A 54601-nucleotide genomic window follows, 5' to 3' on the forward strand; every position below is an offset into this window, starting at 1 on the left:
AGTACGTGCGAGATCGGCGACGAACCGGGCGGCCGAAAGCGGCCCGGCCTTTCAGGTTGCGGGGCGAACGCCGGCCGCGGCGTCGAAAAGCTCGCCGATATCCCCGATATCGGCATCGCTTTTCTCCTGGCCTCCGGCAGTTCGCGCCGCAACGCAGCCCTCGTCCGAGTGTCCAAACGGTCTCTCAGCGGTCGGCCAGCGCGCCCTGCCCGGCGGCGCCCGACGACTTGCGCGCCGGCTCGTCCTTTGCCGCTTCCTCGGCCTCGGCCGGCCCGGCGAGCGAGCCCGCCGGCTCGGACGGCTCGCCGGTCGGCAGCGGCACCGCGACGCCACTGGCGGCGAACGCCACGAAGTCGGGCGCCGGCATCGGCCGGGCGAACAGGAAGCCCTGCAGCTCGTCGCAGCCGGCGAGCCGCAGCAGGAGGCGCTGCTCCTCGGTCTCGACGCCTTCGGCGAGCACCGACAGGCCGAGCGCACGGCCGAGCGCGACGATCGCCTGGAGAATCACGCCGCCGTTCGCCGAGCGCCCGAGCGGGGCGACGAACTCCTTGTCGATCTTCAGCTTGTCGATCGGCAGCCGGCGCAGATAGCTGAGGCTCGAATAGCCCGAGCCGAAGTCGTCGAGCGCGATCTTCACGCCGAGCCCGCGCAGCTCCTTCAGGCGGTGCTTGGCCTCCTCCGGATTGTCGATCAGCACGCCCTCGGTGATCTCCAGCACGACGCGGGCCGGATCGATGCCGCTCTCGTGCAAGGCGCCGGCGACCGTCCGCACCAGGCCGCGGTCGCGCACCTGGATCGGCGACAGGTTGATCGCGATGTAGAGCGTCGGCCAGTCGCGCGCGTCGGCGAGCGCCCGGCGCAGCACGAAACCGCCGAGCTGGATCATCAGCCCGGTCTGCTCGGCGACCGCGACGAACACGCTCGGCGGGATGTTGCCGCGGGTCGGATGCTTCCAGCGCACCAAAGCCTCGGCACCGACGATGCGCAGGCCGTCGCCGCCGACGATCGGCTGGTAGAACACCGACAGGCTGCCGTCGGCGAGCGCCTGGCGCAGCTCCTGCTCGATGAAGCGGCGCTCGTTGATCTCCTCCTCGAGCCCGTGATGAAAGGCGAGGATGCGGCCGCGCCCGCCCTTCTTGGCGGCGCGCACGGCGAGATCGGCGCGGCGGATCAGCTCGTGCGGGGTGGCGCCGTCGCGCGGCGCCAGCGCGAAGCCGATACTGGCGCTGACATGGATCACCTGATCGCCGATCCGGAACGGCTTGGAGAGCGCGTGCGCGCAGGCCCGCGCGGTGTCGAGCGCCGACTCGCCGGAGCGCACCGGCATCACCACGGCGAACTCGTCGCCGTCGATGCGGCCGATCGCGGCCTGCGACGACACCGCCGAGCGCAGCCGCTCGGCCGTCTCGGCGATCACCTTGTCGCCGACGTCGTGGCCGAGCACCTCGTTCACCTCCTTGAAGGAGTCGAGGTCGAGGCAGGCGAACACCACGCCGTCCGGCGCCCGGCGCTCGCCGATCGTCCGCCCGAGCAGCGCGATGATGCGGCGCCGGTTCGGCATGCCGGTGAGCGAATCCTCCTGCGCGATGCGGCGCAGCTCCACCTCGATCTGGCCGAGCCCGCCGGCGGCGCGGCGGATCTGGAGCAGCGACAGCGCGGCGAAGCCGAGAAAGGCGATGCCGCCGCCGATCGGCAGCAGCCACAGGAGATGGCGCGACAGGGCGCCGTCGGCCTCGTCCCAGCTGAACCAGCCGACGATCCGGCCGCGCCGGTCGGTCTGGGAATGCAGCGGGCCGCCGTCCTCGAACGGATCGATGCCGAACCGCAGGCCGGGAAGGCCGGAGGCGTCCGCCAGAGCGCCGACCATCGTCGCGTCGATCGGCGCGAGCGCGACCAGCACCGGCGGATCGGTCGGCATGCCACCGGCCTGGTCCGGCATCGGCACCAGCGCGGCGAGCATCGGCTGACGATCGATCACCACGATGTCGTTCGTCACCGGCATCGGCTCGGCCCGGTCGTCGCGCTCGCCGAAACTCCGGCTGCGCGCGGAGCGGAGCGGCGAGATCTCGCGCCGCAAGGCCGTCACCGCCGCGGTGATCGCGGCCGGCACCGCCTTCGCGTCGGACGGCCAGGACGCGGCGACGCGGCCGTCGCGGCCGATCAGGTAGGCCCGCTGGTGGCGATAGCGCGGCAGGCCGTTCGGCGCCAGGTGCTGCTCGAGGTCGTCGGCCGCGATGCCGCCGCGCGCGGCGATCACCTGCGCGCGATGAACGGTGGCGTCGGCCAGCACGGTCTGAAACTCGGCGAGCGCGCGGGTGAGGCTGGCGTGGTGCCGTTCGGCCGCCGCCTGGCTGTCCCGCATCGTCAGCACGTAGACGAGCGCGCCGATGGTGGCGAGGCCGCAGGCGAGCGCTCCGGCCAGAGCGAGCAGCGAGCCCGAAATGGGGCGCGTGGCACGGGCGAATGCCCGCGGCGCCTCCGACCTCAACCGATCGTCGGCGACCGGCTCGTGGAGCGCCGCAACCCCGGATAGTCCGCCCTCGGCAGGAGGCTCCATTTGGATACCTTCACGCTACGACACCGGCGGGACCCTACCAGATCGTGGGTTAAGACTTGGTCAGCAAAAGCACATTTGGAATTTTTCGGCAGTCCGAAAAAGCCTTTTCGGCGGCTCGCGCGGCGCCGACGAAGGGCCGATCGAGGCCGGGTCAGCGCAACCCGAACCAGGCGGTGGCGATGCCGAGGAAGGAGAAGAAGCCGACCACGTCGGTGATGGTGGTGACGAACACGCCGGACGAGACCGCCGGGTCGAGGCCGAATCGCTCGACCACCAACGGCACCAGAATGCCGCCGAGCGCCGCCGCCACCAGGTTGCAGATCATCGCGAGGCCGATCACCACGCCGAGGTCCGGCATGTCGAACCACGCCGCCGCCAGCACGCCGGTCAGCACCGCGAAGGCGAGGCCGTTGACGAAGCCGACCAAGAGCTCGCGCAGCACGATCCGCATCGCGTTGCCGTCGTGCAGCTGACGGGTGGCGAGCGCGCGCACGGCGACCGTCATGGTCTGGGTCGCGGCGTTGCCGCCCTGGCTGGCGACGATCGGCGCCAGCACCGCGAGCGCCACCATCTTCTGGAGCTGGCCCTCGAACAGGCCGAGCACCGAGGAGGCGAGAAAGGCGGTGGCGAGATTGACCACCAGCCAGTTGAAGCGGCCGCGGGCGATCGTCCACACCGAGTCGGACAGCTCCTCGTCACCGCCGACGCCGCCCAGCGCCTTGATGTCCTGGTCGGCCTCCTGCTCGATCACGTCGACGATGTCGTCGACGGTGATCACGCCGACCAGCCGGTCCGAGTCGTCGACCACCGGCACGGCGATCAGGTTGTAGCGCTCGAACAGCCGCGCCACCTCCTCCTGGTCGTCGGTCGCCCGCACCCGGCGGCGCTCCGCCTCGGTCAGCTCGTCGACGTGGGTCGGGCGGCGGGTGCGCAGCAGCCGGTCGAGCGGCACCGCGCCGAGCAGCTTGTAGTCGGCGTCGACCACGTAGAGCTCGAAGAAGCGCTCCGGCAGCTCCTCGGTCTCGCGCAGATAGTCGATCGTGTGGCCGACCGTCCAGGACGGCGGCACCGCGATGTACTCGACCTGCATCCGCCGGCCGGCGGAATCTTCCGGATATTGCAGGCTGCGGGTGAGCGCGACCCGGTCGAGCGAGGGCAGCTGCTGGAGGATTTCCGCCTGGTCCTCGGGGGTGAGGTCCTCGAGGATGTAGACGGCGTCGTCGAGCTCGAGCTCGCGCACCCCCTCGGCGACCGTCTCCGGCGGCAGCTCGCCGAGAATTTCCTGGCGCACCGCGTCGTCGACCTCGACCAGCGCGGTGAAGTCGAAGTCGGGCCCCATCAGGGCGATCAGGCGCGGGCGCAGCTCGGCGTCGAGCGCGTGCAGGAGCGCGCCGGTGTCGGCCTCGTGCAGGTCGCCGACCAGCTCGCGCAGCGTCGCGGCGTCGTCCGCCTCGATCGCCGTGCGGACGAGATCGACGAACTCGTCGCGGATCGCGCCGTCCTCGTCGCGCAGCCGAGGTGCGTCGCGCGCTGCCGTCGTCGTTTCCGGATCGTCCAGCATGGCGGTCCTCGCCGTGGTCCGTGCATTGGCGCCGCGCGCTCGGGTGGTCCGGCTTTTACGCGGGGGGAACCGGGGTGGCAATCGCACCCGATCGTCTTCGTAGGCAGGGCATCGCGACACCGTGACGGTATCATGAAGCCATTTCGATGTCGGGTGATGCACGGACGGCACGCCGCCACGATTTCACCGTTCGTACACTCTATTTTTCCGAATGGGGCATTACCAAACCCACAGGTTCGTGGGAGAGATCGTCTCGTCCGCGTGGTCGAGGGGGGAGCCTTGTTCGATCTGCGCAAGTGCGGCGCCGTCGCGCCGTCGTTTCGTCGTTCGCCGTCCGTTTTCGCCGTTCCGTCCGGCCGCGCCGCGCCGGCCGGGCGCGTTCGCCTGCCCGCAGGCGGGCCGCGCAGACGCGGGCTGCGGGCCGCCCTTCTCGCGGCCGTGGCCGCGCTGCCGCTCGCCGCGGCTCTCGCCGCCGCGCCGGCGCAGGCCGACACGGCGTGTCCCGGCAATCCGGACGCGCTCGGCACCAGCCGCGTGTTGGTGGTCGATCCCACCGAGCATCCGCTGGTCGGCATGATGCAGTATCGCGAGTCGCTGCCGCTCGCCGATCACGAGGTGGTGCTGACCTTCGACGACGGGCCGATCCCGCCGCACTCGACCCGCGTGCTCGACATCCTCGCCCACGACTGCGTCAAGGCGACCTACTTCCTGGTCGGCAAGATGGCGCACTCGTTCCCGAGCATCGTCCGCCGCATCCATGCCGAGGGGCACACCATCGGCACCCACAGCCTCGGCCACCCGCTGAGCTTCCACAAGATGCCGATCGCCAATGTCGAGCGGGAGGTCGACGGCGGCATCGCCGAGGCCGGCGCCGCGCTCGGCGATCCGTCGGAGGTGGCGCCGTTCTTCCGCATTCCGGGGCTGCTGCGGCGCGCCGAGGTGGAGCGTGCGCTCGCCGAGCGCCGGCTGATGACCTGGAGCGCCGACTTTCCGGCCGACGACTGGAAGCACATCTCGCCCGAGGAGGTCGCCAAGCGGGCGCTCGAGCGGATCGAGGCGCGCGGCCGCGGCGTGCTGCTGCTGCACGACATCCAGCCGGCGACCGTCAAGGCGCTGCCGACCATCCTCCACGAGCTGAAGGTGCGTGGCTACAAGATCGTCCACGTGGTGCCGGCGGGACCGGGCGCGCCGCGGACCGCGACGCTGCCGGAGGACTGGATCGCCCGCCGCTCGCTGCGGGTCGCCGGAGGCCGCCACTGGCCGACGCCGCGCTACACCAACGCGATGCTGCTCGCCGACCCGATTCTGCCGAGCTACGACCCGGCCGACATCGGCGTGATCGACGCCCGCGACCTGCGGATCGCCCTGCCGCCGGCGGCAGAGGCGCGGCTCGCCTATGGCGCGCCCCCCCTGCCCGATCCGGTGTGGCCGCACGAGGCGATCGCGAGCGACGCCCCGGCCGAGGCCGAGTCGGTGGCGCTGCCGATCCCGAGCCTGCGCAGCTTCGGCTATCGCCACGATTTCTCGCCGCTCGCGCCGAGCCTCGCGCCGAAATCGACGGCCCGGCCCGCCGGGCCTGCGGGACACGACCCGGCGAAGAAGCGGCCGCGCCATGCCGTCGCCCCCGTGAAACCGGCGACCACCGGCACGGCGAGCGAGGCTTCGGACGCCGACGCCCACGGCCGGACCACGGACACGCCGCACGCCGCCAGGCCGAAGACCGCGGCGAAGCCGCGGCCGGCGGCGCCCCCCACATCGGCCCACACATCGACCCCCACATCGGCCGACGCCTCGGATGCGCCGATGGCGATCGTCCCCGCCGCAACGACCGCGCCGACGCCGCAGCAACAAAAGGCCGCCGACGACACCGGCAGCGTGTCCGGCACCCGCTCCGGCGGACTGCTCGGCCACTGGCCGTTCTCCGGCGCGAGCCTGCCCCGCCTGCCGCTGCCCTGACGGCGGCGGCTTTCTCGAGGATTGCGAGGCGTCGGCCGGCAGCGGCCGGCGCCTTTTTTCTCGTTCGACGGGCCCGTCCTACCGGAGGGCAAAAATCACGAATCGCCGCCGCCGGCCTCCTGCAGCTTGAAGATCGGCTGCGTTCCGTGGCCGATCGGCGGCAGCGGCGCGAAGGTCCCGCGCTCGGGATCCGGCACCGGCTCGACCGTGAAGATCCGGCTCGCGGCGAACACGGCCAAGGCGACGTGAATGGCGGCGGTGAAGGCGAACAGCATCGCGATCTCGGTCTGCGCGATCAAAAATCCCGCAAGGATCGGTCCGACGATCGCGCCGATGCCGAACGCCATCAGGAGGCGGCTGCTGACCTTGACGAACGTGTTGGGGTCGGCGCGGTCGTTCACGTGGGCGGCGCAGACCGGGTAGAGCGACAGGGCGAAGGCGCCGAACACGACGCCGATCCCGGCGAGCCCGACCGCCGAGGTGCCGGGCTGCAGCACGAACAGGACGGCGGAGCCGCCCGACACCAGGCACAGCGCCAACACGATCCAGCGCCGGTCCAGGCGATCGGACAGCCGGCCGATCGGCCATTGGCTGATCGCCCCGCCGATCACCGTCGCGGCCATGAACAGGCTGACGTCGAAGCTCGATTCGCCCTGTGCCTGGGCATAGAGCGGGGCGAACGTCCAGAACGCGCCGTTGGCGAGGCCGGCGGCGAGGCACCCGACCACCCCGACCGGGGCGGTGCGTAAAAGCTCCGCCGCGCTGATGCGGGCCGGCTCGGGAAGGGTGGGAACCGCGCCGGTCGTCAGCGTGACGGGGACGAGCGCGATCGAGATGCCGATCGAGGCCAGCATGAAGTGGAAGAAATCGTTGTCCGACGGAAGCGAGAACAGCAGCGTCCCGCCGACCACGCCGAGCCAGGTCGCCGCGGTGTACAGTCCGAAGACGCGGCCGCGGGTGTCGACCGTCGCCTGATCGTTGAGCCAGCTCTCGACCACCATGAACAGCCCGGCGAAGCAGAAGCCGATGACGGCGCGCAGCACCAGCCAGGCGACGGGAACGACGTCGACGGTGTGGAGCAGCACCGCGGTAGCGGCGACGGCAGCGAAGGCGGAGAAGGAACGGATGTGGCCGAACCGGCCGACCATGCTCGGCAGCGCGAGGCAGCCGGCGACGAAGCCGAGATAATAGGACGCACCGAACGATCCGATGGTGAGGATCGAGAACCCGGCCGCCTCTCCGCGAATCGGGGTCAGGACGTTGAGCAGCCCGCTTCCGAGGTTGAGAAGAACGAGCGCGGCGAGCAGGCAGGCGAGAGAAACGGCCAAAGGTCCCGAGCCATGTGCGAGTGAAGGGGACGCCCGTCGTGGGCGCGAAGTGGGGCGCCAAGTGGACGCTCGACGTGAACGCGCGAGATGGACGCGCCGGGGCCGTTGCCAGATCCCGGCCACCGAGGACGACGCCCGCCCGAGCGCCGCGTGAGCATCGCAGTCGGCCCGACGACGTCTGAGCACCCGACGTCTACACCAGCCACGGACGACCCGGCAACGCGGCTCCCGAACACCACCGAAACGACCGGCTACAGTGGATCCGCCGGTCGATCCGGGCCGGCGACGCCGGGACGGACCTCTTGTCTCGAGCGTATCGAGTGTGTATTTTTTCGCCATCGAACAGGCGAAGTAAGATGTCGAAAACCAACCATCCCAACGAAACCCGCGCGGTGGTGCGGGCCTTGGAGCGAGATGGTTGGTCGATCGTTCGGAAAGGACCGGGTGATCATGTCCAGTTCAAGCACCCGACCAAGCCGGGACGGGTGACGGTCGACACCGGCCGCCGCGAAATAGCGACGGGCACGTTGCGCTCGATTTACAGACAGGCCGGGTGGGAGTGGTGAGATGCAGGTGATCGCGCTCGTTCACGAGGAGAACGGGAATTACGGGGTGTCCTTCCCCGACTTCCCGGGGTGCACCACGGGTGCGGACAATCTCGCGGACGCCATCCGGAAGGGCGCAGAAGCGCTCGCCTTCCACGTCGAAGGGCTGGTCGACGATGGTCCGTTGCCGCGAGTGCGCGATTACGAGGAACTCGTCGCCGACCCGGAACTGCGCGACTGGTTCGAGGGCGCCATCGTCGCGCTCGTCCCCTATAGTCCGCCGGCGCAGTCGGTTCGCGTCAACATTTCGATGGACGATTCGTTACTCGCCAAGATCGACGACGCGGTGAAGGCGAGCGGCGACACCCGATCGGGATGGCTCGCCACAGCCGCACGGGAACGCCTGGAACGGTCCGAGAGGTCCGGGCGAACGCTCGCCGGACGACAGCCCGTAGCGAAGTCCAACAAGGCCAAGGCGACGGCACTTCGTATGTCAGCCAGAACGAAATGAGGAGCCGGCCACGCCAGCAAACCGACGATACGCTTCGGTACCGCACCGCCTCGTCGCGTGACCTACTCGCATCACCGACAAGGCCACCAAATAGCGGCTGAGAGACATCGAATCTGCGGGATCAGATCGATTGGTGCGGTCGAGAGATGCGCCACTATCATTGATTTGTCAATGACTTGTCCGGAAGGTGCGGGCGCCGAGGATCCTTTGAGCCATCTTGGTGTTTTTCGATGCCGCCCGCACCCCTTTAACGCTTCAGCAGATGTCGAGGACACGCCTGGGGCAGACCTCCGCTTGGGCTGATCCCGCAACAGGGTCACATGGCAGCAGCTGGCGCGGCAGCCAGTGGGGAGCGCGCAGTCGTTCGAGGCGTCGCTGTTCCTGCAGGCGGTCGTCGATGTTCCGGCGTCCGAGGCCCCCGTCGGGGACGGGCGCTCGTCCGGAGAAGAACGCACGGCCGGCATGAAGCGGGATCGAAAAAAGAGTCATGGCGCTATTGCTGTCCGGGCGCGCATACGATCAGAGACAGCCGGGCAGCTCTCGACCGAGAGGCTGGCGTTTCCAGTAGCTGTCATCCGAACTTCACAGAGCCAAAAGCGCCAGACGAGTACCCGGCTATGTGCCCTCTCCGGGTCTGCCGTGCTATCAAGTTTAGCTTGGTCCGGGCCCGGATTTACGCTGCCGCCCTCGATGTTGCGCGCCTAAATTCGTGCCGTTCGCACTACCATTCGTTGTCATGCTCGTGGGCACGATAGTACTGTGAATGAGAAAGAAGGCTGTTCTGGCTCTCAAAAAACCCACCTTCGCCGTCCCCGAAGACAAACAAACTAGGAAGCCGAAATCCAAGAATATGTTTGACCGTCCCCTCGTAAGAATTCGTTGAAATGAATATTTCACCTAGCTTTGACTTATTTCCAGTAAATAATGGAGGAAGACTAAACTCAACCATCCAAAACCATTCCGGAAGCTGATCCGTCAACGCTATCTCTTCTGGGACCAGAGCAGTCCCATCATGGCCACGCAAATCAATAAGGTGGTCTTTATATTTAGAACGCTTCATCAATATGGCTCGCATAACATAAGTATGCTGAATCCCAGTAATATAATCGAACCACTTCCCATTGCCGTATCCCGCAAGCTCATCAAAAGACAACGCGACTACCGACGCTAGGCTCTCGGCATAATGAGGACTAAAATCTGCGGCAAAATCGCTAATCGCAATAATCCAATGGGCCGCGACCTCCGGGTCGACCTCAAGCGCCCTACTGCTTAGGGCATAATAAGGGCCAAAATTGTCATCATGGATTAGAAAATGATCAACCCACGCGCTCCCGCTGTAATATTGAGCCGTTTTTGGACCGCTATAGGCAGGAACCGCCTGAGGATGCCATTCGTCTGAATTGCGCGTATATCCAAATACAGTTACTACGTGTTCTATACCCCCATTTATAGTAAACACCAGCAGGACCATACAGCCCGACTCAACATACGAAGAGAGTATGGCAAGATAATCTTCCCTTAAAACCTTCGAACAATCTGCGACCATTGGCGCAACACCGTTCACGTCTTTGGCAAACTTTACGATCTCATCGATAGTTAAGCCTTGTATTGGCGGCAAAAGAGTGAGTGTCTGGTTGATTTTATTACTTGTAATAGGAGGAGAGGTATAGTTTATCGTATTCAGAGCCATTCTAAGACAAGCATGAGCACAAACGTGCGTCAGACTATTTTGCTGGCAATAGTACACCCCATTGAATGTATAATCCCTATCATGTATAGTTCTGTCGAATTTGGCATCATAGACCATAAAGTTGTTTGTTACTTTAAGTCGCCTCCCAGTATTGTCTACTTGAAACGGCGGTACAATTATCGCCTCATATATGTACGAGCACTCCCACTCTTGTGAGTTCTCCGCTTTGTAATTTATGATCGTTAGAGTTCCTATGATGCATTCATTTGCAATAGCATGGATGCTTTGGGCGGCACTTGGTTGCACAAAAAAGGTGATGGTTACGGCTTCCGCCGTTCCCACTGATCCATAGCTGTCGTTGAGAACTTCAATCTCTTCTCTAACGTCCGCACGATCCAGCGCGCACTGAATCGCGAGATCGGTTGCGCCATGTTTTCGCGCAAAAGTACAAATTCTGTGGAAAGCGAGGTCGTTCGCCTTATCTCCCGCTCTCCAATATTTATGAATCAGATCAAAGAAAAATGAAAAAGGCTGACGACAATCACGGAGCTGTCGCTCGACAGGTTGCTTGATCCACATAAATATTACCATTTATAGTTGTATTCAAAATCAAAAAAATGCAGCCGGCAAAACTGTGTCGGCTGCTGTATTGAGCTCAGGCTAACGCAGGACTCGCCGTCCGCCAATTACAGCCTGCGGATCATAGTCGTCTGTCGACAGTTTGACGGACTTGAGGTATTCTTCTTGATCGGCAGTCGGGGGCCGAACGGTGACGCGTTCACCTCTTGAGCTTGGCGCTGTACGGGCTGAACCGGCATTCGCGACGGTTCGTTCACGGTCAGCCATGGTGGACCTCGTGTTCCATTGAAGAGTAGGGGTCAGTGGTAAATTCCTGCCGTGCCTGCCAGCTCGCCTCAGAACCGACACCTCCGCACGATGCGCTCATATAGACACCGACCTACGCTCTGGCAAATGCGATCTGCCAGCGACGTAGATGATCTACGACTCGCGGGAAAAATGGTGTTCTTCGCTGTTCCAATTGTCCACTCTTTTTGTGTGTACGAGAACGGCATGCACTACATGTGGCTGTTTAACGGGTGCCGTCGCGGGAGAGGTGGGAATTGAGGGTGGCGTGCGCTCGTCGTTGATCGCGTTGACGAGCTGTTACGGATCGCGCTTGCGGGCCGCCGCGATCACGTCCGGCGTGATGGCAGAGGTGTCGGCCGGCTGGCCGACCAGACGCCGCAGCACCTCGCCGGACCGCCCGATCCCGGAGTTCACGCCGTAATCGAAGGTCGAGTAATCGACACCGGCAGGCAGCTCGTCGGCGTGCTGGGCGTCCCAATCGCGCCGGCGGTAGATATCCCTCGCGACCGTCAGCGGCATCGCCCGCACGTCGGCCGCAGTGGCTTTCGCCTTCCAATACTTGCGGGCGTCATGAATCGTGATCCCGAAATTGGTCGGGCCGCCCGGTCCGAGGGGTGGTTGGTGTAGCCGCCCTCGTGCACGAGCACGTGGCGCAGCGCCTCGTCGTAGTCCTGCTTGGCCAGGATCTGCTCACCGTGGGAATGCCCGGACCCCGCCGGGCGCGGGTCACAAAAGGACATGAAACTAGATGCTACCGCGCACGAGTTGCTACCACCGTAATACAGCTCCGCGGCCTAGATAATGGCCGACCATAACCGAATTTTTGAAAGCCTGCCCGGGAACACGACCTATCACTATAGTGTCACTCAACCGTAGATCAAGACACTGACTCGTCCTGAATTGAGAACCGATTCTGAGCACAACATGACTGGTCAATCTCGGTTATTATTATATTCTTGTCCTTTCTTTCTGTTTATCCCCGGCGGTAGCGTACTCAAATTCATCTCGACGAACTTTCTAACCCATGGTGGTGTGCCCCGCATCTGCAGATGCTGGCCGCCTCACCAATTCAATAGCTGAGATGTGCGTCGCCAACCCACAACTTGCACTTAAAGTGATTGGGCGTAGAATATTTCAAATGATTTCGAGGGAGCGGCCTTTTTACGCCGCGGCGGGGTCGTGGAAGACCAGTTCGAATTATCGGTATTGGACGCCGGTGACCAGACTCGCGCGGTCGCAATCGCCCGATGCGGCATGGATATGGCAGTCGAATCATTATCCGGGCTGCGGCTACAAGCCTTGCTAGATTTCCACGCCAAGCTGTCCGCCACAGCTGCGGGTCGCGCACCCATGAAGCCAACCGCACCGGAGCTGACAGAGTTCGGTCAAACACTCTTTGGCCTGCTCGTGCGTGGCGGCATAAAGTCTATCTATGATCGCCTTCCAAACTCTCACATTCGGTTACAGATTTACAGCAATCGCCCGGACCTGCAGGCGATTCCCTGGGAGTACATTCAGGATCCGGCGGCCGGCGCACCCGGACCAAACGCGATCCGTTCGGTCGTTCGCGTCATCCCGACGATCGGCGTACCGGCACCCACTCCTAAGCCGCTCGGCGAGACCTTGCGGATGCTGTTCGTTTATGCTGAACCACCACGCGCCAAAAGTGTCGACTGGCCCACCATCAAGAACTCTATAGAGGCCGAATTCAAGCGCAAGCTGCCAAAGAATTTCGTTCTCGATCTGGTCGAGGGCGCGACCACAGAGTCTTTCCTAAATGCATTCCGCGACCAGACCTACGATATCCTCCACATGGTCTGCCACGGCGAGGTGGCGGCGGATGGGACCGGAACCTTGCTTTTCCAGGACATCAAAGGAAAGAGTTCGGACTCGATCACAGCTGGAAAGCTGGCAGCCGTCCTAAAGGACCAACAGTTGCGTTTGGTGGTTCTGAGCGCTTGCAACACCGCCGCGGGGGACTTCTCCAAAGCTTATGCGGTCGTGGCCAAGACGCTAGTCGAAAGCGGCGTGCCGGCGGTGGTGGCCAACCAGTTCGAGATCACAAACAAAAATGCGGCGTTGTTCGCCGGCGCATTCTACGCCGAGTTGCTAACCAGCGGCGACATCGATCGCGCGACCACTAAAGGTCGGGTCGCGCTCGACTTCGGCGGGACGTTGCCAAACAACGTGGCCCGTATCGACTGGGGTATCCCAACTCTCTATCGGCATCTGGGCGCGGCGAGGGCCTTCAAGCCATGACGTCCAGATTCGTACTCACTCACAGCAACGACGGCGTCGCCCAGGCGAGGCGCGAGATCGCCCGAACCAAGTCGGCTCGGGTCCACCAGTCGGCACCGAAGACACTCGTGGCGTTTAGCTTATCTGACCTGTCCCCGCGACCCACGACCCAGCGATCAGCGCCGCATGTCGTTGTCGGGATTTGGAGCCTTGAAGCTTGGCTCGCCGGCCTCGGCGGGTTGATCGACGCCTTGAATAAGGCGCAGCGCACATTCCTGTTCTACGAGGTCGACGCAGCGATGCCCGCGGGCTTGATCAGTCGGCCGGAGCGCGTCGCTGCTTGGTTCAAGGAATCGAGCGGTCGGAAGCCGAGCAAGCGCATCCTCGAGACCCTCAAGGACAACCTCGTCGCCGATGACTTCTTCGGCTTAGCCGAGAAGATTCGCCGTGACCTGACGCTCGACTACATCATCGGCGTGACACCCTCGATGGTCGCCGGCACGAACGGGGACGAACTGTTTTGGAATCATTTTTCGACTTTCAAGGACCGTGCGCTGCTCACGTCAGGCTATCAGTTGCATGAGTTTGCCCATGACACCGGCTGCCCGCTCGAATCCTTTATAGGCAGAATCATCGTCTCGCAATTGTTAGTCGCGATGATGTGGCCAAAGCTCGGATTTCATAACGACACTGGCTGCCTTTTTGACTACAATGAAAGCCGTGCCAGCCTGAAGGACAGAGTCAAGGGTCTGCACATCGAGCCGGGTTGCTTGAAAATGATCAAACGTGCGTATCGTCCTGCCGCGCTCGCATTCGTCGACCTACTCCGTTCCTATGGAGTCACCAAATGACGGCCGTCGCTATCTTACTGCCCGGAATTATGGGTTCAGTGCTCCAGCTTGGAGAAGAGATCGTCTGGCCGGGGCCGGTTTCAAGCCTCTGGCTTCCATATAGAAAAATGAAAGAGCTGTTGCGCGATGACTTGGTTGCGACCGACTGCATCCGTACCTTTGCCGTTACCCGCCAATATCAGACTTTAATTGATGATATGGTAACATGCGGTTTCTCCGAAGACGACGGCACGTTAATTATTGGAGCGTATGATTGGCGCAAAGACAATGCGAAGTCGGCCGAGACGCTGGCGGAGCATCTCGACACCGCGGTCAAGGGCCATGGCGCTGATGTTGAGATCTCGCTGGTGGCGCACAGCATGGGTGGCCTCGTAGCGCGTTACTACCTAGAGTCTGGACAGTTCAACAACCGACTAGGCTTTGGCCGGGTGCGTCGCCTACTTACACTCGGTACCCCGCATAACGGCGCGGCCTCGGCTTTGCGCGTCGTGCTGGGTTATGAAAAGCGGTTATTCCTGAACAAGGACCAGGTGCTACAGGCGTCAAGCGACCCGCGCTATCCGGCCGCCTATCAGCTGCTCCCCCCTGCTGGCGAGCCCTTCGCGTGGAATGGGGCCGCTGATCAGCAATTCGAGCCTCTTAATATCTACGACGTCGATATCGCCAAATCATTGGGACTCGTCGACGCCAACATAGAGGCGGCCAAGCGCTTTCGAACCGGCCTTGACCTCGCGCGCCGCCCCCGTAGCGTGCGATACTTCTGCTTCGCCGGCACCCGCCAGACCACGGCGACCCACATTCTGCTCCGGCCAGCAGGTGGCGACAGGCTCCGGCCGGATGCGATCGAGGAAGAGGACGGCGGTGACGGCACGGTGCCAACGTGGAGCGGATTCAACTCCGCCCTGCAAAGACAGTTCGTTGGCGGCGAGCACGGGACAATCTATCAGAACAACAGCCTGCGAACCGTACTGGCGACACTTCTGGGCAAACCCGGCGTGCTGGCCGGAGTGCCAACGCATGTGGAAGTGGCGGTGCGTGATCGAGTCGTCGAGCCAGGCGACGCTGTACATGCGATGGTAGGCTTCAGCCATGTCGTGCAGGATTTCTCTGGCGTGCTCACGATTGAACGGGCGCAGACGGATGACGTCACAGGCATGGCGTTCGCATTTGATACCCCGCAGGAACTTTTTCCAATCGCCTATAAAGGAGTGGGGATCGAGACCATGTCACTCCTATTCGATGCGCCCGAATTGCCCGGTGCGTACCGAATCGCGTTCCGCGATGAAGCGGGCGCCATCCCATCCGGCTACGATGAGTTGATAGTGCAGCAGCCATGAAAGCTGCGTGAGCGTCCGGTGACGGCCGTCTTGCGCTGGGGAAGCTGAGCGGCGAGGTCAATAGGACTACTTCTATGGATAGTCCTATGACGAACACGCGGGTACAGGTGATCACGTCGGTGCAACGGCGCCGACGGTGGACGCGGGAAGAGAAGGAGCGGCTGGTCGCGGCGGCGATGGAACCGGGAGCGGTGGCCTCGGCGGTGGCGCGGGAGGCCGGGATCCATGTCAGCCAGCTGTTCCGGTGGCGGCAGGAGCTGTGCGGTCCGGCGGCGAAGTCGGTCAGGTTCGCCGAGGCGACGATTACGGCCGAGCCGAGCTCGGCACCGGCCGCTGCCCCGCCGGCGATGACGCCGGGCGGCTCGATCGAGGTCGAGTTCACGGCCGCACCTCGGCTCCGGATCACGGGGCCGGTCGATCCGACGACTCTGTCGGCGGTGATCGACGCTCTGGCAAAGTTCGGCCGGCGATGACGGTCCCGGGTGGGGCGCGGGTGTGGCTGGCGACCGGCCACACCGACATGCGCAAGGGCTTCAACGGGCTCGCGCTGCAGTGAAGTGGACCCCGGATTTGGGACCTGGGCGTAAGTTGGAAGATGGCGGCTCCGTTTATTAGACGGAGCAGGCTATGACGAAGAGAACGAGACGGAAGATCGACGCGGGGCTGGAGGCGAAGATTGCCCTGGAGGCGATCCGCGAGCAGGCGACGGTGGCCGACCGGCCCAGCGCTACGAGGTTCATCCGAACCAAATTTGCGCCTGGAAGACGCAGCTTCTCGACCTTGCGACGCGGGCCTCGACCGAGCGGGGGTGTGTGCGCCGAGAAGGCCGCGCAGAAGACGGTGGACGCGGCCAGCTGACCGTGGAGCGCTATTTCATAGCCAGGAGGTCCGGCAGATGAGCGCGGCGGACCGGCGAGGAATGCTCGATCGCAGCGACGAGACGCTGTCGATCCGGCAGCAATGAGCTGCCTTGCTCGGGGTGGCGCGGTCGAGCGCCTGCCCGCTTGGGAGGCCGGCCGAAGCTCACCTTTCTTTGAGATCCTCGACGGCTCGCCTAACCTCCCTGACCTCGTCGTGGACGCGCTCCACCCGATCGCCGAGCCGGCCGATGCGATCGCCGATGTCGCCATGCTGCCGGCCCATCGCCTGGAACAACCGTTCGACGGCCCGACCGAGTTCGGCGAGCGTCTCGTCGAGGCGATCCATCCGCTCGACGGCGAGCCGGTCGGCGATGCCGCAGCCGATCGAGGCCCGCGCCTCGTCGGTCAGCACGGGCGCCTGACGCACGGCATCGTGCCGCGCCCGCCGCCAGCCGAGCCAGGCCGCGAGCGCCGCGCCGAGCCATCCCGTCCCCATCAGCGCCGTCCACCAGGACAGCGCGTCCGCCGCGCTCACTGCCCCGACATCCATCGCCCCAGCGCCCCCGATCGGTGGGAATCGGCCGCACCGCGCCAGACCGACACGGCCTCGAACAGGGCGCACACGGGATAGGAGGCGAGCGCCGGCAGCGCGCCGGGCTCGGACCCGAGCCACAGCAGCCAGGCGAGACCGAGCCACCAGCCGAGCCCCCAGGCGGCGCCGCCGGCTCGCAGCAGCGGCGAGCGTCGCCATCGGCCATTGATGACGAGGCCCGCCATCCTCATCACGCCGATGGCGATCGAGACCAGCGCCCAGACCGGCTCGGGTGCCAGCTCGGTGAGCACCCGATATCCGGCCGGGCCGAGCGCATCACCCGGCAGCGCGACGGCGGCGCCCCACGTCACCATCAGCGTCGCCAGCATCCATTCGGTGATCCGAGTGTGGGTGGACCGCGTACCGGGCATGGAGTGTCCTCGGACTACGAGGCAGACGCATCGGGCCGGCCTCGAACAGCCGCTTCGAGCCGCTCGCAAGCCACCTCGAAATAGGCCGGCTCGATCTCGATCCCGACATAGGGAAGCCCCCGCTCGAGGCACGCCACCCCGACCGTCCCGGACCCCATGAAGGGGTCGAGCACCGGCCCCTCCATGATCGCCAGCAGCCCGGCCATGAGCTCGACCGGCTTGCCTGCAATGTGGTGCTTCACCCGCGGGACCGACGCTCGGAACACGCCCGGGGCGACCGGCCCGGCGAGTGGCCGCGCGCCCTGGCTCGCCCACACCGCATACTCGGCCTGCACCCGATAGCGCCCGAGCTGGGGGCGGCAAGCCTCGGTCTTGTCCCACGGGCAGATGCCTCGCCAGACCCAGCCGCCGGCCTGCACGGCATCGGTGGTGACCGGGAGCTGGCGCCAGTTGGTGAAGGTGACCAGCAGACCACCCGCCCGCACGAGGCGTCGCGCCCGCCCCATCCACAGGGTCGACCAGGCGAAGAACGACCGCTGGTCCCGGGCGTCTCCGGCGAACTCGGGATAGGCTCCGAACCGCTCCTTCGACAAGTACTTGGCCGAGGGTGGCATCGCCCGGTCGCGAACATTTCCGCCGCTGCAATATGGCGGATCGGTCAGCACCGCACCGATGGTTCCCGGCGCCAGGTCGGTCAGGATCTCGAGCGCATCGCCGAGATAGAGTGTGGCGGGGCCGATTTCTCGCCGCGCGATATGCATGAGGCCTCTCCCGAGGTCTGGCGCTCGCGGCGCTCGCAGGAGGGCTCGGTTGGCCTCAGCACGTTGAAGGTGCCGCAGCGGCGGCATTTGATTTCGACGATGCCGGCGATTGCGCCGGCATCGGCACGGAACAGCAGCGCCCGACACGAGGCGCAGCGAACGAACTCCACTGACATTGGTTCCCGGATGTGCCATCCCTCTGCCGCTCGCCAGAGCGACGACGGGGTGGCGGCCATCTCTGAGAGTCGCTCCGCGGGACAGGTCGCCAAACTCGACCCGCGGCCGGGGAAACCCGGACCCCGTCACCTCGTCCTCCCTATCTGTTCGGCATCACTGTTGTGGTTGTGAGAACCGACGGCACACCGTCGGCCCCCTCACCTGTCGGCCCGGGTCAGCATGCCCTGGCGGAAGAGCACGACGAGTTGCAGCACGCCGGTCGCCGCGCGAAACACGAGCCACAGCCCGGCGACGATCGCGAGCAGCCACCAGTGGGCGAGGCACCACTGCACGACGCCGATCACGCTGCCGGCGATCGCGGTGACGGTGCCGGCGGCGTCCTGGATGCTGTGCAGCGTATCTTGCACCTGGTCGAGCGCGCCCGACTGCTGGATGCCGCCGATCACCCCGCCGAGGCCGAGGGCGCGGCCGAGCCACCCCATCGAATCGAGCGTGGCGACCTGCGGCGAACCTTGTGCGCGCAGGTCGCGCGCCGTGGCCTCGGCCCGGCCGCGGGCGATCGGCCGCGCCCCGGCGGTGGCAAGCGCGGCGAGGAGCGCATCGTCGACTCGGTCGCCGTCCGGCAGCCCGTGCTCGGCCCGGAACGTCCGGATTGCCGAGCGCGTGTTCGGGCCGGTGATCCCGTCCGGCTGGCCCACCATCGCGTAGCCCTTGGCGGCGAGCTGGCTCTGCACGTCGTAGAGTTGCGGATCCCCGCCGGCGGCGAGGCCGGGCCGGACCTCCGCAGGGCGAGGCGCCGCGGCCGCTGCGGCCGGGCCGACCACCGCCGACCACAACGTGCTCCACACCCCGGGTTTGGCTTGCAGCGCCACCGGCGTCGGCACGGTGGCAACGGTCGGGACGGGCGACCGGTCGAGGAGGTCGACCGACTCGATCAGCGGCCGCAGCTTGGCGAGCCAAGCCTTTCGGTCGGCGAGGCCGTTGGTGCCGCCGTTGATCCGCCTCGTGATCGCCAGGATGTCGTTGCGATCGGCGGCCGCATTGAGATTGCCGGCCGACCACTCGCCCAGTGCCGGCTCGAGCGCGTGCTCCGCGCTCAGCACCAGCTCCGGGTGCTCTTCGAAATCCACACCGCATTTTTCGCCCATGCGGCGGTAGTTCTCGCGGCCCGTCGTCTGGAGAAGGCCGCCGCCGCGGTAGCGCCAGCCGTCGCCCGGCTGCGTGTTGCCGAGTTCCCTGGCCTTGCGCGGATTGCCGAGGCCGTAGACCCGCTCGAAAATTGCGGGGCCATCCTTGGCGAGTCGCTTCGCCTCGGCCGGAGTGATCGCGGCCGAGTGCTTTCCCTTGCCGAACACTTCGAGCAGTCGCTTTGCGCTGTAAGCGCCACTCTCGCGCTCGACCGTCAGCCCACCGGTCTCGTGCAGCACCTGGGCCAGGAAATGCGCGACGCGCAGCGGCGTCGTAATGCCGTGCTGCCGGAAGAGGGCGTCCCCAGCTTCGAAAGCAGCGAGGTAGCTCGCCCGCGCCTTCGGCGCAGCCTTGCGGATGATATCGATCGGTCGTGACATGCTCGTGCTCCATCGGTCCGGCGCGCGGCCGGACGTGATCGGATCGATGATGATTTCGGGCTGGTGGTCAGGCGGCCGCGAACGCGGCATCGATCTCGGCAGTGGTGGTGATGATGCCGGCGGCGATCGCCGGCAGCACCTCGTGGCGAAGGAGATCGAAGCTCCCCTGCACACGATCGGACGCTGCCGCGGCGATCGCCACGAAATCGGCCGCCGGCACGTCGACGAACTCGGTCGGCCCGACCTGCCAGGAGACCGACGTCTCCGCGTCCGGCTGTTGGAGCCGAAGCACCTTGCCGGCCATCAGCGTGAGGCTCGTCGCGTCTGTGGCAAAGGTGATCACGACACCGTCGACCGTCGCGGAGTAGCCACCCGTCGCGATCGCCCATTGTCGGGCATTGGCATGGGCGACGAGGTCGGCAGCCGTCAAGGCATACGGCTCGGGCGTCCCGCCGCCGTCGAGCCAGGCGAGATATACGGCATAGTCCGTGTTCGCGGGATCCGCCGGAATGCACGCGCTGTCGGAAAGACGAATGATGCTCGTGCCATTGGTCAACCGGTACATTTCAGATTTCCGCCGTAGCAAGGATTGTTCTCGGTTCGAGAATACAGAGCGCACCTTGTAAAGGTGCTTCCTCGGTATAAAGGTCGAAGCGCCCTCCCTGCGGGCTCGTTGGTGCCCCGACGACCGACGTAATCTTCATTCCGATAATCCCTGGAATCAAAAGCGCATTGTTCCAATTCCACCCGAGAAGCGTGGGAGCAACTCGCATCATGGGGGCGAAGCTGCCGGCGATCGTTACAAAATTACCGCTGCCGACCGCGTATGTGCCCGTCCAACCCTGATCGAGGAACTGCCGGTAACGCATGCAACGATAGAGTTGGTCGGCGTAGGAAATACGCTCGAACGGCGTCGGAATTGATCCCACTTCCAGCTGGACCTTGGTAACGGTTCCAACACTGAATTCGACCACGAGCGTCGATGCAGCAACGACGTCTGTCTTCACAATCGGTGAAGCGAGAAACGGCCCCTCCGCCACGCCGTTCTGATACATTCTCGCCGCGGCCGTACCTTCCCAACTCAGAACATAGGTTCCAGCCTCTACGTTCACATCTTCGACGACCTGTCGAAGCGTTCCCGCAGAAATCGTTACGAGCTTGTCGATACCGACGCCGGACGAGGTGTATGTCGCACCGTCTGCACCGCCTTTCCAGCGATCATGTCCGTAACCATACGCGGCTAGCGTGACGGTGCCGGTCGCCTCGGTTTGATTGACAATGAAGTTCCCATTGATGATCTTGTTGCGAAACCCAAGAGGGTAACCGCTCGCCGGAAACAAGAGATTCGCGCGCGCCTGATTTACCTGCGCGACCGCGAGTTCCTGCGCGGAGAAACGCACGACAGAAAGATTCGCCGCGGCTGCCGCTACGTCGGCGACATCGGACAAGTTGTTGGTCGACAGAAGATCGCCGAGACCCGCCGGGCCTTGCGGCCCCGGTGGCCCCTGCTCACCCTGCTCGCCTCTGCCGACGAGCAACGTCCACCACTCCGTCGAGGCCGTGGGGTCGTGCCCCCTGTTGTCGTCCTGGCGCGATCCGTAGAGCGACCCGTCCAGGGTGACGGCATCACCAATGGCGTACACGGCGCCGGCATCGTAAGCACCACGCAGAGCGATGCCCACAGCCGGCGGATCCTGCTCGATCCACGCCCCGGACTCGCGCCGCCACCAGCGCCATGGTGTGCTGGCCGTGCTGAGCCAGATTTCGCCTTCCTCGCCGAGCGAGACGTCCGGCGCGTCACCCGACCACACGATCTTCGAACGCTGGAGCGCGGCGAGGAAGCGATCGTTGGTCTGCAGTGCGACCGCTGCGCTGTAGCGCTGCGTCGAGCGCGGCAGCAACGCATAGGCCGCATCGGTCAATTCCTCCCCGGCCCACGGCAGCAGCAGATCCAGGTGCGTGTCGTCGACCACATTGCCGACGATACCGGTCAACCCGGCCGCGTGGATGTCGTCGCCGCGACGCGCGACTAGCGACCAGGCCGTGCCGAAGCCGACCACCGTCGTGCTTCCGGCCGCCACAGTGACCGTCCCGGTCGTGTATGGATCCCCGATTGCCATTCGCCTGCTCCCTCACCCGAGGTCGAGAATCGCGTACCTGATCACCACGCCGTAGGGCGCGCCGTTCACCGCGAACTCGACACGGTCGGTCATCGGGCGGATCGCGAACTTGATCGAGGCGAACGTCTCGTGCACCCGCGAAATCCCGCTTCCGACGGCTTGTCCCTCGACCGCCCTCTGCACCTTCGACCCGGTGTACAGGTCGGTCGGCTCCCAGTTCGGCATTTCCGACACGCACGTGATCCACTGGCCGTTCAGATACGCGTAACGCTCGCTTGCCGGCGAACTGATCTGCAGGCTCCAGCGCTCCGACATCGCATTGGCGACCACGAAGGGCGGCGGATCGATCGTCTTGCCGTACGACACGGCTTGCACGACCTCGTTCGTGTTGAACCGATCGTTGCCAATGCCGGTCGTCAGCGAGAAGGATCCCTTGGCGACGAGCAGCGGCGACCTGAACGACGGATGGAAGATGTGCTGGAACAGACCTGCGCCGGCGACGTCGACGCCCGGCTTCGACACGAAGAGACCGGCCGGATTCATCAACACGCGCTGGACCATCAATACGCCTCGCGAAAGATCACCCACCGCGCCCGGAGCGTGCACGGTGCGGAGCTGGATCCGATCGATGCGGTCGAGTGGTTTCTCACGACCAGCGTTCCACCCTCGACCCGGAACGACGCGTCGCCCGGCATGCCCTTCTGGTACTGGAAGTTCCACCACCCGATCTCGCCGCCGGCATAATCGCGCGTGTAGTAGACATAGCCCCACACGAAGAGGTCCGAAAAACCCGCGATCTCGGCAGGCAGAGCGATATGGTGGATGGTCGAGGTGGGCAGCGCCCCGGACCCCGACAGGGCCGTGTTCCCCTGCGCAACGACCTGCTGCGCTCCGGTGTTTCCTCCGAGCAAGAGCCGGCCGTAAGGGGCGGTCTCCACATCGACACCCGGCTTCGACACCCACAGATCATAGATGCCGCCGCGTTGTCCGAGGATGATGCGCGCGACCACGTCAGACCTCGATGGCGTAGATCGTATAGAGCCACCGCGTCGCCGGCCAGGCGACCCCGTAGAAGGTGTCGAGCGTCCGGATGGTGAGGCTCGACGACGTGACGAGCCCTACGAAAGGCGTCACCCAGTGGCGCAGAGACGGAGCGGCGAACGACGTCTCCACCACGTCCTGCGGCCAGAGGTAGTTTCCGTCGTCGATCCGGCAGATGGTGGCGAGCGGAACATATGGCAGGATTGGGAAGGTGACCGTGCCGTAGCCCATCACGCCTTGCTGATGGATGATGCCGAAGTCGGTGAGCCGAGAATCGAACGCGATGCCGAACGAGCCGAGCGGCTCGGCCTGCACCGAGTATCCCGGACGCGAGACACGCAAGCCGAATTGTCCGTCCGGCAGCCGGCCGAGCAGCACGCGATCAGCCATCGGAAATGATCAGCCTCGCATTGTCCAACTCGATGCGGAAGAGGTTGTTGGCCGACCGCACGACGCCGGCCGTCACGTCGCCGATGTTCGCCGTGATCGAGGAGAGTGTCGCGACCGACAGCTGGCCGGCGAGGATCCCCCCGTCCGCGATCATGTCGCCGCGGAACGCCAGCTTGGCGACACCGTTCACGTTCGCGATCGTGAAGACGGGCACGACGTCGCCTCCTGCCAAGCCGGACCACGCGACCGCGAACGTGTCGGCCTGGACGATGAACGCCGACGTCGACCCGTCGTTGTATGCCCGCCAGCCGCTGACATAGCCGTCGGAATTGAGCTGCAGGCTCGCGGTCGCCAACAGCTTGCCGTCGACCATGGCGATCGCGCTCGAATTGCTTTCGACACTCGCTGTGAGGCCGTCGAAGGTCGCCGAGACCGTCACCCGATAATCCGCGAAGGCTTGCTGCTCGGTCGCGACGGTGGTGGCGAGCTCGGTCACCGCGGCCAGCGCCTTGCCGCCCGTCGCCGTGATCTCCCGGCGGATCGTCTGCTTGTCGAGCCACTCGGCCTGCGAACGCGACAGCGCCGCCGCCGCGACGATCTCGCTCCACTCGTCGAGCTGACCGGTCACATCGCGAAACAGCGCGTTCACCTGGCTGATCAGCTGCTGCAGCAGGCTCACGGACGCCTGGATCGATGGCGTGAAGGTCGTCAGCGACGTGAAGACGGTCGGCCCTGCGACGCCATACCCGTTGACGGCATAAGCGGCCACCGTGACGGTCACGCCCTCCTCGTGCCGGATCGGATAGCTGCCGGAGGTGGACAGCCCCTCGGACACCTGTTCCCAGGTCTGTCCGTCGTAGGAGAGCATCACGATGTAGGAGGCGGCGCCGCGCGCCGTCCCGCAGGCCCAATCGACGTCGAGGCTGGTCGACCGCTCCACGCACTGCGCGCGCACCCACGGCACCGTCGGCACGGCCGGAACCTCGGTCCCGAACGACGGGATGCTCGGCCCCGGCAAGATGGGCTCGCCCAGAGCCTCCCAGACGGACGGATGATCGTAGACCGCCTCGATCGCGATGTCGTCGCGCCCTTGCGGCGTGACCGACACGACCAGGTACGGGTCCTCGAGCTCGATCAGCGGGCCGATCTGCACGCTCGTCATATCCTCGGCCGGGTCCGCGAGCACGGAGTCGAGCGGCATGCCGTGATAGTCCTCGGCCGCCGCGACGTCGGCGGCATCCAGCACGACGACGTTCGGCTGCTCGGCGTTCGGCCACGTCACCGCGCAGGGACCCCACTCGCGCCCCTTGCGGTCACGCAGCCGCGCATATCGACCGTCGGCGATCTCCATGGCGGTATCGAGCGTCAATGTGCGGCCGGTCGCCGACAGGATGCCCGCCGCGCGCGCATCGGCCATGAACCATGCATCGACCCGCACCGGATCACCCCGCGTGACGAGCCGCCCCTGCCGGTCCGCCGAGAAGCGGCGACGCTCACGTCGGTAATAGGCGCAGGCCGCGATCCAGCGCGCGAGGTGCGTGGCGTGCTCGTGGGTGGTGACACCCTGCAGCTGCTGACGCTGCGGCCAGAGCGTCTCGGCACCGTATGTGACGCGGACCTCACGGCGGCGCCGCGGATCCCCATCGACGTAATATTCGGCGATGACGTCGGCCGATCCGTCGTCGCGCGCGACTGGAAAGGTCGCGGCGGTCGTGCCCTGCTTGATCTGCCGCCGGGTGAAGACGTGCTTGCGCACGTCCTTCTGCTCGTCGCGGGTGAACGACCAAACCGCGCCGAAATTCGCGGGCTCCGCCCGGATCGTCGACAGCGCCACCGAGGCCGCCTCGTAGACCGAGACCGGCCCGCGGATCACGCCGTCGTAGGTGTCGAATTCGGTGAGCGTCGAGGCATAGTGCGCGATGCGATCGAGATCGATCTGGCTGTCGCTCATCGCCGCGCCGTAATCGGCATTTCGCAGAACGTCGGCGAAAGCATAAACCGCCTTGCGGGTCGGCTGCTCCACCCATTCGGCTCCGTCCCACACCAGCAGGATGCGCGTCGCCTGCACCCAGAGATCGGCGAACGAGGTGACGCCGAGCGACTTGTCCGATCGCACGCGCAACGCGATCTCGGTGACGTGCGGGCGCACCACGGCGTCGTCGAAATGCGAGCGCAGCCCCGACCAGGTCGCCGTGTTCACGACGACGTCGGACTCGCTCTGCGTGTTGCGTGCCCGCACCAGATATCGCCCCTCCGGCACGGGGATCTTCCGTGTGAACCGCAGGGCGGTCAGAGATTTTGTCGAAAACCCGTTGGAGTGGAGCTGCACCCAGTCACCGATCTGCTGATCGTCGTCGTCACATGCCGCGTATTGGAACTCGACGGACCAGTTGGCGGCGTGGGCCTTGCCGTCGTCCCAGCCGTTGTTGACGACGCCCATCGGCGCCTCGTAGTCGATTTGGATCGTGCTGGTCCGGCTGCCGGACTCGCAGCAGACGAACGGCCCGGACCACCCAGGATTGTCGCCGGGGTACGGCAGCTCGATGCCGGCGACATTGCCGTTGGTGTAGACCGACCCCGGGACAAGGGGCGAGCTGCCACCCGGCTGGATGATCTCGATCTCCGTCGGGCCGATCGACGATCCACCGGTCCCCGAGGTGCGCGTCAGTGCCGACGAGCCGGAGCCCTGGATCGAGACGAACGGCTCCTGGATGCCTCCATCCTCGGTCCACAGCGTCGCGGTCCCGAGCATCATCTTGTGGACGCGATATTTGCCGAGCCCCAGCGTCACCCTCTTGTAGAGGATCTGGTCGTCGCCGTCATAGACGGTGTAATCGGCTTGCGTCAGGTCGGGCTGCGTCCAGAATGTCCCGTAGCCGACCGGAATTCGATCGCCCGGCCTCGGCAGATTGCCACCGCCCGAGACACCGTAGAGCTGCCGGCTCGACTCGTTGTCGTCGTCGTTCGCGCCCGCGCGCATGGCGAGCGAGAGCAGCGCCGCGCCGCCGACGACGAGACCGGCCTGCGTGGCACCGACCAGCGCCGACGAGGCCGTGGTGAACAGCCCGCCGCTTGCCCCGGACACGAGCCCACCGGCGACCAGTGGCGCAGCCCAGGCCGCCGCAGCGACCAGCGCGATCATCCCGACCGCCATGCCGATCTGCTTGCCGCTCGACTGGTTGGACGAGCCGCCGCCGCCGCGCGGCAGATAGGTGATCAGCACCACGTGACCGGGCTCGACCAGCGTCCGCGCCCAATCGGCCCGACGGCGCACCGTGTGATCCTCGGGCCGCATCACATCGCCACGCCGATGCACCGACACGACGAACGGCCGTCGGAGATCGGCATGCTGACGCACCACCGAGGCCAGCCGGCGCCGACGCCGATCCAGCGTCACGGCCGGCGCGATCTCGCGCCCGACCACGTTGACGCGCATCACACGCGCACCCGCCCGGCTCATGCTCACGACACCCCTGGAACGAACCAGCTCGGCACCCAGCCACGGGCGCCGAGATCACGCAGCGAGTCGAGAACCACGCCGTGCGGTGCGTCGGTGTGCAGCACACCGCCACCATCCAGCTCGAGCCACACGCCGGCATGTTCGTAATCCCCCTCGACCGCCGCCCGGCGGCGCATCAGCGCGACGGCGCCGTGCACCGGCCGGCCGACCTCGTGCCAGCGGCCGCGCTCGGCATGCTGGGCGAACAGGCCGCGGCGATAGCGCCTGCCCTCCCCGCCCCCACAGCCGGCATCGAGCACGGGCGGCAGGGCACGGCCGAACAGGTCGCGCTGCACGTCGGCGACGAGGCGCCAGCAATGCCGGCCGTCACGCGTCCATGGCGCGTTGATCAGCCGATCGACATAGGCCGCAGCGGCGGAAGCAGGCAGTTCCATCACAGATTGCTCAGAGCCGGATAGAAGGTTCCGTCGTAGGTGGCGCGCGGAAAGGCCTCCATCGCGACCTCGCGGAACGAGACCTCGCCCTCGGCCGTCGTCGCGGTCAGATCGACCGACCGCAACTGCAACCCGTCGATCACGTCGCCCGGTCCCGTCAGGTCGGCCGAGGTATAGGCGCGATAGACGACCGAGATCGGTGCGGTCGACTGGATCGCGGCCCGCAGATAGGGCAGCAGCAGACCCGACACGTTGTCGATCCGGACGCGCATCGGCGTCGGCCCGTCCTCCGACACGCCGGGCAGCGTGACGGCGACGGCGAGCGCCCGGAACGTCACCGGGTCGCCGCCGGCGACGAGAGGAAGCAGGACGTCGTCCTCGACATTGGAGGCGATCCGCACCGGCTCGGCAAAGCCGACATGGTCGAGCTCGAGCGTCTCGATCACGACCTCGCCCGCCGGGTTCGCGGCGTAAGCCTCCTGCATCGCATCCGTCAGGGACATGGTGTCACGATGCGTAGGGCAACACGCACAGGGTGAACGACACGACGTAATGGCTCCCACTCTCGTCGATCGAATATGTCCCGCCGTCGAACCAGCATCGGCGCTGCACGTAGCCGGTGCCGGGAATCGGGACCGGCATCAGAAAATGCCGTGTCGACTGGTCCAGTGTCTCGACCGCGAACGCACGGAAATCCGCGCACTGCGCGTCCGTCATGACGATCGAATAGCCGATCTTCTCGACGACGGTCCGTGCCTGCACCCGCATGATCGGCGGACCGTCCTCGACCTCCGTCACGACCGGCTGGCGATGGCCCTCCGGTCGCTTCCGCGGTGACTGCCTGGTCTTGTACGGCAACGCCGTCGGCCATGTCGGCAATGCCACGATTCTATCCTCGCAGGGTGGTCCGGCGCTTCGCGGCCTTCGCCATCGCGCCGCGGCCGCGAGAGAGATCGGACGCCATGCGCGTCTGCACGGCGTCGTAGATCATGTCGACGATCACCGTGCCGTCCGTACCGACCGACGTCTTCGCCGTGACCCCCGGTGCCTCGTTCACGACGACATTGACCGCCGGCGCGCGGGAGGCTCGCGCCACGGGCGCGATGCCCGGCGGCATCACCACACCACCATCGGCAAAGCCGGCCAGTCGCCCGGAATTCAGCGCTTCGAGAAGCGGTAGATTGCCGGCCGTAGCCGCCGCATTCACGACGTACTCGCCCTTCGAGAGCATCGCCGGAACCGAGTCGGACGTGCCGGTGCCGGAGCCACGCACCTGGCCGCCGCTCGCCATCCCCACGCCGAACCCTCCGCTCCCGAACAGTGACGCGAGCGCCGAAACTGCGCCGCTGCCGGCCCCGTTCGGCGCGATGATGCTCATGATCATCGCCTTGGCCTGCATCCGCAGGATGTCCTGGATCACCGAGTTGGCGAAGCGGGTGAAAGCCTCGCCAGCTGTCTGTGATTCTGTGACCCATCCGGCGAAGGCGTCGGCCGCGCCGTCGGCCGCACTGTCGATCCGATCGAACGCCTCACTCAGCACCCGTTCGCGCCGGGCCGCCTGCTCCATCGCGGTCGCCACCTCCTCGATCTTCTGGCGCTGCGTCTCGGTCACCTCGGTACTTTTCAGCCCAGCCTCGGTGTTGGTGCGCTTCGCCGCCTCCTCGAGGAGCGCAACGGTCCGCGCCCGGTCGCGCGCCTCCGTGTTGAGGCCGATCGTCGCCGTCTCGGCGTCGATCACCGCGATGGACCTTTGTGCCTGGGAGACAGCACGCGTGAACGGATCAAACTCGCGCTTGGTCTCGCTCGACGCGGACGACGCTTGCGGCTTCGCCGGTGGCTTTTTGACGGTGATTGCTATCGACGGCGGCTTCGCGGCGAGTGCGGCGCGAACCTGCTCCTCTTCCTTTCGCAACGTCGCGACCCGACCCTCGAGCTGCTGTACTTTTGCGCGCGAGATGCCGAGGCTTGCGTCTATCGGCGAGGCGGCGGCCACACGCGCCTCGGCGAGCTGCTTTTCGAGATCGATCAGCTCTTGTGTGATCTCGCTCAGCCGCGTGGCGTCGGCCTTCGCATCCCTCCCGAACAGCTTGTCCGTCAGCCCCATCGCCGGATTGGCGAGCTGCTTCAGCGTCGACAGATCGAGACCGCCGAGGACGCGAACCGCCGCTGCGGGATCCCCGGCCTTCAGCGCGTCCCTGATGCCGATCGCGGCCTTGTACAAATCGGTGATCTGCTTCAGGACGCCTCGGAACTCCTCGATGATGCCGGCACCAATCGTCTGGATCGCGCCGGCAAAGGCCGGGTCCTGAAGCACGGCGATCAGGCGCTCCAGCTCCTGCCGGAACTCTTCCGTCTGGCTGGTCGGCACCTCGAACAAATCGCCTAGGGCGTTGTTCAGGCTTTCGAGCGCGCCCCCGAGCGTCTGCCGCGCTGCACGGGCTGAGTTGCCGAACTCGACGCGGAGTTCAGCGAGGATCATGCGCATCGCCTCGGCTACCCTGCCGGACTCGACCAGCGTTTTGATTTGCTGCTGTTGCTGCGCGGTGAAGCTCACACCGACCTCGCGCAGCGCGCTGACGCCAGCGACCGGGTCGTTCAACGCCTTGCCGACCTGAAGGATGTTGGACTTCAGGTCGGTGCCGAGCACCGTCGACATGTCGAGCGCAGCCTCCAGCGCCTCCGGAAAGACGTCGCGTCCGATATTCGTGAAGGTGAGGAGCTGCGCCTCCGCCATGATGATGGTTTCGTCACCGAACTTCGTCACTTGCTGCATCGTCGCAGCGAGCTTTTTCAGCTCGTCCGCGGTATAGCCTGCGGCGCCTCCGGTCGAGCGGATCGTCTGCTCGAGCTGCTTCTCGACGCGCTCCTGCTCGACCGTGGCGGTGATGAACTTTGCGCCGGTGAACATCGCAAAGAAGCCGGCGAGCGCGCCGGTCGCGGCACCGGCCAGCCCGGTCGCCGCGCCGACCAGCGCCCCTTCGAGGTTGCGCGTCGCTACCGCTGCGGTCTTCGCCGTGCTCGCCTCGATCGCTTTTCCGGCCTTCTGGTACCGCTGTTCAACCGCCCGGAGCTGTCGGTCCGTCGTCTGCCGCGTCTTCGCCATTTCGCGCTCGTAGGAGCGCATCTGGGCTTCGAGGCGAACCACCAGCGTTTCGAGATCGGTCTTCGCCATATCAGGCGTCCCCGTGTGCTCGCTTCATCGCGTCGAACTCCTCCTCGCTCGGCGGTTCCGGCTTGGCCGACGCGCTATGCGTCTTGTTCCAGCCGTCCACGCAGGCGGCGAGTTGCCACAGCGACATGGAGCCGACCTGGGTGGGCGTAAAGCCTATCGCTGCGCCGGTTCCATAGAGGGCGGCGGCGGAGAGTCGGTCTCCGGCGCGGCCGCCGCCCCCGCTTTTCCCACCGGGGGCTCCGCGCGGGGCGAAACTACGGCCGCAGTGATCACGGCGAGCGCCACGATCACGCCGTCGTAGAGCTTTCCGGCGCCGCAGTGCCGATCGATCAGCTCACGCGCGAGCTTGCCGTCGACGCCGCCGCCAATCAGCCCGAGCCGCAACGTCTCGCGGATGTCATCGATATGCCAGCGGTCGGTGGCGAGGCGCTGCCGGATCTCGGCGAGTCCGCATCCACGGCGCTCCTCGAGGGCGAGGCATTGGTCGATGGCGAGCCGAAAGCGACGCTCGTCACCGCCCCAGACCAGATCGATTGCACCGTCGTGCTCCATCTCGTCCCCCTCAGGCGGTCGTGAAGTCGCTGATCTCGCCGTCGCTCTCGAGCGTGATCGAGACCTGCGCCTTGTCCGACCGGCCTCCGGTCACCTCCCACTCGGTGAGCTTGAAGGACCCGGACCAATAGCCGAGAGTGCCCAGCCAGACCTGGACGCTCTTGCCGGCATCGGCCTTCCACCACTCGGTATAGGTGGCGAGGGTCGTGGCGTCGTTGTCGAGGACGCCGGCGCCGGTCAGCCCGACCGACAGCGCATCCTTGACCAGCTCCCGCCACGCAGGGTCGTCCGGGCTGTCGCAGTCCGGCACGACGATGTCGTTGGTGTTCGACCTGAAGGTAACGCCGCGATCGGAGTTGATCAGGCACGGATGCGCGAACACCTCCGGGTCCGCGCCGTCGCCGATCTTGATGTAGACCTGGGTGCCGCGAATGGTCGTCGGCTTTGCCATGCTCCCTCTCCTGGTGATGCCGATCAGTCGTGATCGACGAGATATCGAAACTCGACGACGGCGTGGCTGGTGAGCCCGTCCGGATCGCGTAAGAATCGGGTCTGCAGGTGCTCGGCGAGCACCACCGTGAATCCCTCGAGCGCGAAAGCGGTCGTGCAGCGCGCCCGGACCTCGCCGGCGATCCGTCGCGCCTCCGGGAAGCCCACGGCGCGCGACCACACATGGACCTGCATCGTGACCTCGGACGAGACCAGACACTCGGTGTCGTCGCCGACGGTCTCGCCCTCGCCCACCTGCAGGTGCGGGAATTCCGCTTCGAGCGGCACGTCGTCGAGGACGCGTCCGCCGGCGACCGCGGGTGTGGCTTTCAGGGCCGCGACGATGGCGCCCTGCAATGCGAGCGACGGGTCCTCGCTCATCGCGCCGCCGCCTCGCGCGCGGCCTTGCGCATCGCCCGCGTGATCCTGGCCTTGATCCGCCGGCGCAGCGCCCGGAACACCGGATAGAAGAACGGCCGCGCCATGCTGCCGGGATGGTGAGCACCCTTGAATTTTCCACCCGCCGTGTGTGCGGACGTGCCGAACTCCACGAAGGCCGCATAATAGGCCTCGGCATCGCCGGCATGCAGCGTGACGCTCAAGTTCGGATCGGCGTCGCCGCCGGCGGAAACACCACGGACGTTCGCGTTCTCGGCACGGTAGCGGCCGAAGGTGTAGCCGATCGACCGGAGCAGCGCGCCCGACCGCACCGGGACGAGACGCCGCTGCATGCTCGTGACCTCCCTCGCCGCCTCCTCGAGCACCGGCCGCATCGCCGCGCGCTGTGCCTTCGGGATCGCCGCCATTTTCGCGAGCAGCCGCTCTCGGCCCTGCATTTTCGCGGTCATGCGGCGACGCCCGCCTCGCACGTGAGATCGATGTAGTCGCGCCCCTCGCGCTCGACGGCGCCGCGGATCGCATAGACGGTGCCGCGCCGCGCATCGACGGCCCGCCAGTCGGTGGCGATCGCGCGGGTGCGAGCCTCGGCCCTCACCGTGATCACCACCGGCTGCGTGCCCTGCAGCCGCGCCGCGATCACGCTCTCTCCCCCACGCAGGGACACGATGCGCGCCGACACCGAGAACCGCTCGATCCAGTCGGCCCGGACATTGCCGTACCCGTCGTCGCCGACGGCACGCGCCTCGAAGCGCACACGCTCGCGCAGATCACCGGCCGGCATCGGCCTTCTCCTGCGTCTCCGCCGGCCGCCGATCCGTCTGCACGCCCTCGCCTTGCCGAGCAGCGCCCGCATATGCCGCTGCACCAGCGGCCACGGCGGCCGCGGCACAGGCGCGCGGAACATTGACCTTCCGACCGCTGCGATAGGCGATCGCCGTCCGTGGTGTCGGACACCAGGTCCAGGCCCGCGAGAACTGCACCCACATCACCACACCCGATATGGCAGGATCATGCCGTCGACCTTCGCCGGCAGCGCGGAAACCTGGCCCGACACGACGGTCTCGCGCCGATCGTAGAGCGTGGCGACCGCGAGCTTGGCCCACGCCTTGATCGCCGGCGGCAGGGTATCGGTCTCGGCCTCGCCGTCGGACGTGACCGCGTAGCCGGCCTCGAAGGTGATCCGCACCGCGCCGTAATCGGTACGCACGGACGGCCAGCTCTTGCCGTAGGGCGGCGCGAGCATCGCCTTGCCACGAGAATCGGAATCGACGATGCGGTAGCCGGTGCCTGCGGCGAGCGTCTGCTCGGTACCGTCCGGGGCGGTGTAGAAGATCGACGAGATCGATACGAGCGGCGGATACGGCAGCACGATCTCGCCGCGGGGAAAGCCGAGCAGATCGAGACGCCACGTCTGCGGCCGCAGCGCCCGGCCGAGCCATCCGCTGAACGCCGGATCGAGCTGGCCCGCGACCGCCGCGACCTGCGCGGCGATCAGTTCGTCGTCCTCGTCGTGCTCGACACGCAGATGCCGCTTCGCCTCGGCGAGCGACAGAAGAGGCACCGTGGGGGCCGAGACGAGGATGGCGGTCATGGCCGTCCTCAGCGCTTCTTGCCGCGCTTCCGGCGCGCCGGTTTGGCCGCCTCCGGCTCGGCATCCGCGAGGTCTGCGGCACCCTTCGCCGACACGGCGGCACCCCCCTCCTCGGCATCCACCGGATCGGCGAAACCGGCGGCGACTGCGACTGCCGCGAGGTCACCGCGGATGATCTCGCCCGCGGTGATCTGGCGGGTCAAAACCGCCCCGTCGGGGACGCCCGGAAACGTCTTCGTCACTCTGGCCCGCATCTCCATCTCCCGTTGCTTCGCGGCGGCCGGAACACGCCGGCCGCCGCACGATGGGCCTGCGCTCACGCCTGGTCGGCGGTCGGCGCGATCGTGGGATCTCCCTCGAGGAGCATCGCCGCGATCGGCGTGCCCGTGCCGTGCGTCCCCGAAAAGTCCGCGAGCAGCGCGAGGTAGCGCCGCCCGCCGACATAACCGACGCGATACGCCGCAGCCGCCGCATGCGCGGCCGTGAGCGCCTTGATGATCCCGCCCGACGCCACGCTCGCGCCGAGCACGTCGGCATCCGAGACCGCATCCCAGGTCTCGCCGTCGTCCGAGTGCGTCAGGACGAACTCGATCTTGTCTGTGTCCGAGAACGTGATGCCGCCGGCACCGATCGCCAGCAGGATCTCCGCCGAGCGAAAACCCCGCAGATCGACCGCGGTCGGAACATTGTCGGCCGAGAGCACGGCGGCGCCGATCAGCAGCGCGACCGACGAGCCGGAGTGGCTGTCCTTCATGTTCATGTGTCTCTCCCGTGGAGATCAGTTCGCCGCGCACTTGAGGAGCTTGATCGCCTCGAAGTTCTGGACACCGCCGCCGACCCGCTTCGTCGTGTAGAAGTGGACGTACGGCTTGTTCGTGTACGGATCGCGCAGCACACGCACGCCGATCCGATCGACGATCAGATAGCCGCGCTGGAAGTTGCCGAACGCGATCGGCACGGCGTTCGCGCCGATCGCCGGCATGTTGTCGTCCGTGTAGACCGGCTTGCCGAGGACGGTGCCCAGCTCGGCGGTCGCACTCGGCGGCGCCCAGATGTAATTCCCGTCGCCGTCCTTGAGCTTGCGGACGGCGCCCATGACGGCGTCCGACATCAGCCACGCGGCCCCGTTCCGGTAGCCGCTCTTGAGCGCGTAATAGACGTCGATCAGGGCATCGACGCCGTTGTGCGTGGCATCGGACAGCGCCGCCGCGACGCCGGTCGCGACATAGCCGAGCTTGCCCCAGGTATAGGCGGCGTTGGTGACGGTGTCGTAGGACAGCAGACCACGCGGCCGCATGACGCCGTCGCCCGCGATGAAGGCCGCGCCCTCCTGCTCGGCGAAGACCGTCGACACCTCGGCGGCGAGCCACTGCTCGATGTCCGTGGTGGCGTCGTCGAGCAGCGTCTGAGTGGCCGCCGGATTGGCGTACATCTCCATGACGCCGTAAGCGAGCTCGGCGAGCGTCGGCGTGCCGGTCTCCGGCCGCATCTGACGCTCGCCGACCCAGCCGTAGCCGGCGCCGCCCTGGTTGATCAGCCGCTTGTAGGTGCCGGTCGAAACCGGTACGACCCGGGCGATCTGACGCATCACCGAGATGGTCCCGAGCACGCGATCGATGCCGGCCTCCATCTGCTCCGGCACGACGTAGCCGCCGTCGGGATCGGAGTCGGTGCGCAGCTCCGCCTTGATCTCGAGATCGCGCAGCCCGGCGTCGGCACCACGCCGGAAAAACCGGTCGAACGCGGCCGCGTGCGCACGCCGCTCCGCCGTGATCACCGGCTTGTCGCCACCGGCACCGGCACGCACCGCGGCGAGCGCGGCGTTGACCTTGTCGAGCGCGGTCTGCAGCTTGGTGATCTCGGCGTTGATCCGGTCGACCTTCTCGGTCTGGACGACGTCGCCCATCCCCTTCTTGATCGCCTTGATCTCGGCCTCGTGCTCGGCCTTGAACGCCTCGACGGTCGTCTTCAGCTCGGCGAGGATCTTGACCGCGTCGGCCTGCGACGCGTCGGCCCGCGGCGCGCGGACGAGGCCGCGCGCGCGGATCGGGAGGTTCACACCCATGATCTGGGCTCCTACGATTTGAGGATGGTGATCAAGTCCCTGACCATTGCCAGGTCCAGGCCAGCGCTCGGCATGACCGTCCCGGCAGCGCTCGGCGTGCCGGCCATCGCTTCGCGCAGAAGGCGCCGCCGCTCGGACCGCGGGATGCCTTGCTGCGCGAGGATCGCATCGAGACGGCGCCGCGCCATCGGCGCGCCGGTCTCCCGGGCGCTCGCCGACGGCTCGTCGGCGGAGACACCCTCGTTGAGCTCGTCGGCGACTCCGGCCTCGATCGCGGCGGACGCACCCATGTAGGTCTCGGCGTCCATCAGCGTCTCGATCGCCTTGCGATCACGGCCGGTGCGCGCCGCATAGATGTCGACCATCGCGGTATCGAAGCCCTCGAACACGCCGGCCGCGTCGCGGAAATCGTGCCGGTTCCCGATCACCAGGCCCCAGGCATTGTGGATCATGACGAAGCTGCCGAGACCGACACGGATCGTGTCCGCCGCCATCGTGATGATCGAGGCCCCCGATGCCGCAATTCCCATCACGTCGACGATCACCCGAGCCGGATGCTCGCGCAGCAGGTTGTAGATCGCGACCGACTCGAACATGTCGCCGCCCGGCGAGTTGATCTTGACCGTGACGTCCTTCGCTCCGATCGACCGCAAGGCACCGGCCATTCGTCTCGCCGTCCAGCCACTGCCCCACGCGTCCTCGCCGATCGGCTCGTAGAGCGAGATCGTCGCGGGATCGTCGGACTCGGCGGTCAACGGTCGTTTCGACCAGCGGGCCAGCACATCGGACGGCGCGTCCCACTGAAAATTCTTCGGCCGGGCCGGTGTCGTTGCCTCAGGCAGCTTGCGCAGGCTCATTGTTCGATCCTCGTGTCTGCTGGACACCGGCCGGCGGCGGAAGGTCGGAGCGTGGCGGCAGATCCTGCAGCTCGCGGACCTCGTCGGCGCCCATCCACGGCGAGTGGCCGCCGGCGCCGAGCGCCTTGGCGAAGAAGTCGGCCTGCTGTGCCATCGAGCCGCGCAGCAGCGCCCCGGCATTGAACTTGATCTCGTAACGCTCGATCTCGGCATCGGTCAGCAGCGAGCGCTCGGCGGCTTGCTGCCACGCCTCGAACCAGGGACCGAGCGCGTAGCGAACGAAGAATTGCCCGAGCACGTCGATGCCGGACCCCCACGACGTATCGTCGACGCCGAGCAACGGACGCGGCACGCCGAACGGACGGGCGATCTCCTCGATCTGCATCTTCCGCATCTCGAGGTGCTGGGCCTCCTCCGCGGTCTGGGTCACCTTCACGGCGTCCATGCCCTCCTCGAGAATCGGCCATTTGTGGGCGTTCTCGACACCCGCCCATTTCGCCGCCATGGACTCTGCGAGGTTCTTCTGCGCGTCCGCCGACAGCCGGCCCGGATGCTTGATGAAGCCGCCGGCGATCATCCCGTTGACGAACATTCGGGCGGCGGCCCGCTCGCTCTGCACCGCGAGCGCGATCGCCTCCGCGGCCTGCTTGACCAGCGAGAGCCCGGAAATCCCGTCCGAACTCAGCCCGTAGCGAAGGTGGAACACCTCCTCCGGGGCATACACCACCTTGCCGCCATCGGGCCGGGTGTACTCGTACTCGACCATCCAATCCGCCCGCTGGCGCGGTCGAACGCGCTCGGTCGGCAACGGAACGAGGTGCATCACGCGACCGCGCGAGCGAACGATCAGGGCGAACGCATCCCCGCGATCGCCCGAACCCGACGCGCCGAGCGCGCGCTGCTGCATCAGCGCTCGGAACTCGTAAGCCGTCTGCCAGGGGTTCGGCCTGCGATGCAGCGCGCGGAACAGCGGATGCGCCGTCGCCTTCTCCTTGGTCGCACGATCGATCAGGTGCAGCGGCAGCATTCCGATCGCAAAGCTGATCAGCGACACACACCGGATCACGGTCGGGTTCTTCAGCGCGACCGCGGGCGTGACATGAATTCCCGCCTGCGTCGGCCCGCCGCCACCCGACCGGATGAACTCCAGCAAGAGCGGATCGCCGAGCCCGCCGAACAGATGGCCGTCTCCGATCGCGGAGGCCTGCACGGTCGGCCCACCCCGGCGACGAAACGCGTCGAGCAGCCCCATCAGACCATCACCATGCCGCGGGTCTCGTAGACGGACGGACCACCTGCCGCTGTCGGATTCCAGCTCAACAGGATCGTCGCCTCGAACAAGGCGATCAACGGATCGATCTTCGCTCGGCCCGAGATCTGCTTCGTCACCATCAGGTGGTTCCCGCGCGGCTCCACTTTCGCGTTTCCCAGCACCCAGTTCATCATCCGCTGCCCGCCGTGCTTGAAGGTGCCGTCGTCGAGCTTCAGCTCGAGGCCGTAGAGCGCGGGCGCGAGTGCCGGCCCCTGCAGAAGGCGCTTGATCTGATCTGCCGTGACGCCCCCCTCGGCCAAAGCCTCGAACACCGCGGCAGCGTTGTTCGGGTCGACGCCGACCGCATCTCGTGCCGGGAGCAATCCGGTATCGACGAGGCGCCGAAGAAGGGCGACCAGGCCGGCCGAGCGGCCGGCCGTATCGGCGATCGTCAGCGAGTCCTCCTCCGAGAACTCCTGCAGCGCGGGCGCGATGTCCTTGCGCCGCTCCAGCACCTTCGGGTCGGCGAAAGCGTGCGCCCAGGCGAGCCAGTTGCGCGTCTCCCGCTCCCGCCCGATCACGGCGATCCCCATCAGGTCGTCGAGCCCGCCCCCGTCGATGCCGATGGTGATGACCTCCGACCGGGCAATCAGCGAATCCAGTGTCAGGGTGTCGTCGCTCGCCTGCTCCCAGAACGCCGCCCCGCACCAACCGTCGCCCGAGAGCCCGACACCGATTTCGATGTTGAGGTGCTGCGAGGCCCAGATGCGCTCGGCCTCGGCATTGACGCGGCCGTTGTTCTCGTAGTCGGCCAGCAGCCGCTGCATGTCGATCGAGCGCCCGAGATTCGGCAGCAGCAACGGCCAGTGCTCGTGGTCTCGCCAATATGTCTCGTCCCGCTGCAGCTCGGCGGGGTACTCGTAAAGCACCGGCAGCAGGATCGGGGTGGCGCCGCTCTTGCCGTCGCGGATCGCCCGGGCCTTCTGCAGCTCGGTGCGCCAGATCCCGGTCGGTGGCTCGTCCGACTGGGTGGTGATCATCAGCACCTGGCCGCCCTGCATCGTAATTCCGCCACCACGAATCTGCTGCATGACGGCCGCGGCCTTGGCCTTCTTCCCGAGTTCGTGCACCTCGTCGATGATCGTCAGCACCGGAATCTCGCCGGTGACGATCGTGGTGTCGAAGGTCTTCACGTCCAGTGCAGTCCCGGTCTTCCGCCGCGTGATGCTCTTGAGGTGATCCTGGACCTTGAAGATCGCTTGAAGGCGCGGGTCGAGCCGGATCATGCCCTGCGCCTGGCCGAAGCATCGCTCCGAGATGTTCTGCGACGGCGCGACGAGGAGCATCTGTCGGTTCGGGGCCTCCTCCATCCACAAGGCCGTGAGTGCCAGCCCGGCGACGTAGGTGGTCTTGCTGCTCTTCTTCGGCACCATGCAGAGCAGCTCCCACACGATCCGCGTCTTCGTCGCCGGGTCCTCGCTCGCGAGAACCGCGCACAGAATGTCGCGGAACCAGTCGCCGCACGCCTCGGCGAGCGTGGGCGTGCCGGGCACGTCCGGCAGCCTGAGGCGGTCGAAGAACGCTCGTGCCTTCGCGGCCCGGGCCTCGTTGAGCGGCACGGTCGCCATCGGCGTCAGGCCGGCTCGGATCCTGTCCCACCAATCGGGGCAGGCGAACCGCGGCAGGTCAGTTGACCGCATGGTGCGCCGCGGCCGCCTCCTGATCGAGTTCGGCGGTCAGCTCGGCATCGGCATCCATCGCGCGCTGCTCGTCGAGCTGCTTCTTGCCGAGGCGCGGAGCCTGCGAGGTCTTGGTCGTCTCGAAAAACTGCTCCGCGGCCATCCGATCGTTGCGCTCGATGAGCGCGCCGAACTCCCTCATCGCCGAGACGTTCCCGGCCTCGACCTGTGACCACAGGTGCATGGTGAGCGTTGCGGTCATCCGGTCGCGCTGCACGTCGCGGAACTTCAGCTCGGAAAAATAATGCTTCCGCAGCGTGGGCAGCGTGATGTGCAGCGCGTTGGCGATCCGCTCGTTGCTCCACCCGAGCGCGAGCAACATGCTGACCTTGTTGCGGTTCTCCTGTGTCGGGATGTGCTGGGGCCGACCCCGCCGACCATGGTTGGCAGGAACCGGAGCGCCGAACAGGTCGAAAGCCTGGTCCACCTTAAAAAAATCCGCGAATGTGGGGGACGCCGGTCCGAGGCGCGGCGAGCCGGGGACTTTTCGGCCCCCCCTCTGTCAGTGCCAGACGCCCCGCCGATGGAGGCTCGCCTGCTCTTCGGACTGCTTCAGCCGGTCGTGGCAGTCCTTGCACAGCGTCTGCAGGTTCGCCGCATCCCAGAACAGACGCTCGTCCCCGCGGTGCGGCTCGACGTGATCACAAACCCGCGCGTCGTCGCTGGTGACGCGACCGCACCGCCGGCACGTGCACAGGTCGCGGAGGAAGACCTCGTCGCGCAACCGCTGCCAGCGGGTCGTCTTGTACCAGCGGCGCCATGGTGCTCCCATGCCCCATGTCAGCAAGAAGCCCCGGCGCATCGCTGCACCGGGGCTCCACGAACTCTTCCATGCGTCCGCCGTCAGCGAGAATCACCCTCTCGCTGATGCTGGCTCGATCTGATCGACCGACAAACCTTTCACGACGGTCGCGCCGCCGAGGATGTCGATCAGCATCGCGATTCTTCCGGCATCGTCAAGCGTGATCAGCGTGCCGTACAGACCGACGAACGGTCCCTCGGTCGCGCGGATCCTGTCTCCCGCCGAGAGACGCAGCGCCTTGCGGGCGGATGCAAGATTGTGGGCGAGTTCACCCTCGTGCCCGACCAGCTCCCGCAGAAAGCCCGGGTCGACCATCGCCGGCGTGTCGTAGCCGCTTTCGAGCACCCGCCGTTGGCCGGGCAGCGCACGGATCGCCCGCCACGCCCACGGCGTGCTCGCCGGCCACCCGGCGAACACGTAGCCGGGAAACAGCGAGCGCCGCACGCGGCGGCGCCCATCGGCCCGCCGCCCGCCGCCCTGGACGGTCTGGGTCGCCAGATATCGCGGCCAGAAGCACGACAGGCCGAGGCGCACGATCTCGCTCGCGCACAGAGCCTCACGGCCGCCGACCGTCTGCACGCATCCCCACGTCGTCCCGTCCTGGTCCGAGAGCCGCAGCATCTCACTGCCCCTCCGCGTCGTGCCGAGCGTGCAGCGCATCCCCGTCGTCGGCGGGCGGGCCGGTGCCGGACGACCCGGATCGCGCCGGCGGCCACTCGCAGGGCACCCGTGCCGCAAACTGCCACCGGGGCACCTCCTCGGGCGGCCCGCCCAGCCGCCGGAGCGTCACCGTCTCGCCGGGAATGTTGTGCTTGCGCGCCTCGAGCCCGGCGCCGCCGAGCAACGCCAGCCACTCGGCCCAGCGCACCCACTGCGCGGTCTTCGGCGCGATCAGCGGCCAGTCCTCGGCCGGCACGTCGGCATAAGCCGCCAGCGCCAGCACGAAATCGGGCAGAGGCCGCATGAGCACCCCGGCGCACCCACGCGCAGCATCGTGCTCGGCACGCGGCATCGCCCGGCCGCGGATCGCCGCCAGCACGCCGCGGGCGCGCCATTCGGCGGAGTCGACCCGCACGAACACCGGTCGCACCGGCTCGGACGGCGCGTGGCGGCCGTACTCGTCCCACAGCCCCGGGTTCCGCAGCAGCCTCTCGGGCGACACCAACGCCGGGGGCCGTTTCGGCGTGCGGTCGTGCAGCGCCCTCGCTCCGCGGGCCGCCGTGAGCACCCGGGCGCGCTCCTCGGTCGTCAGCCCGGCCGCGAGCGCCGCAACGAGTTCGGGCCGGTTGGTGACCCGTGGATAGACCGATCGGAACTCGTCGAGCCACCCCTCGATCCTCGGATCGCGCTCGGGACTCGGGTCTTGCTCCCCTCGGACGTCCTGCGGCCTCGCCGCACCGGAGGGGGGTCGGGGGGTAGAATCTGGTTCTTTTGGAGGTTCATTGTTGGGGTAGCAGCAGTGATACGGGGACCGTAGCACAGCTGTGATACCCTCCCCGTCGCAATTTGCTACCCTCCCCCCCGGTATCAATTTGATACCCTCCCCCTCTTCCGGAGGGGGCTCGCCGACGTCCTCCACGTCGCCCGCGTCCTCTGCCTCCTCCGCCGAAGGCAGATCCGACACGCGCTGCAGCAACTCCGCCGGCCCGACGTCGAGCCGCAACCTGATCTCGTCGGAAGTGCGCCGGCCGTCCTGTGCGTGCCGCGCGACCCTGATCAGCAAGCCGTCGCGCTCCAAATCCTTGATGCGCCGCTGCACCGTCGCTCGTGATTGCGACGTGTCCGCAGCGAGGCGCGCGATCGACGGCCACGCGCAGCCGTTCTCGTCGGCGTAATTGCCGATCACCATGAGCGTCAGTTTCGGGCTCGGCGGAATCGGCAGCGCGAGCGCCCAGTTGATCGCCTGCATGCTCATGCCGCACCCCTCGCCTTCTCACCGGCGATCGCTCCGCGCAGCCGCACCTCGAGCGTCACGGGATCGAGGTCGTAGATCGGCTTGCCCGCGGCCTCGCACACCGCGATCTCGTGCGCGACGCCTTGTGAGCAGTCCCAGCCCGGCAGATGGGCGACATAGAGCGCGTCCGCCGCTGCAAGCATGGGCGCGTCCTGCCGCATCCACATCTCGTGATCCGTGGCCGGCGCGCCGCCGTGCACGGCGAGCGGATGCGAGTGCGCGATCGGCGAGTAGACGCACACGCCCCGCCGCACGAGACGCCCGGCCAGATCCGCCGCCGCCTCGAAGGCCGCGATCATGCCGTCCGGATAGCGCGTATAGGGCGTCGCGAGATAGACGAGCCGGCAGCCGTACGGCGCGCCGAACGGCGGCACCGACTCGACGCTCGCCGAATCCGGCACCGGCCGGTCGTCACGCCCGATGCCGCGCAGCTCGGCCGCGATCAGGATCACGATCCGCGCGCCGGCGTGCCACAGGTGCGACCGGCCGGAGCCTGCGTCCGGCCCCTCGCGCAGCCACCATGCCGCAAGGTGGCGGTGCAGCGCCGCCCAGTCGTCGGACCACGCCCGCCCCCGCCGCCAGTCGTCACCGCTCGCGCCGTCGTGCTTGTCCGCCCCGTGGCCGAGCATCCGCACGACCGCGCGGAGCGCATCCCACGGTGCCAGATGCCACGGATCCTTGCCGTCCATCGGCCGAACGTCGTCAGTCATGATCCCCTCCGCTCGGATCCCTCGCGGGCTCCGCCTGCGCCGCGATCAGCACCGCGACCGTCCGCATCAAGAATTCCCGCGTCAGCAGCACGCCGGCCGGCACCTCGCCCCGCAGCACGCCCCACAGGTCGCACCGCGCCGTGACGTCGAGCATGGAGGTGATCAGCTCGGAGACGGGCATCTGCCGCATCTCGGCCGCCGCCTCGGCCATGTGCGCGAGATCCGCCGGCAGCGTCACCGTGACCGTCACCGGTGCGGGTCGGCGGCTCCTCATCGGCCGCCACCGACCGGCTCCGAAGACACCGAGCGCCGCAAGAAATCGGGAATGTCGAGCCCATCGTCCGTGGCCGACCGATCGAGCAGGCCGGAGACCGTCGCGCCGCGCACGACAGCCTCCGGCCCTGCCGAGGGCGCCTCACCGGCGGGCATCACGCCGGCTGCCGTGGCCTGCCTCGCGCCGCCATCTGCCCCTGCGGATCCGCCTGCGGATACGGCGCCACCTCTCTCGCCCTCGGGTTCGATGATCTCGCCCGTCGTCAGATCGACCGGCCCGTCGAGGCTGATCGATCGCCGCGCCACCGGATGCCGCGTGAAATGCTCGGCGTCGTCCGGGCGCGTCCGGGTCGCGCATTGACCGGGCGGAATCCACAGCGGCGGCAGCGGCGACCCGCCCGCGACCCAGACCAGCCAGCAATAGGCGGTCGCCGTCGACCCGTCCGGGTCCCACCGTCCCTTGCACAAGGGCACGCGCTCGACGAAATACGCGCACAGCGTCGGGCACCGATCGCGAAAGACACGCTCCCACCGCTCGATGCCTTCGACCGCCCATTGCGATCGCAGGAACATCGCGACGCCGCCGCGCGGCACGAAATCGAGCGCCCGCAGCACGAACGGAATCGTCCGGCTGCCGAACGGTGGGTTGGTGACGATCCATCCGTCGTCCGCCCCCGGCACGATGTCGGCGAGGAAATCGGCGACGCCGGTGGATCGATAGCCGTAATCGCGGATGTCGGTCGCCACCACGTCGGGCACGTACTCCCGCAGCACCTCGGCGATGTGCCCCTCCCCGCACGCCGGCTCCCACACCTGGCGCACCTGGCGCACGCCGAGATGCGGCAGCACCACCTCCATCAAAGCGCGCGTCGCCCAGGGCGGCGTCGGGAAGAAGTCGAGGCTGTCGTCGGGCTCGATCCGCGCCGCCATCACGGCGCGCGCGCCGCGCGGCAGGAGCTGCGCCAGCTCGGCGCGCTGCTCGCCCACATCCTTCCGGGCGAGGCGCTCCGCTGCCGACACCGGGATCTCTCCGCGGTCGAGGGCCTCGCACAGCTCGGGCACCCCCTGATCGTGCACCACCCGGGCGCGCTCGACCTGCCGCTCGGAGACGTTCAGCTTGGCCGCCGCCTGCGCTGCCGAAAATCCGCCAATTGGCGGATTTTCCGGCTCTGGCCCGGCGGGCCGCCCGCGCGTCATGTTGGCGATCTTGCCGGCGATCGAGGCGCGCTGCCGGTCGTCGAGGTGCCGACGCTGCAGGTTCTGCGAGATCACATAGGCGAGCGGATCGCCGAACAGCTCCTCGCGAAAGTAACGCACGTGCTGCGGGCCGATCTCGACCTCGGCGGCTCGCGCCGCCCGGTAGCGGTTCCGCCCGTCGAGGATTTTTCCTTGATAGAGATCGATCGGCTGCTGAATCCCGTGCGCAGCGACGTCCGCGACGAGGTCGGCGAAATCATCGCCCTCGATCAGCGGGAACAAGTTTGCGAGCGGATGGTATTCGAGATTCATCGTCACGTTCCGGCGTGGCTTCCACGGCTGACCGTGGAAGCCACAAAGCCTCGGATCACAGCCGGCCGAAGATCGCCCGCCGCCTGGTGCGCTCGGCGATCGAGGTGACGATCGCCTGGAACACCGCCTGCCGCACCTGCTCGACACGGTGGAGCTGGATGCCGAGCTTCAGCCCGCCCTGCTCCGGATCGATCCGCCACCGCAGGAAAGCGTGCACCTCGGTGTCGGGCTCGCCGAAATAGACCGGCAGGCCGAGCACGAATTTGGTCGGCAGCTCGAGACCGCCCTTGGTGACGGCGCTGTTCTCGGCGGTGAACTCGAAATTCTCGTTGTCGCTGGCGGTCCTCACCGCCTTGACGAAGTTCACCTTGCGGTGCGCCTGCAGGTCGCGCACCGCCTCGAGCAGGTCGGCCGCCGTGGGCGCCCGCACGTCCGCCGAATTCTCCTCGACGAACCGCGCGAATTCGAGCTGCCCCATCAGCGTGCCGCTGATGCCGGTCCACAGCTGCCATTCGACCGAGTGTTGGAGCTGCAGCACGGCCCGGTGCGCCCCGTGCGTCGGCGCGCCCGGCTCGTGATAATCGAGTACGGCGACGATCCGATCGTTCTCCTGGTCTGCGAACAGCACGGTCGCCTCGCCCGAGAACTCGCCGACATATTCGACGAGAGAATCCTGCGTCTGGACGGTGACGGTCTGGTCGATGTAGCGCGGCAGAGAGACGGACAGGCCGTGCTCGTCGCTCACCTCCTTCAGGGTCGTGCCGTCCGGCACGACCAGAAACCGTCGCCCGTCCGCGAGCTCGACCGACTGTGCCCGCAGCGCATCCTGCGCCAGGTTCCGAATGGCTTCCGCTTCCGTCGTCATGGGTGTTGGTCCTTCGTGATCAAGCGCGCGCGGCGCCGTGGAACGTGGGATCGGCCTCGACGAAATCCATCTCGCGCTGCGACGGGTCGACGCGATGCAGATCGCCGTCGGCATCCGAGAAGAAGACGGCCGGCTGCATCTCCGGCACCGGCTTCTTGCTGGTGACCGACACGAGCAGGGACTTCTCGGTGCTGCCGTGCTCGGACGGCTTGACCTTGAGCTTGATCGTCACCTCGCCGGCCTTGCCGGTCTCGTCGACGGCCCGCACGACCTCGGCGAGCAGCGCCGTTGCGAGAGCCACCGGCGCGCCACGCCGGTATTCCCGCAAAATGTCCGTGATCAGCTTCACGCGGTCCTCCTCTCGATGGACAGAAAGGCCGATGGTCACGATGACTTCCCTCGGCGGATTGGCGATCGCCGGCAGAGCGCCGCCGTGACACGACCGAATCTCCCTCACATTCCGATCGCTTTGCGGATGGTCCGCACCATCGAGTCGATGGCCGCGGCCTCCCGGCGGATCTCGGTGGCACGGCGATCGCATTCCGCGGCCGCCTCGCTCGCGCGTTTCACCAGCGCCTCGGCCTCGGCCACCTGCGCGGCGATCTCCTCGTTCCCGCCTGCGCCGCCGAAATTCTCCTCACGAATGGTGACGACCCACGCGCGCGGCACGCCGAGATCGTCGGCGACCTTCTGGTCGGTCCAGCCGACGCCGTAACCACGCTCCTCGTCGAGATAGACCTCGTCGAGCCTGGAGAAGACCAGCCGTCGGTCCTCACGTGACATCTGACGGGGCGACGTGCCCGCCGGCACGGCCGCTGTCATGACCGGCGCGGTTTCGACCGGCTGACGCGAAGCCGGACCGGCGACGATCGCGAGATTGGGTGTGTCCTTGCCGGCCATGGCCTTGCTCTCCTTCTGGCAGTCCGGGCATCGGTCGTGCATCGCGAGCCGGCCGACCAGCCAGCCGGCGCGTTGGTAGCGCTTGGTGAGAAACGCGATTTCCTTGCCGTCGCTGTAACCGGCGTTGTTCTTGAGATGCGGGCGCGCGACCACGAGGCTGCGCGAGCAGCGGGCACAGACGATCTTGGCACCCGAGGTGCGACGGCCGTCGCCATCGACCACGGTGGCGGCGACGAAGCGCGAGAGTGCGGTGACGGCTCCCATGTCACCCTCCCCTCGTGATCACGATCGCGCAGCCGTCGACCACCAGGCCGGCGAGCACCACGAGAGCGATCGGCATATAGGCCCGCCAGTCCTCGCCGGAGCACGCATCCGTCTGTGCGTCCGGCGCGGCCGGGCACGCAGCCGAACCAAACGAAATGGCCGGCGCATCCGCCGCGGGCGCGGCTCCCGTGGAGCATTCGGACGCGCCGGCAGGCGCCGCCACGCGACGACACGGGCGCGCGGCGGAGAGGGTCCCGAGATCGGCGGAAGTGCTCATGCCTCCTCGCCCTCCTCGAGACGGACGAGGCGCTTGTTGAGTGCGCGCAGCTGCGCCCGCGTCTCGGACAGCTCGAATTGCTTGAGCAGCTCCCGCCAATAGGGCGGAACGGGATCGGCGGCGGCCATCACCGCCACCAGAAACCGACGCCCGTGCACCGGGTGAAAGATCAGCGTCAGGATGGTCTCGGCGCTCGCCGCGGTCTTGCCGGCGAGCAGCAGCTCGGCGCCCCGTGCGCTCCCGAGCCCGCCCGCCCAGGCCAACTCGGGCGCCGTTTGGTCCGGCCAAATCTCCCTTGCCGTCCGAGCGATAGCGGCCGTCGACCGAATCGCGTTTCGGAATCGACCGAATCGCATTTCGCGGTGCGATTTGACCGTCCGACCCCGCGTCGGCGATGCTGCCCGCGTCGACATCAGGGTGTCTCCCGCAAGGCAGAAGAAGGGACGGAGCCACTGCCGGTCTCGCGAACCGGCACGGTTTCCGCCATTGCTGAGACGAGCGAGGAGGTGGAAGGCGGCAGTAGATCGTCAGCGGTGAGCACCACTCCCAGGTCGCGCGCGAAATCGAGTAGCGCGCGGTGATGACGCTGCGGGATGACACCGCCCGTCCCACCAGCCGACCTCGGCCGTCCCCAGTTCGAGACACGCGTCCGATGGACGCCTACGACCGTAGCGACCTTGGACGGCCCGCCGAGCTTCGAAATGATCGAGGATGCTGGATTCATGGCGTCGCCGAACGTAGCGACTATCGCTACGATACGCAACACAACCGTAGCGACAATGGGGACAGACGCGTGTAGCGGTGGACGCTACAGTCGCGGCATGGACACGCGCGCCACAGTCGACTGGATTCAGGCCGCTCTCCTCCACAAAGGGATGAGTCAAGCGGAGCTGGCCCGCCAGTTGTCCGAGCGCCTGGGCCGCGCCATCGATCGCGCGGCCGTCAACAAACTGGCGAAAGGCCGTCGTCGACTGATGCTCGACGAAATGGTCGCAATCTCACAGATCACTGGATTTCGGCCGCTGCGCGTCGATCAAAACGGCGACGAGGAGCACCTCTCGTCCGAAGAAGTGGCATCGACGACCGGCCACCCACTAGGCGGCGTCGTGTTCGACGGCGCGCCTCGCAACATCCCAGCAGGAGAGATCCCACAAGTAGACGCTCGACTCGGCCTGGGCCATTCCGATGATGTCTCGACGATCCAGATAGCAATCGGAAACAACTCGTTTGCCGCAGTCCCGGTGGTCGACACATGGAAGATCCCGGCAAACGTAATACAGCGCCGATTTCACGGCACGGTCTCGTCGCTCCATATCGTGGAGTGCATGGGCGATTCCATGGAGCCTCGGATCCACGACGGCGATTTCGTCTTCATCGACACCGCTCATCGCACGCCGAGCCCACCAGGCATCTTTGCCCTCTTTGACGGTCTCGGACAGACGCTCAAGCGGCTCGAAGTGATCCCCGACACTGACCCGATCCGAGTCCGAATTATTCCGAACAATCCACAATATACTAGCTATGAAGAACTTCTGTCTAACGTCAAAATTATAGGTCGATATGTCGGTCGACTTACGATGGATTGAACGATGGAGATCGCATTATTTTGGCTTATTGCCTCCGTCGTTGTCGCAGTGGCCGCACACACTCGCGGACGTTTTAGTTTTGGATGGTTTCTTCTATCAACCTTGATGTCTCCGCTATTGGCCGGATTGCTTCTGTTGGCCCTACCACGACTGATCCGCGATGCGGCGGCAGGCCCCGTGGTCATAAGTCGCGAAGTTGCACCCCCCCGAGCAGCCGCCACCATTTGAGCCTCATGGCGTCTATGCCGGCATCCCCTATCGAGTGCTCGTCAACTGCTCCGTCGAGGCAGTGACGCCGGCCGGCTTGGTGCGCTTCCGGAACATGGATCAATTTCTCGCCATGGCCGACGGCAAATCCACCGGACCGCTGCCGCGCTAGCTCGGTTACGGGTATCTAATTTCGCTACATCCACTCTTGACCGGATGTAGCGTTTATCGCTACAGTCTCTCCATCGAACGAGGGGAGACACCATCATGACCACCCGCCGCCGCAACGAGTTGATCCGGTTCCACGGCCAGGCCGGCCGCCCGGAGCTCGCCGACCGCTATGACCGGGCCTGCGCCCGCGCGGCCAAGACCGGCAAGCGCCCGGACCTGGAGGAGGCTCGCTTCCTGGGCGAGCTGCTGGAGACCGGGGGCCGCTGAGGCCCCCCACCCTCCACGCCCCCTGGGAGCGCCCGCCATGCCCGCCGACCTCGCTGGCATCGCCGCCAGCTACGCGCCGTATCACCTGCTCGCCGCCTTTGCCGAGGGCCTCGTCGCCCACGACGCCGGACAGTTCTGCAACCCGTATGACGGCCGGCGCGACGCGGACGGCCAGATCGCTGCCCAGGCATGGGACCGAGGCCGCGAAGCCGGCGCCCGTTATGCCCGCGCCCTCGCCGGCCACCGCAAGCCCGCTCCCGTGTCCACGCGGCCCGACACCACCCCGCCCGCCGCGGCCGCCCACGCGCCGATATTTCCCACGCCCCCACCTCCTCGAGGAGCCGCATCATGAGCCCCGCCGCCCGCCGCTCGTTCTTCAAAACGCGCTCGCCCTTCTGCCGCCGCCCGTGCCTGGTCGATCCCAGCGACATTCGGTCGATGATGGTCGACGACATTCTCGGCCTCGCCGCCGTCAACGACGGCTCCGTCACGCGTGACGATCTGCTCTCGATCGGCTGGACCGGCCGACAGATCGATCTGCATGCCGCCGCCGCCCGCGAGCGGGCCGCGTCCCGTGCCAGCCGCCCGGCGTGAGGAGGGAGGCATGGGCTCGATTTCCGACACACCGCACCGTCGACGCCGCAGCAACCCCGTGCGCCGCACGACGCTCGTGATCCTCGGCACGCCCCACCGCATTTGGACGCTCGACAGTGCCGAGGCGACGAGCATCACGCTGCCGCTGGTCCGCGCGCTCGACCCGCATCCGCCGGCCCCCACCATCGAGGTGCGACTATGATCACGCTCGATCCCGCTGCACGCCGCGCGCTCGGCGCGCTCCTCGCCGAACCGCTCGAATGCACGCCCGCTGGCTGGATACGACCCGGCTCGGCCGACGTCCTCGTGTCGGCCGACGTGGTGGGGCAGCTGGGCCACGAGGGATTGGTGACGCTCGATTGGTCCGGCGCGCGCCAGCGCCTCCGCCTCACCCCGCGAGGGGTGTCCTATGCGCGCGCCACCACGGCGTACGAGGCGGACCTCCTGCTCGCCGGTGCGCTCGCCGGCTACGACTGGCTGATGGCACGGGCGACCGCCGTCCGCCGCCGGGCTGCGCAGTGAGAGGAGGTCGAAGTGGACGAGTCCTTGTTGACGCTGATCCGGTGGTTCTGCGGCGCCGCTCTGGTGCTGCAGGTGATCCTGATCACCATCGCCCTTCGCCTCACCCGCCAGGCCCGCCGCGACGCGACGTCGTTGCACGCGCAGGTGCACGCGTTGCGCACTTCTCTGCGGAAGATCGTGCCCTGAGCATGACCGGTCCGCTCGCGAAGGGGAAGAGCACAATGACGATCGACCTGTTCGACCCCGACCGTCCAGCCAGATCGGACGCGCAGCGCAAGCGCGAGCAGCGTCGAGCCACTGACCGGCCGCACGGATACGCCGCGCCGCCGGGCACGGGCCCGGCCGGTCAGACGTGCGGAACGTGCGCGCACGTCGTGGTGTTCGGGGCGTCCCGCACCTATCGAAAATGCGGGCTCGTGCGCGGCTACTGGAGGTGCAGCCGCGGCACGGACGTTCGGGCTCGGTCGCCGGCGTGCCGTCGGTGGGCCTCTCCCGATCAAGGAGACTGAACCGTGTCGCGCACTCCCGCCCGCGTTACCCAGGCCGACGTCGCCCGAGCACTGCGGGCCGCGAAGCAGGCCGGCGCCGGTGCAGTCGAGGTGCGCCCCGACGGCACTATCGTGATTCGGGTCGAAGGGCACGAGGCTGCGCTCGCCGCACCCGAGCCAGCGACCCACGGGCCGGATGTTGACCGAAAGCGCCGGATCGTCCTGTGATGGACGACATGCCCCGCCCTCGCCCGCCGCACCTACATCGGGAAGCCACCCGCCACGGGCGGATCGTCTGGTATGTGCGGGTCGGCAAGGGACCGCGAATCAGGCTGCGCGCCGCCTTCGGGACACCCGAGTTCGAGGCCGAGTACCGGGCGGCGATCGCCGGCGAGCCGCTTCCCGGGCCGCGGAAGGCCACGACCGGATCGCTGGCCTGGCTGATCGACCGGTATCGCGAAACAACGGCTTGGGCCGCCGACCTGTCGGCTGCGACCCGTCGGCAGCGGGACAACATTTTCAAGGGCGTGCTGGCGTCGGCCGGGGCGGAACCGTTTTCTGCGGTCGACCGAGCGACGATCGTCGAGGGACGGGACCGGCGTGCGGGCACCCCCGCCCAAGCCCGGAACTTCCTCGACGCGATGCGAGGCCTGTTCCGCTGGGCTCTCGAAGCCGGGCATGTGACGATCGATCCCACGGCAGGCGTGAGGAATCCGGCTCGGCCGAAAGGTGGAGGCTTCCCCGCCTGGACTGAAGACGATGTCGCGCGGTTCGAAAAGCGTTGGCCGGTCGGCACCAAGGAACGCGTTTGGCTCGACGTGCTGCTCTACACCGGGTTGCGCCGCGGCGACGCCGTCAGGCTCGGCCGGCAGCACGTCCGCGACGGCGTCGCGACGCTCCGGACCGAGAAGAGCCAGGGGGCCGTCCTGGTCACCATCCCGATTCTCCCTGTGTTGCAGGCGACCCTCGACGCGGGCCCGACTGGGGATCTGGCGTTCATCTGCGGAGCGTCGGGTAAACCTCTGACGAAGGAGTCGTTCGGGAACTACTTCCGGGAGGCCTGCGAATCGGCCGGCCTTGCCAAGCGCAAGAGCGCCCACGGCGTGCGGAAGATCGGCGCAACGCGGGCGGCCGAGAACGGTGCGACCGTTGCCGAGCTGGAGGCGATCTTCGGGTGGCGCGGCGGCGGGATGGCGTCGCTCTACACCCGCGAGGCAGACCGGGCGCGGCTGGCGAAAGGAGCGATCGGGAAGCTCACCAGAACGGCGGGCGAACAGTCTATTCCCGCACCTCTCCGCAAGGTGCGGGCGCGAGCGCCAAAACCTCAATGAATTCAAATGCTTGGAAAAGCATTGGTGCGGTCGAGAGGACTCGAACCTCCACGGGTCGCCCCACTAGCACCTCAAGCTAGCGCGTCTACCAGTTCCGCCACGACCGCATCCTGATCGGCACCGTCTGCGAGGCGGCGCCGAAGCGACGCGAGGGTGTAACAAATCGATGATGCGGCGACAAGGGCGGCGAAGCCTCTCGTGATGCAAATTTCACAGGGGTTTCGTGCCGCCGCGTGCGGCCTTCGGGTAGACCGGCCAGACCGTGCCGAAACGAACGATTTCAGGCGGTTGCCGCCGGCCGCCGCAGAGGATTGCGACCGATCGTCGGGCGCGGCGCCAGCGACAGCTTCGCCCGACGATGCGTCGGTAGGCCGGAGGACGAGAGCCGGGAGGCGAATGGAATCGGCCGCGGGCCGAGCGACGGCTCGGCGAGACCCGGCTCGGGGAGATCCGGCTCCGGAAGCCCGGGCTCGGACGCGGATGCGAGTCGGCCGATGGCGGCGACGGTCGAGTCCAAAAGACCAGCGATCGCCGGGCGCGGCACGGCGCCCCTGCCCCGGCAGGCTCGCTCGGCGACAGCACGGATGCTCGGAAAGGAAAAACGCGTCAGCGATATTCCGGCGAGCGCGGCAGCATGCGCCGCACCTCGACGCCGATCCGGCTGCCGCTCACCACCACCGCGCCCTCGGCCACGGGGTGGTTGTTGACCAGGATCTTGACGGGCTCGTTCTCGCGGGTGTCCAACTCGATGATGGCGCCGCGCCCGAGACGCAGCACCTGGTGGACCGGCATCACGGTCGAGCCGAGAACGACGGCGATATCGAGCGCGACGGATTCGAGCTGGGCCACCGAAGAATCCCCGAAGAACGTGTTGTTTCGACCGACCGCCAGACATCAGCACGAGGATGGTTACGAGGTGCTTAACGATCCCTCTCGCCCGCTCTGCTCGCCGCTCTCGCCGGCCCTCTCCGACGAAAGCGCGACCGCGCTCGCGCCGGTCGAGTGGCGGATCGACGGCGTCGTGCCGTACGAGACGGCGCTCGCGGTGATGGACGCGCGGGTGGCGGCGATCGCCGCCGGCACCGCCCCGGAACTCGTCTGGCTGCTCGAGCACCCGCCGCTCTACACCGCCGGCACCAGCGCGAAACCGGCCGACCTGATCGACGCGCGCTTCCCGGTCTTCGCCACCGGACGCGGCGGGCAGTTCACCTATCACGGGCCCGGCCAGCGGGTGGCGTACGTGATGATCGACCTGCGCAGACGGCGGCCGGACGTGCGGTGGTTCGTGCATTCGCTCGAGGCGTGGATCGTGGCGACGCTCGCCCGCTTCAACGTGTCCGGCGAGACGCGGCCGGACCGGGTCGGCGTGTGGGTAAGGCGCCCGGAGCGCGGCGAGGGCCGCGAGGACAAGATCGCCGCCATCGGCGTGCGGCTGAAGCGCTGGGTCAGCCTGCACGGCATCAGCCTGAACGTCGATCCGGAGCTGTCGCATTTTTCCGGGATCGTGCCGTGCGGCATCGCCGATCCGCATTTCGGCGTCACCAGCCTGTGGGATCTCGGGCACACGGTGACGATGGAGGATGTCGACCTCGCGCTGAAGGCGGAGTTCGAGGGGTTGTTCGGCCCGGCCGAGCGGATGCCCGGCTCACCTCCGGAATTTTGCTCATAACTCAGAGCACTACGGAACGATCTTCAGATCGTGTGCAAGACGGCGAAGGAGCCGTCCGCGGACATGTTCGCGCGCTCGGCCTCGCCCGCCGCGTCGATCTCGACCCGATCCACCCGCGCGCGGAACGGCCCGCGCCGGCAGGCGGCGACGAAATCCTCCACCACCTCCGCCGGCCCGGCGGCGACCAGCTCCACCGCGCCGTCGCGGCGGTTGCGGACCCAGCCGGCGAGACCGCGGCGCTCCGCCTCCGACGCCGCCCAGTAGCGGAAGCCGACCCCCTGCACCCGGCCGCGGATCAGCAGATGGCGGGCGATTCGGTTCTCGTCGGGCGCGCTCACGAGAGGCCTCCCGAGACTTCGCCCGAAAACTCGCCGATGTCGCGGGCGCGCGTGCCGAAAAAGCCCGCCGGGCCGAGCCGAGCGAGCGCCGCGACGTAACCGTCCGGCAAGCTGGCGGCGCGGGCCGCATCGAGCACCAGCGGCAGATAGCCGGGTTTTGGCCGGCCGCGGCGGGACGAGCGGGCGAGATAGAGCAGCGCGCGGACGCGGGCGCCGCCGGGAGCACCACCACGGCCGTCACAAAAGCACACCGGCAGCGTCACCGCGCGATAGAGGCCGACGTCGAGCCCTTCGTAGGCATTGAGGGCGGCGCGGTCGCGCACGCCGATCCGCCACAGCACGCCGTGCACGCAAACGCCCGGCGCCCGCACCGCGGTGATCAGCCCGTCGTCGTTGACGATGGTGCGAAAGCCGTCGAGCACCGCGCGGCCGGCCTCCTGTGCGCCCGGACAGCGCCGGCGCATCATCGCGCGATCCATGTTCGATCCGTAGGCGAAGTGCAGCGTCACCGGGACACGTCTCCTCGGGTCGTTCCGGCAGAAG

65 protein-coding genes, 1 tRNA gene and 1 pseudogene are annotated in these 54601 nt (G+C 67.1%); 18 read left to right on the forward strand and 49 right to left on the reverse strand.

Annotated features, from left to right (window positions below; all coding sequences use genetic code 11):
- Positions 1-184: 184 nt before the first annotated feature.
- Complete coding sequence (locus A33M_RS04545) at positions 185-2557, reverse strand: putative bifunctional diguanylate cyclase/phosphodiesterase (RefSeq protein WP_008384045.1); 2373 nt, start codon at positions 2555-2557, stop codon at positions 185-187.
- Between the two features lie 151 nt (positions 2558-2708).
- The gene (gene mgtE, locus A33M_RS04550) at positions 2709-4118 is read right to left on the reverse strand and encodes a magnesium transporter (protein WP_008384047.1); all 1410 of its coding nucleotides are present in this window, start codon (positions 4116-4118) and stop codon (positions 2709-2711) included.
- Between the two features lie 438 nt (positions 4119-4556).
- On the opposite strand from mgtE, the gene A33M_RS24370 reads away from it, so the two are divergent.
- Positions 4557-6074, forward strand: a complete 1518-nt coding sequence (locus A33M_RS24370) for a polysaccharide deacetylase family protein (RefSeq protein WP_202801791.1) — start codon at positions 4557-4559, stop codon at positions 6072-6074.
- Between the two features lie 95 nt (positions 6075-6169).
- On the opposite strand, the gene A33M_RS04560 is transcribed toward A33M_RS24370, so the two are convergent.
- On the reverse strand, positions 6170-7402 hold the full coding sequence (locus A33M_RS04560; RefSeq protein WP_008384050.1) for an MFS transporter: 1233 nt from the start codon (positions 7400-7402) through the stop codon (positions 6170-6172).
- A gap of 356 nt (positions 7403-7758) precedes the next feature.
- On the opposite strand from A33M_RS04560, the gene A33M_RS22730 reads away from it, so the two are divergent.
- Entirely contained in the window at positions 7759-7968 is a 210-nt protein-coding gene (locus tag A33M_RS22730) for a type II toxin-antitoxin system HicA family toxin (RefSeq protein ID WP_083850304.1), read from the forward strand.
- A 1-nt stretch (position 7969) separates the two neighbouring features.
- Positions 7970-8458 (forward strand): type II toxin-antitoxin system HicB family antitoxin, encoded by a 489-nt coding sequence (locus A33M_RS04565; protein WP_008384052.1) that lies wholly within the window; start codon positions 7970-7972, stop codon positions 8456-8458.
- 721 nt (positions 8459-9179) lie between these two features.
- On the opposite strand, the gene A33M_RS23660 is transcribed toward A33M_RS04565, so the two are convergent.
- Together A33M_RS23660 and A33M_RS22735 are read right to left on the reverse strand one after the other, a co-directional pair.
- Positions 9180-10727, reverse strand: coding sequence for a hypothetical protein (locus tag A33M_RS23660; RefSeq protein WP_157223326.1), 1548 nt, complete (start codon positions 10725-10727; stop codon positions 9180-9182).
- Positions 10728-11312: 585 nt separating this feature from the next.
- Positions 11313-11636: pseudogene (locus tag A33M_RS22735) on the reverse strand (glycosyl hydrolase 108 family protein); the annotation flags it as partial.
- A 558-nt stretch (positions 11637-12194) separates the two neighbouring features.
- Between A33M_RS22735 and A33M_RS22740 the strand changes: the two are divergent.
- From A33M_RS22740 to A33M_RS04595, 5 genes are all read left to right on the forward strand, one after another.
- Positions 12195-13274: a CHAT domain-containing protein gene (locus A33M_RS22740; RefSeq protein WP_083850305.1), complete on the forward strand. Its 1080-nt coding sequence runs from the start codon at positions 12195-12197 to the stop codon at positions 13272-13274.
- Positions 13271-14104, forward strand: coding sequence for a hypothetical protein (locus A33M_RS04580; RefSeq protein ID WP_040619318.1), 834 nt, complete (start codon positions 13271-13273; stop codon positions 14102-14104). Before A33M_RS22740 ends, A33M_RS04580 begins: the two co-directional genes overlap by 4 nt.
- Entirely contained in the window at positions 14101-15441 is a 1341-nt protein-coding gene (locus tag A33M_RS04585) for a lipase/acyltransferase domain-containing protein (protein ID WP_083850306.1), read from the forward strand. The genes A33M_RS04580 and A33M_RS04585 overlap by 4 nt, the downstream gene beginning before the upstream one ends.
- 86 nt (positions 15442-15527) lie before the next feature.
- Positions 15528-15914 (forward strand): IS66-like element accessory protein TnpA, encoded by a 387-nt coding sequence (tnpA, locus tag A33M_RS23665; protein WP_040619320.1) that lies wholly within the window; start codon positions 15528-15530, stop codon positions 15912-15914.
- A gap of 154 nt (positions 15915-16068) precedes the next feature.
- Positions 16069-16299 carry a hypothetical protein gene (locus A33M_RS04595; protein WP_083850308.1) on the forward strand — a complete coding sequence of 77 codons (231 nt, stop codon included), beginning with the start codon at positions 16069-16071 and terminating at the stop codon, positions 16297-16299.
- Positions 16300-16464: 165 nt separating this feature from the next.
- On the opposite strand, the gene A33M_RS04600 is transcribed toward A33M_RS04595, so the two are convergent.
- The 40 genes from A33M_RS04600 to A33M_RS04785 all read right to left on the reverse strand — a co-directional run bounded on the left by A33M_RS04600 (position 16465) and on the right by A33M_RS04785 (position 47148).
- Positions 16465-16836, reverse strand: coding sequence for a hypothetical protein (locus tag A33M_RS04600; RefSeq protein WP_008384057.1), 372 nt, complete (start codon positions 16834-16836; stop codon positions 16465-16467).
- A complete protein-coding gene (locus A33M_RS22135) occupies positions 16833-17264 on the reverse strand; it encodes a hypothetical protein (RefSeq protein WP_157223327.1) in 432 nt (143 codons plus the stop codon). Before A33M_RS22135 ends, A33M_RS04600 begins: the two co-directional genes overlap by 4 nt.
- Before the next feature lie 14 nt (positions 17265-17278).
- Positions 17279-18025: a DNA-methyltransferase gene (locus A33M_RS04610; protein WP_008384061.1), complete on the reverse strand. Its 747-nt coding sequence runs from the start codon at positions 18023-18025 to the stop codon at positions 17279-17281.
- On the reverse strand, positions 17959-18261 hold the full coding sequence (locus A33M_RS25340) for a Com family DNA-binding transcriptional regulator (protein WP_083850309.1): 303 nt from the start codon (positions 18259-18261) through the stop codon (positions 17959-17961). Before A33M_RS25340 ends, A33M_RS04610 begins: the two co-directional genes overlap by 67 nt.
- 138 nt (positions 18262-18399) lie before the next feature.
- Positions 18400-19770: a peptidoglycan-binding protein gene (locus A33M_RS22140; protein ID WP_008384063.1), complete on the reverse strand. Its 1371-nt coding sequence runs from the start codon at positions 19768-19770 to the stop codon at positions 18400-18402.
- 67 nt (positions 19771-19837) lie between these two features.
- Entirely contained in the window at positions 19838-20335 is a 498-nt protein-coding gene (locus A33M_RS04620; protein WP_008384065.1) for a DUF4376 domain-containing protein, read from the reverse strand.
- A gap of 1 nt (position 20336) precedes the next feature.
- Positions 20337-21890, reverse strand: coding sequence for a hypothetical protein (locus tag A33M_RS04625; protein ID WP_040619321.1), 1554 nt, complete (start codon positions 21888-21890; stop codon positions 20337-20339).
- Positions 21891-21902: 12 nt separating this feature from the next.
- Positions 21903-22478, reverse strand: coding sequence for a hypothetical protein (locus A33M_RS04630; RefSeq protein WP_157223328.1), 576 nt, complete (start codon positions 22476-22478; stop codon positions 21903-21905).
- Entirely contained in the window at positions 22451-22900 is a 450-nt protein-coding gene (locus tag A33M_RS04635) for a hypothetical protein (protein ID WP_008384069.1), read from the reverse strand. Before A33M_RS04635 ends, A33M_RS04630 begins: the two co-directional genes overlap by 28 nt.
- Before the next feature lies 1 nt (position 22901).
- Positions 22902-23321, reverse strand: a complete 420-nt coding sequence (locus A33M_RS04640; protein WP_040619322.1) for a hypothetical protein — start codon at positions 23319-23321, stop codon at positions 22902-22904.
- Positions 23314-26463 carry a host specificity factor TipJ family phage tail protein gene (locus tag A33M_RS04645; protein ID WP_157223329.1) on the reverse strand — a complete coding sequence of 1050 codons (3150 nt, stop codon included), beginning with the start codon at positions 26461-26463 and terminating at the stop codon, positions 23314-23316. Before A33M_RS04645 ends, A33M_RS04640 begins: the two co-directional genes overlap by 8 nt.
- A gap of 320 nt (positions 26464-26783) precedes the next feature.
- On the reverse strand, positions 26784-27215 hold the full coding sequence (locus tag A33M_RS04650) for a hypothetical protein (RefSeq protein ID WP_008384075.1): 432 nt from the start codon (positions 27213-27215) through the stop codon (positions 26784-26786).
- Positions 27215-27718, reverse strand: a complete 504-nt coding sequence (locus A33M_RS04655) for a DUF1833 family protein (protein WP_040619324.1) — start codon at positions 27716-27718, stop codon at positions 27215-27217. Before A33M_RS04655 ends, A33M_RS04650 begins: the two co-directional genes overlap by 1 nt.
- A gap of 4 nt (positions 27719-27722) precedes the next feature.
- Positions 27723-28100, reverse strand: coding sequence for a hypothetical protein (locus A33M_RS04660; protein WP_157223330.1), 378 nt, complete (start codon positions 28098-28100; stop codon positions 27723-27725).
- A 4-nt stretch (positions 28101-28104) separates the two neighbouring features.
- Entirely contained in the window at positions 28105-30387 is a 2283-nt protein-coding gene (locus A33M_RS04665; protein ID WP_008384080.1) for a phage tail length tape measure family protein, read from the reverse strand.
- 1 nt (position 30388) lies between these two features.
- Positions 30389-30514 (reverse strand): hypothetical protein, encoded by a 126-nt coding sequence (locus A33M_RS25205; protein ID WP_008384082.1) that lies wholly within the window; start codon positions 30512-30514, stop codon positions 30389-30391.
- Between the two features lie 26 nt (positions 30515-30540).
- Entirely contained in the window at positions 30541-30939 is a 399-nt protein-coding gene (locus tag A33M_RS22145) for a gene transfer agent family protein (RefSeq protein WP_008384084.1), read from the reverse strand.
- A 10-nt stretch (positions 30940-30949) separates the two neighbouring features.
- Positions 30950-31390, reverse strand: a complete 441-nt coding sequence (locus tag A33M_RS04675; RefSeq protein WP_008384086.1) for a phage tail tube protein — start codon at positions 31388-31390, stop codon at positions 30950-30952.
- Positions 31391-31413: 23 nt separating this feature from the next.
- A complete protein-coding gene (locus A33M_RS04680) occupies positions 31414-31809 on the reverse strand; it encodes a DUF3168 domain-containing protein (RefSeq protein ID WP_008384089.1) in 396 nt (131 codons plus the stop codon).
- Positions 31806-32276, reverse strand: coding sequence for an HK97-gp10 family putative phage morphogenesis protein (locus A33M_RS04685; protein WP_008384091.1), 471 nt, complete (start codon positions 32274-32276; stop codon positions 31806-31808). Before A33M_RS04685 ends, A33M_RS04680 begins: the two co-directional genes overlap by 4 nt.
- A complete protein-coding gene (locus A33M_RS04690) occupies positions 32273-32608 on the reverse strand; it encodes a head-tail adaptor protein (RefSeq protein WP_008384093.1) in 336 nt (111 codons plus the stop codon). Before A33M_RS04690 ends, A33M_RS04685 begins: the two co-directional genes overlap by 4 nt.
- A 204-nt stretch (positions 32609-32812) precedes the next feature.
- A complete protein-coding gene (locus tag A33M_RS22150; RefSeq protein ID WP_008384096.1) occupies positions 32813-33418 on the reverse strand; it encodes a head-tail connector protein in 606 nt (201 codons plus the stop codon).
- A gap of 8 nt (positions 33419-33426) precedes the next feature.
- Positions 33427-33678, reverse strand: coding sequence for a hypothetical protein (locus A33M_RS04700; RefSeq protein ID WP_040619325.1), 252 nt, complete (start codon positions 33676-33678; stop codon positions 33427-33429).
- A 56-nt stretch (positions 33679-33734) separates the two neighbouring features.
- Positions 33735-34178, reverse strand: coding sequence for a hypothetical protein (locus A33M_RS04705; protein WP_008384100.1), 444 nt, complete (start codon positions 34176-34178; stop codon positions 33735-33737).
- 18 nt (positions 34179-34196) lie between these two features.
- Positions 34197-35483: a phage major capsid protein gene (locus A33M_RS04710; protein ID WP_008384103.1), complete on the reverse strand. Its 1287-nt coding sequence runs from the start codon at positions 35481-35483 to the stop codon at positions 34197-34199.
- Between the two features lie 11 nt (positions 35484-35494).
- Entirely contained in the window at positions 35495-36340 is an 846-nt protein-coding gene (locus tag A33M_RS04715) for a head maturation protease, ClpP-related (RefSeq protein ID WP_008384105.1), read from the reverse strand.
- Positions 36318-37592, reverse strand: coding sequence for a phage portal protein (locus tag A33M_RS04720; RefSeq protein WP_008384108.1), 1275 nt, complete (start codon positions 37590-37592; stop codon positions 36318-36320). The genes A33M_RS04715 and A33M_RS04720 overlap by 23 nt, the downstream gene beginning before the upstream one ends.
- The gene (locus A33M_RS04725; protein ID WP_040619326.1) at positions 37592-39292 is read right to left on the reverse strand and encodes a terminase TerL endonuclease subunit; all 1701 of its coding nucleotides are present in this window, start codon (positions 39290-39292) and stop codon (positions 37592-37594) included. Before A33M_RS04725 ends, A33M_RS04720 begins: the two co-directional genes overlap by 1 nt.
- On the reverse strand, positions 39279-39758 hold the full coding sequence (locus tag A33M_RS04730) for a hypothetical protein (protein WP_052026842.1): 480 nt from the start codon (positions 39756-39758) through the stop codon (positions 39279-39281). The genes A33M_RS04725 and A33M_RS04730 overlap by 14 nt, the downstream gene beginning before the upstream one ends.
- A gap of 75 nt (positions 39759-39833) precedes the next feature.
- A complete protein-coding gene (locus tag A33M_RS04735; protein ID WP_040619343.1) occupies positions 39834-40103 on the reverse strand; it encodes an HNH endonuclease in 270 nt (89 codons plus the stop codon).
- Positions 40104-40184: 81 nt separating this feature from the next.
- Positions 40185-40754, reverse strand: coding sequence for a transcription termination/antitermination NusG family protein (locus tag A33M_RS04740; RefSeq protein ID WP_040619327.1), 570 nt, complete (start codon positions 40752-40754; stop codon positions 40185-40187).
- A 1-nt stretch (position 40755) separates the two neighbouring features.
- Positions 40756-42048 carry a helix-turn-helix domain-containing protein gene (locus tag A33M_RS22155; protein WP_052026843.1) on the reverse strand — a complete coding sequence of 431 codons (1293 nt, stop codon included), beginning with the start codon at positions 42046-42048 and terminating at the stop codon, positions 40756-40758.
- Positions 42045-42797 carry a DUF1937 family protein gene (locus tag A33M_RS22160; protein ID WP_083850310.1) on the reverse strand — a complete coding sequence of 251 codons (753 nt, stop codon included), beginning with the start codon at positions 42795-42797 and terminating at the stop codon, positions 42045-42047. The genes A33M_RS22155 and A33M_RS22160 overlap by 4 nt, the downstream gene beginning before the upstream one ends.
- The gene (locus A33M_RS04755) at positions 42790-43071 is read right to left on the reverse strand and encodes a hypothetical protein (RefSeq protein WP_157223332.1); all 282 of its coding nucleotides are present in this window, start codon (positions 43069-43071) and stop codon (positions 42790-42792) included. The genes A33M_RS22160 and A33M_RS04755 overlap by 8 nt, the downstream gene beginning before the upstream one ends.
- Positions 43068-44579, reverse strand: a complete 1512-nt coding sequence (locus A33M_RS24375) for an SAM-dependent methyltransferase (protein ID WP_008384125.1) — start codon at positions 44577-44579, stop codon at positions 43068-43070. Before A33M_RS24375 ends, A33M_RS04755 begins: the two co-directional genes overlap by 4 nt.
- Before the next feature lie 55 nt (positions 44580-44634).
- Complete coding sequence (locus tag A33M_RS04765) at positions 44635-45444, reverse strand: DUF2303 family protein (protein ID WP_008384126.1); 810 nt, start codon at positions 45442-45444, stop codon at positions 44635-44637.
- 19 nt (positions 45445-45463) lie between these two features.
- Positions 45464-45793 (reverse strand): hypothetical protein, encoded by a 330-nt coding sequence (locus tag A33M_RS04770; protein ID WP_008384129.1) that lies wholly within the window; start codon positions 45791-45793, stop codon positions 45464-45466.
- A 104-nt stretch (positions 45794-45897) separates the two neighbouring features.
- A complete protein-coding gene (locus tag A33M_RS22170; RefSeq protein WP_157223333.1) occupies positions 45898-46566 on the reverse strand; it encodes a hypothetical protein in 669 nt (222 codons plus the stop codon).
- Positions 46567-46609: 43 nt separating this feature from the next.
- Entirely contained in the window at positions 46610-46885 is a 276-nt protein-coding gene (locus A33M_RS04780) for a hypothetical protein (RefSeq protein ID WP_040619328.1), read from the reverse strand.
- Positions 46882-47148 (reverse strand): hypothetical protein, encoded by a 267-nt coding sequence (locus A33M_RS04785; protein WP_008384133.1) that lies wholly within the window; start codon positions 47146-47148, stop codon positions 46882-46884. The genes A33M_RS04780 and A33M_RS04785 overlap by 4 nt, the downstream gene beginning before the upstream one ends.
- 558 nt (positions 47149-47706) lie before the next feature.
- Here A33M_RS04785 and A33M_RS22175 point away from each other — a divergent pair.
- From A33M_RS22175 to A33M_RS04820, 9 genes are all read left to right on the forward strand, one after another.
- Complete coding sequence (locus tag A33M_RS22175; protein ID WP_052026844.1) at positions 47707-48471, forward strand: S24 family peptidase; 765 nt, start codon at positions 47707-47709, stop codon at positions 48469-48471.
- 474 nt (positions 48472-48945) lie between these two features.
- On the forward strand, positions 48946-49116 hold the full coding sequence (locus A33M_RS23670; RefSeq protein ID WP_008384136.1) for a hypothetical protein: 171 nt from the start codon (positions 48946-48948) through the stop codon (positions 49114-49116).
- A gap of 37 nt (positions 49117-49153) precedes the next feature.
- Positions 49154-49468: a hypothetical protein gene (locus A33M_RS04795; protein WP_008384137.1), complete on the forward strand. Its 315-nt coding sequence runs from the start codon at positions 49154-49156 to the stop codon at positions 49466-49468.
- Positions 49465-49710: a hypothetical protein gene (locus tag A33M_RS04800; RefSeq protein ID WP_008384140.1), complete on the forward strand. Its 246-nt coding sequence runs from the start codon at positions 49465-49467 to the stop codon at positions 49708-49710. The genes A33M_RS04795 and A33M_RS04800 overlap by 4 nt, the downstream gene beginning before the upstream one ends.
- A 10-nt stretch (positions 49711-49720) precedes the next feature.
- Positions 49721-49912 (forward strand): hypothetical protein, encoded by a 192-nt coding sequence (locus A33M_RS04805; RefSeq protein ID WP_040619329.1) that lies wholly within the window; start codon positions 49721-49723, stop codon positions 49910-49912.
- Positions 49909-50232 carry a hypothetical protein gene (locus A33M_RS04810; RefSeq protein WP_008384145.1) on the forward strand — a complete coding sequence of 108 codons (324 nt, stop codon included), beginning with the start codon at positions 49909-49911 and terminating at the stop codon, positions 50230-50232. Before A33M_RS04805 ends, A33M_RS04810 begins: the two co-directional genes overlap by 4 nt.
- Positions 50233-50244: 12 nt before the next feature.
- On the forward strand, positions 50245-50418 hold the full coding sequence (locus A33M_RS23675) for a hypothetical protein (RefSeq protein WP_008384146.1): 174 nt from the start codon (positions 50245-50247) through the stop codon (positions 50416-50418).
- Positions 50419-50744: 326 nt separating this feature from the next.
- Complete coding sequence (locus A33M_RS04815) at positions 50745-50948, forward strand: hypothetical protein (RefSeq protein ID WP_040619330.1); 204 nt, start codon at positions 50745-50747, stop codon at positions 50946-50948.
- Positions 50948-52051, forward strand: coding sequence for a tyrosine-type recombinase/integrase (locus A33M_RS04820; RefSeq protein ID WP_008384148.1), 1104 nt, complete (start codon positions 50948-50950; stop codon positions 52049-52051). The genes A33M_RS04815 and A33M_RS04820 overlap by 1 nt, the downstream gene beginning before the upstream one ends.
- A gap of 22 nt (positions 52052-52073) precedes the next feature.
- On the opposite strand, the gene A33M_RS04825 is transcribed toward A33M_RS04820, so the two are convergent.
- Positions 52074-52158: transfer RNA gene (locus A33M_RS04825), tRNA-Leu, on the reverse strand.
- A gap of 499 nt (positions 52159-52657) precedes the next feature.
- A complete protein-coding gene (locus A33M_RS04835; RefSeq protein WP_008384151.1) occupies positions 52658-52900 on the reverse strand; it encodes a FliM/FliN family flagellar motor switch protein in 243 nt (80 codons plus the stop codon).
- A 19-nt stretch (positions 52901-52919) separates the two neighbouring features.
- On the opposite strand from A33M_RS04835, the gene lipB reads away from it, so the two are divergent.
- Complete coding sequence (gene lipB / locus A33M_RS04840; RefSeq protein WP_008384153.1) at positions 52920-53720, forward strand: lipoyl(octanoyl) transferase LipB; 801 nt, start codon at positions 52920-52922, stop codon at positions 53718-53720.
- A gap of 23 nt (positions 53721-53743) precedes the next feature.
- Here the strand turns inward: lipB and A33M_RS04845 are convergent, their stop codons facing one another.
- Both A33M_RS04845 and A33M_RS04850 read right to left on the reverse strand, forming a co-directional pair.
- Positions 53744-54058 carry an acylphosphatase gene (locus A33M_RS04845; protein WP_008384155.1) on the reverse strand — a complete coding sequence of 105 codons (315 nt, stop codon included), beginning with the start codon at positions 54056-54058 and terminating at the stop codon, positions 53744-53746.
- Complete coding sequence (locus tag A33M_RS04850) at positions 54055-54567, reverse strand: gamma-glutamylcyclotransferase family protein (protein ID WP_008384157.1); 513 nt, start codon at positions 54565-54567, stop codon at positions 54055-54057. The genes A33M_RS04845 and A33M_RS04850 overlap by 4 nt, the downstream gene beginning before the upstream one ends.
- Between the last annotated feature and the right edge of the window lie 34 nt (positions 54568-54601).

This window comes from Rhodovulum sp. PH10, from assembly GCF_000293785.1.
GTDB lineage: Bacteria > Pseudomonadota > Alphaproteobacteria > Rhizobiales > Xanthobacteraceae > Rhodoplanes.

Excerpts from the sequence above, each read along its gene's own strand:
- A33M_RS04545 (WP_008384045.1), bottom strand. The coding sequence starts at position 2,557 with ATGGAGCCTCCTGCCGAGGGCGGACTATCCGGGGTTGCGGCGCTCCAC.
- mgtE (WP_008384047.1), bottom strand. The coding sequence starts at position 4,118 with ATGCTGGACGATCCGGAAACGACGACGGCAGCGCGCGACGCACCTCGG.
- A33M_RS22730 (WP_083850304.1), top strand. The coding sequence starts at position 7,759 with ATGTCGAAAACCAACCATCCCAACGAAACCCGCGCGGTGGTGCGGGCC.
- A33M_RS04565 (WP_008384052.1), top strand. The coding sequence starts at position 7,970 with ATGCAGGTGATCGCGCTCGTTCACGAGGAGAACGGGAATTACGGGGTG.
- A33M_RS23660 (WP_157223326.1), bottom strand. The coding sequence starts at position 10,727 with ATGTGGATCAAGCAACCTGTCGAGCGACAGCTCCGTGATTGTCGTCAG.
- A33M_RS04580 (WP_040619318.1), top strand. The coding sequence starts at position 13,271 with ATGACGTCCAGATTCGTACTCACTCACAGCAACGACGGCGTCGCCCAG.
- A33M_RS04585 (WP_083850306.1), top strand. The coding sequence starts at position 14,101 with ATGACGGCCGTCGCTATCTTACTGCCCGGAATTATGGGTTCAGTGCTC.
- tnpA (WP_040619320.1), top strand. The coding sequence starts at position 15,528 with ATGACGAACACGCGGGTACAGGTGATCACGTCGGTGCAACGGCGCCGA.
- A33M_RS04595 (WP_083850308.1), top strand. The coding sequence starts at position 16,069 with ATGACGAAGAGAACGAGACGGAAGATCGACGCGGGGCTGGAGGCGAAG.
- A33M_RS22135 (WP_157223327.1), bottom strand. The coding sequence starts at position 17,264 with ATGCCCGGTACGCGGTCCACCCACACTCGGATCACCGAATGGATGCTG.
- A33M_RS04610 (WP_008384061.1), bottom strand. The coding sequence starts at position 18,025 with ATGCATATCGCGCGGCGAGAAATCGGCCCCGCCACACTCTATCTCGGC.
- A33M_RS25340 (WP_083850309.1), bottom strand. The coding sequence starts at position 18,261 with ATGGCCGCCACCCCGTCGTCGCTCTGGCGAGCGGCAGAGGGATGGCAC.
- A33M_RS22140 (WP_008384063.1), bottom strand. The coding sequence starts at position 19,770 with ATGTCACGACCGATCGATATCATCCGCAAGGCTGCGCCGAAGGCGCGG.
- A33M_RS04620 (WP_008384065.1), bottom strand. The coding sequence starts at position 20,335 with ATGTACCGGTTGACCAATGGCACGAGCATCATTCGTCTTTCCGACAGC.
- A33M_RS04625 (WP_040619321.1), bottom strand. The coding sequence starts at position 21,890 with ATGGCAATCGGGGATCCATACACGACCGGGACGGTCACTGTGGCGGCC.
- A33M_RS04640 (WP_040619322.1), bottom strand. The coding sequence starts at position 23,321 with ATGGCTGATCGCGTGCTGCTCGGCCGGCTGCCGGACGGACAATTCGGC.
- A33M_RS04645 (WP_157223329.1), bottom strand. The coding sequence starts at position 26,463 with ATGATCGCGCTGGTCGCTGCGGCGGCCTGGGCTGCGCCACTGGTCGCC.
- A33M_RS04650 (WP_008384075.1), bottom strand. The coding sequence starts at position 27,215 with ATGGAACTGCCTGCTTCCGCCGCTGCGGCCTATGTCGATCGGCTGATC.
- A33M_RS04655 (WP_040619324.1), bottom strand. The coding sequence starts at position 27,718 with ATGTCCCTGACGGATGCGATGCAGGAGGCTTACGCCGCGAACCCGGCG.
- A33M_RS04665 (WP_008384080.1), bottom strand. The coding sequence starts at position 30,387 with ATGGCGAAGACCGATCTCGAAACGCTGGTGGTTCGCCTCGAAGCCCAG.
- A33M_RS25205 (WP_008384082.1), bottom strand. The coding sequence starts at position 30,514 with ATGTCGCTGTGGCAACTCGCCGCCTGCGTGGACGGCTGGAACAAGACG.
- A33M_RS22145 (WP_008384084.1), bottom strand. The coding sequence starts at position 30,939 with ATGGAGCACGACGGTGCAATCGATCTGGTCTGGGGCGGTGACGAGCGT.
- A33M_RS04675 (WP_008384086.1), bottom strand. The coding sequence starts at position 31,390 with ATGGCAAAGCCGACGACCATTCGCGGCACCCAGGTCTACATCAAGATC.
- A33M_RS04680 (WP_008384089.1), bottom strand. The coding sequence starts at position 31,809 with ATGAGCGAGGACCCGTCGCTCGCATTGCAGGGCGCCATCGTCGCGGCC.
- A33M_RS04685 (WP_008384091.1), bottom strand. The coding sequence starts at position 32,276 with ATGACCGCGAAAATGCAGGGCCGAGAGCGGCTGCTCGCGAAAATGGCG.
- A33M_RS04690 (WP_008384093.1), bottom strand. The coding sequence starts at position 32,608 with ATGCCGGCCGGTGATCTGCGCGAGCGTGTGCGCTTCGAGGCGCGTGCC.
- A33M_RS22150 (WP_008384096.1), bottom strand. The coding sequence starts at position 33,418 with ATGACCGCCATCCTCGTCTCGGCCCCCACGGTGCCTCTTCTGTCGCTC.
- A33M_RS04700 (WP_040619325.1), bottom strand. The coding sequence starts at position 33,678 with ATGGAGATGCGGGCCAGAGTGACGAAGACGTTTCCGGGCGTCCCCGAC.
- A33M_RS04705 (WP_008384100.1), bottom strand. The coding sequence starts at position 34,178 with ATGAACATGAAGGACAGCCACTCCGGCTCGTCGGTCGCGCTGCTGATC.
- A33M_RS04710 (WP_008384103.1), bottom strand. The coding sequence starts at position 35,483 with ATGGGTGTGAACCTCCCGATCCGCGCGCGCGGCCTCGTCCGCGCGCCG.
- A33M_RS04715 (WP_008384105.1), bottom strand. The coding sequence starts at position 36,340 with ATGAGCCTGCGCAAGCTGCCTGAGGCAACGACACCGGCCCGGCCGAAG.
- A33M_RS04720 (WP_008384108.1), bottom strand. The coding sequence starts at position 37,592 with ATGGGGCTGCTCGACGCGTTTCGTCGCCGGGGTGGGCCGACCGTGCAG.
- A33M_RS04725 (WP_040619326.1), bottom strand. The coding sequence starts at position 39,292 with ATGCGGTCAACTGACCTGCCGCGGTTCGCCTGCCCCGATTGGTGGGAC.
- A33M_RS04735 (WP_040619343.1), bottom strand. The coding sequence starts at position 40,103 with ATGGGAGCACCATGGCGCCGCTGGTACAAGACGACCCGCTGGCAGCGG.
- A33M_RS04740 (WP_040619327.1), bottom strand. The coding sequence starts at position 40,754 with ATGCTGCGGCTCTCGGACCAGGACGGGACGACGTGGGGATGCGTGCAG.
- A33M_RS22155 (WP_052026843.1), bottom strand. The coding sequence starts at position 42,048 with ATGAGCATGCAGGCGATCAACTGGGCGCTCGCGCTGCCGATTCCGCCG.
- A33M_RS22160 (WP_083850310.1), bottom strand. The coding sequence starts at position 42,797 with ATGACTGACGACGTTCGGCCGATGGACGGCAAGGATCCGTGGCATCTG.
- A33M_RS04755 (WP_157223332.1), bottom strand. The coding sequence starts at position 43,071 with ATGAGGAGCCGCCGACCCGCACCGGTGACGGTCACGGTGACGCTGCCG.
- A33M_RS24375 (WP_008384125.1), bottom strand. The coding sequence starts at position 44,579 with ATGAATCTCGAATACCATCCGCTCGCAAACTTGTTCCCGCTGATCGAG.
- A33M_RS04765 (WP_008384126.1), bottom strand. The coding sequence starts at position 45,444 with ATGACGACGGAAGCGGAAGCCATTCGGAACCTGGCGCAGGATGCGCTG.
- A33M_RS04780 (WP_040619328.1), bottom strand. The coding sequence starts at position 46,885 with ATGAGCACTTCCGCCGATCTCGGGACCCTCTCCGCCGCGCGCCCGTGT.
- A33M_RS22175 (WP_052026844.1), top strand. The coding sequence starts at position 47,707 with ATGGACACGCGCGCCACAGTCGACTGGATTCAGGCCGCTCTCCTCCAC.
- A33M_RS23670 (WP_008384136.1), top strand. The coding sequence starts at position 48,946 with ATGACCACCCGCCGCCGCAACGAGTTGATCCGGTTCCACGGCCAGGCC.
- A33M_RS04795 (WP_008384137.1), top strand. The coding sequence starts at position 49,154 with ATGCCCGCCGACCTCGCTGGCATCGCCGCCAGCTACGCGCCGTATCAC.
- A33M_RS04800 (WP_008384140.1), top strand. The coding sequence starts at position 49,465 with ATGAGCCCCGCCGCCCGCCGCTCGTTCTTCAAAACGCGCTCGCCCTTC.
- A33M_RS04805 (WP_040619329.1), top strand. The coding sequence starts at position 49,721 with ATGGGCTCGATTTCCGACACACCGCACCGTCGACGCCGCAGCAACCCC.
- A33M_RS04810 (WP_008384145.1), top strand. The coding sequence starts at position 49,909 with ATGATCACGCTCGATCCCGCTGCACGCCGCGCGCTCGGCGCGCTCCTC.
- A33M_RS04820 (WP_008384148.1), top strand. The coding sequence starts at position 50,948 with ATGGACGACATGCCCCGCCCTCGCCCGCCGCACCTACATCGGGAAGCC.